This is a genomic window from Vibrio aquaticus (assembly GCF_003970385.1).
GTDB lineage: Bacteria > Pseudomonadota > Gammaproteobacteria > Enterobacterales > Vibrionaceae > Vibrio > Vibrio aquaticus.
The window spans coordinates 1-57671 of the sequence record NZ_RXZH01000004.1 but is presented as its reverse complement, the minus strand read 5'-3'; the positions used below and the strand labels follow the sequence as shown (position 1 = coordinate 57671).

Below are 57671 nucleotides of genomic sequence, written 5' to 3'. Positions count from 1 at the left end.
CTCATATAGCGAATGTTAAGCGCCAGCTCGGGAAGTTTGCCGAAGCGAAAGTCGCGGTATTTAGTTTCCTTGTGTTATCTGCAACCGCAGCGTTTAACCAAAAATATTTGAAGACAGATATTCTGGTTGTTGGTTCGATTGCGCTGCTTTTAAGTTGGGTGATTGGCTACTTGTGGTTGCAAAAACGTCAGCGAGAAGCATTTGAAAGTGCCTTTCCCGATGCCTTAAATATGTTAGCGAGTGCTGTTAGCTCAGGCGAAAGTATCATGCACGCGATCATTTATGTCGGTAAGACACTACAAGGTGACGTCGGGCAGGAGTTCAAGCGAATGGGAGAGAGACTGCAGCTTGGTGAATCCCCAGACAATGTATTTCGAAAATCATGCGAACGGTTCCCTTATCCTTCTTTCTATTTCTTTGTGATTACCTTGCGTGCCAACATGCAGCGAGGTGGTCAGCTAAAAGACGTGATCGCGCGGCTAAACCGTTTGATGTTTGACGCGCGAGCTATTGAGAAAAAGAAATACGCGTTAACCGCGGAAGCACGTATGTCAGCCAAGATTGTTGCAGCTCTGCCTTTTACTGTGCTCTTTATGCTTCAGTACATCAGTCCAGAAAACTTTGAGTTTTTAATCTTTGATCCAGCAGGAAAGCCGATTCTTTACTACGTGATCGGTAGTGAGGTGGCTGGCCTGTCTATGATTTGGATGTTGATGAGAGGGGCGCAAAAGTGAATACAGTATTTCTTAGCATCTTTATTACACTTTCAATGATTACTGGGGGCGTCTCCATCATCGCCTATCAGCTTTGGCGTTCGGCAAAACGGAAAAGGCAGTTCAAAATCTATCAGTTACTTGATGACGAGAATGAACATGTGGTTGAAAAGGAAGTCGATAGCCTTGAGGCCGCATTAGAAAAGCTGACCTCGCCATTTACCTCACAACACGATGAGATTAAGAACAAGCTTGAAGACGCCGGGATAGAGAACGCGAACGTTGCTAAATACTATATGCACATAAAATATGGTATTTCATTAGTCGGTATTGGCGCGCTCTATTTGATGAGCCAGTTCGGCCTAATTGATTCCGGTAAGATGATTTCCTTTATGGCTATCTGGTTCGTTAGCTGCATCATTGCCCCTGATTCTATTCTAGCCGCTAGGAAGAAATCACGTCAGCAAAGAATCGCGAGCCAACTGCCTTATCTACTCGACCTTATGGCGATTTGTGTCCAAACCGGTATGACGCTTGAGGCAGCAATGAAATACCTTGCGATTGAACTCAAAGCCTTCGACAAAGAGCTCGCTAAATTACTCGCGCGGGTTAATGACAGAGCAAAAATTGTCGGGTTAGAGCAAGCGCTTGACGAGCTGTATCAAAAACTACCGACCCCAGAAATACGCAGTTTTGTTATGACACTCAAACAGAGCTTGCAGTACGGCTCATCCATTTATTCGGTATTGACGACACTCGCGGCCGATATCCGTGACGTGAACATGCTTACATCAGAAGAAAAGATAGGAAAATTGGCAGCAAAAATGTCGATGCCACTGATCCTATTTATCATGATGCCGATCGTGATCATTATTTTGGCTCCAGCAATGATGAGGTTAATGGATGGGATATAACAAACTGATCGTCTTGGTTTTGCTACTTTCTGGCTGCGCCTCTTCTCAATATGACCGAGATAAGCTCATCAATGAAAACAAAGAGCAGATTTTTGTCGAAACCAATAACCAAGGTAAGTTGATTGAGTTTTACAAAAACGAACTTAAGCAAAAAGAGAACGCAGAGACGCGCCGTAAATTGGCAGGCGCTTACCTAGATGCGGATGACGCAGAAGCGGCCATTTTTGTTTTAAAACAATTACCAAGTTCCGAGTTGGATTTTGAATCTGAATTACTTCTAGCCAAAGCCTACTTTCAGTTCAATAAATTGGATCTCTCTTCATTGCATATATCGAAGTCCCTAGAGCTTAACAGCCAAAGCGGTGAAGCGCATAACCTTGCCGGCATTTTATCTAGCGTTGAAGGTGAGTTTGAATTAGCCGAGTCTCACTTTATTGAGTCACGAAAGCGCTTCTATCAAGAAGACGTGGTGAAGAACAACTTAGCGGCACTCTACATTTTGCAACAGCGCTATCAAGAAAGTTATGACTTGCTGATCTCGGTATACAACAACAACCCAGAAGATGCGAAAGCTAAAGCCAATTTGACCATCGCTTTGGTTAAGCTTGGGCAATACCCACAAGCGAGAGCGCTGCTGGAACACGATTATAGTGATGAGCAGATTAATGACATTGTCACTGCCATGGAGCAGAGCGCTCTCGATGGTTTAGAGCATAGGCCGTAATCCATGAAAAGAATCAAGCAAACCGGTGCCGTGTCGATTGAGTTCGGCTTAGGTTTTATGGCCTTTTTCTTAATGATTATGCTTTGGGCTGAGATGGGGTACATCGCCTATGTGTCATCGGTTAATGATCTGGCCATAGCGGAAGCTTCCCGTGAGGCAAAGAAAGTAACGAATGACTCGGAAAACAACAGTCAGAGCACGTTTATGACCGAATTTAGGCGTGTGATCAGAGAGCAATCTGGCGCTTTTGGCGGAATCATTGATCCAGACAAGTATCACCTTTCTGTGCACTACTTTGCTTCGCTAGATGAATTAGGGCGCTACAACGGCATCGGTGGCGACTGCTCACAAAACGATGACGAGACAGAAACTGAGTGTGGTGAGCCAACAGACAGCTCATTAGCCATTTACAGTGTCAGTTATGAATATCAACCGATGCTGGCGTTCTTTATGGACGGAACTAGCAACTTCACCCGAGAAGTGATTGTGATTCAGGAGTTCGAACGTGATCAATTTAAGATCTAAGCAACGAGGTGCGTTCTCGATCGAATTTGCTCTGCTAGGTGTGGTCTTCTCCACCATGCTTATTTTTACTGCTGACTGGGTGGTAAAGCTATCGGTTCAAGGAAAAATGGACCGCTTGTCTTACTCACTGGTTAACATCATCAAAGAACGAACGCAGCTTTACGGCAAAGACAATTACGACATTGATCAAGCCATGGTAGCCGATATTTACTCAGTCGGACGTTCGTCATTGAACCGCACCTTAGGCGGTTATGATAGCGCGAACTTTGGTGGTGAATTTGAATTGCTGCAGTTTGACTTTGAAGGTAATGCTTCCGTGTCGACGATAGAGCAGGGGAGAGGCTGCCAACTAGAGCAAACCATCTCTCAGATGCAAGATCTCTCAATGGTCACTTCGTGGGGGCGTAGAGCAACACTTTATCGAGTAACACTTTGCTACGAAACAGCTAATTGGGCTGGTGACTTGTTTGATGAAGACTTCACGACGATTCAATCCTCTTCCATTATGATGGGCCGCTAATGATGAAACAGCACAGCTTACGCAAGCAAGGCGGACATGCAGCACTACTCTTTGCGTTGATCATTCCAGCAATGTGGGGCTTTTTTACCTTAGCCATTGATGGTTCTCGCGCGATTCAAACCAAGGCGAGATTAGGTGATGCAGCAGAGGTCGCTGCGTTAGCCCTAGCTGCGCAAAATAGCCTCGATCAAGTGGAGAATCGTGCTCTGGCAACAAACTACATTGATGCCTATGTTAGCGATGTCGATATTACGGTAACCAGTATTGAGCGCACAGAGTGTAATGTATCCAATAGCCGTGATTGTGATGGCGCGAGTCGTTATGCGCAATATGCACTGGACGTTTCTATTGAACAGCAATCCTGGCTACCGACAGAAAGTTGGGCTGGATTTGGTGAGAGCTACGATGTTGTGCATGAGGCCACGGCGAGAAAGTATCAAGGTGATAGCATTGATGTCGCCTTTGTGATGGATTACTCAGGTTCTATGCGAGAAGGTTGGAATCGCAAGGCTAAATATCAGCACGTAGAAGAGATAATCAATGAGGTCCTTGATGAATTAGAAAGCTATCAAGGCATTCAAGAAATTAATAATAGAGTTGCGCTGGTACCCTACGCAGAATTTACTGCTAGACCGGATGATAACATGCGCTGTGACAGGTGGGGCACAAGACCGTGGCACTTTGTTGACCAACTTTACTTCAAATCTACTTGGAGCGGATTAAAAGTGGATGCAAAGACCACTGTACGAAATTGGCGTTATGATCGTGCAACGGATCCTAGCATGGTGTGTGATGGAAGCAATTACAACAATCATTACGTGGGTTTTAAGACTGTCCCATTTGCCGATGACTTTACCAATCTCAGAAGCGTAATGAGCGGTTTTTATCCAGATGGTGCAACAGCATCATATCAAGGCATTATCAAAGCGGCACAGTTGTTTGAGCGCTTGGCAGAGCCTAATCCAAGACAATTGTTGGTTATTCTCTCTGATGGTGATGATAGTACTGGATATTATGGGCCGTTACGGAGTATTCCCACACAGAGTCTAATTGAAGAGGGGCTGTGTGATGTGATTAAGAGCGAGCTCAGTAGTCGACAGACACCCGACAACCGCCCGGTGACATTCCAGTTTGCGATGATAGGGTTTGACTACGATGTGAATGATAACCCGTTGACGCAATGTGTCGGGAAAGAAAATGTCTATGATGCCAAGAATCCAGACGAACTCTTGGACATTATTTTAAATCTTATATCTGAAGAAATTGGACATCTAAAATGATAAGCAAACCCGTCAAGTTAATCGGTGCCATGGCACTGCTACAGTGTTTTTCCGCATGGGGTAAACAGAGCTCTGAACTCTTTGAGCAGGTTTGCCACAATAAAGGCCAAACAACCTATTTAAGTGTTGAGGTTGGGCAACCAACAACATTCATTCCAAATGCAGGCAGTTTTAATCTGCTGCAAAATCAGAATGAACAGCTCGATGTAAACCGACTGATCGAGCTATTTGCCAGTCGATTTGAGATTGAGCGCGAGTGTGCCGAATATTTGGTCATCAATGGTAATTTGGTTCAGCGTGACGAAGGTGACGTATTAGCAACGGTCTATTTTGATTTTGATAAAGCGCAGTTGACGCCAGTTTCGACGCAAATTCTTGATCGTATTATCCAAGTGGCTAAACAGAGTGAAAAAGAGTTCAATCTAACCGGTCATACAGACAGTACAGGTAGTGCTAAGTACAACTTTGCACTCGGTATCAAGCGTGCAGAAAATGTTCAGCAGTATTTGTCAGATAGTGGAAAGCTGAATGTGGCGGTTGAATCACAAGGTGAAAGCAATCCAATCGCCACTAACGAAACGGCGGAAGGGCGAGCCCAAAACCGCCGAGTAGAGATTACCCTATAAACACGAGAGGAGCTTAACGCTCCTCTTTTAATGTCTGAAACCCCGAATAAATACGAGTAAAGGTAGTGAACCAACACGCTGCGCCAAACACATAAGCGATGCTCGCAAAATGTTGCGGGAAAAGGCAGAAAGCGATAAAGCAGGCGATGGTTTCTGTCCCTTCAGTTAAACCACTCATGTAATAAAGGGATTTGTTTTTGTAAACGGGGTTATCAATGCCTCGTTTTCCGGCCATGGTCGCAAAAGCCAAAAAGCTAGAGCCTGTCCCTATGAATGAGAAAATCAAAAAAGCGCCGGCGATGGCGTTTTGCTCAGGGTTGGCCAACACAAAGCCAAATGGGATGAGGGAGTAGAACAGAAAATCCAAACTGATATCCAAAAATCCTCCTGCATCAGTGATCCCTTGGATTCTTGCCAATGCGCCATCTAACCCATCACAAATCCTGTTCAGTACGATAAACATCAGCGCTATCGTATATTGCTCGGCAATCAAAGCTGGGAAAGCTAAGCAGCCTAAAACGAAACCGAACAAGGTGGTTTGGTTCGCAGTCACCCCGGTTTTGTTAAGCAAGTTGGCACTTTGAGTCAATGGCCAGCGAATGACTCTAATACTGATCTTATCCAGCATGGGTGACCTCCCAAGGCCAAGTCAGCACGGTGCTACCTTGTGGTACATCTTCTCTATCATGAGTGACCATGAGTGCCGGAATTTGCGCTTGCTGGAGTTGTTCGACGACCCAATCTCTAAACTGGGTTCTTAGCGCCTTATCTAATTTGCTAAATGGTTCATCCAATAAAGCCAATTGCGGTTTGGCCAATAACATACGCGTCAAGCTGACACGTGCGCGTTGGCCGCCAGAAATTTGGTCGGGGAACGATTCTGCTAAATGAGCCAGCTCAATGTTGTTAAGCGCCTCTATGGCTTGCTGTTTACGGCGATCACCTTTCACTTCATTAGGTAGTGCGAAAGCAAGGTTTTGCCAAACGTTAAGGTGAGGAAAAAGCAAATCGTCTTGAAACAATATACCGACTTTTCTTTGATGAGGTTCTTTGGCTGAGAGGTCCTCTCCATTCAAAGATAAATCACCCTGATGTTGGAACTCATCACTAAGGTGTCCGGCAATGAGATTCAGAAGTGTTGATTTCCCACAGCCACTCGGGCCCATCAGGCTGACAATTTCTCCTGGGCCAATTGTAATGTTGAGATTGGAAAAAAGCGCTTCTCCATCTTTCTTATGGATGGCGAGGTTTGTGAGTTGCAGCGTCATGCGCAAATGATTCCTTTGTTCTTATTGTAGGTTGAGAGCGTCTTTGAACCCAGCGGCTGAGCAGGATAGCCGATGTAAAAAAGACAAATGGCAATATCGCCTGCCAAATCGCGTAAATTGCAGTGACTCGACGATCGAACCCGCTCGATAGGGCGACTGCTTCTGTGGTGATAGTGGCAATGCGGCCGCCACCTAACATAAGTGTTGGCAAATACTGAGCAAGGCTTACGCTCGCGCCAACCGCCCACGCATACAAAATAGCGGGCAGTAGCAGCCGAGCTTTAATTGCAATAAATACATAGATTGGCGACTTACCTAAGCTCAAAGCCGCTTTGGTGTAATTGTTATCGTAGCTTTCCCATGGCCCACTTAATGCTAGGTAAACAAATGGGAAGGCGAAAAATACATGAGACCAAACCACCCAAAGAAGATACGCATCCGAGGCCAAATATAGCGTTGTCACCTGCAAGCCAAACAAAATAGAAAGCTGAGGGATCAACATTGGCAATGCAATCACGTAACTCGGCAGGTGCCACTTATGTTTAATCCGGTACTCATGAGCGATAAGCCCAAGGATAAGAGAAACAAAGGCGGTACAAAGGGCAATCAATAAACTTTGGTTGATGGTTGGAATGATGTTGCTCCATTCATATTGCCAGAATCGCTCGCTGTAACGGCTTGGTAGAAGATCAGGAAAACGCCAGCGGTGAGCAAAGCTCCAAACCAACATAAGCGGGAACATCACCGCCGCCAACAGGGCTGAGAGGCTGAAAAGCGTTTTACCAGGCAAGGGGATGCCTTTGCGTCCACTGTATTGCCAAGCGCCCAAATATTGAGTGACGAGCTTTTCAAATGCCACGACGAACAACAGCAACCCACTGGCTAAACCAAACAACACTACCGCACCGGCTGCGGCTCGTGGTAATAGAGAAAGGTCAGGGTCGCTAAACCATTGCCACACAAGTACGGCAAAAGTGGGAGGATTCGTCGGGCCTAAGATCAAACTCAAGTCGACGACGGATACGCCATAAGCAACAACCGCAAACAAAGCGAAACGCATTTTTGCAAGCCACTGAGGCAATATCACTTTCCACCAATATTGCGGTTCGGAATAGCCCAAAGAAGCACTGACTTGAGCAACTTTATCCACTTTAAGTTGCTGAAGAACCGGAATGCTCATTAATAGTAAAAAGGGCACTTCTTTGAATGAAAGCGCAATCGCCAGTCCAACAGCATAGGGGTCGTTGACTACGGTTGATGCATCACCAGTATCGAGTTCAATACCCAAGCCTTGTGCAGCGAGCCGTGCAATCATCCCTGTCGGAGAAAATAGAAAAGCGAAGCCAATCGCAAACGCAACGTGAGGCATAGCGAGTAAAGGCGACAACAAGGTTTCGACCCGGTGCCAATGCTTATTAAGCCAAAGGCTTTGCAAAATCGCAAAACAGAATAAGCATGATAGGTAGGTACTCGCTACCGAGCTAAACAGACTTAAGCCGATGGAACGAAAGACACCTGACCAATCGAACACCTGTTGATAGGCATCCAATGAAAAGTGATTGAGCCCTACAGGTGGAATATAACCAAATGACGAGAGCCCAACCCCAATGACTCCAGGGAGCATCGGGGCGATACACAGTGTTAATAGTAAAAGATAGGCAGCTCGTAACATCTGGCTTTTATCTCACTTAAATGATGTTCGGTAACCTAGTTACCGTAACGCTTTTGCCATTCAGATTCTAGTGCGGCTTGCCAGCTTGGGTGCGGTTCCGCCACAGATTTGAACAATGTGGTGTTTTTCGCATTGCCGACTAGGTGTTGGTTTTCTAATACTGACGGATCGCCCCATACATTTAGGTCACCTTTACGAGATTGCGCGTCAGGGCTTAGAAGGAAGTTAATCGCTACTTGAGCACCTTCTGATGCGTTAGCATTCCATGGAATCGCTAAGAAGTGAATGTTAGACAGCGCACCTGCATCCATCGCATAAGCGGCCGTCGTTTCTGCTAGATTACCATTCGCTTGTGCTGAAAATACCGCATTTGGGTTGAAAGTAATGGCGACATCGAGCTGACCATCATCAAGCAGCTGCAATGTTTCCGCGCTGCCTGCTGGGAACTGCTTACCTTGGCGCCATGCTACCTGATGAAACTCATCCAAATATGACCAAAGAGGCGCTGTGACCAATGGGAAGCTTTTCTCATCAACAGGGCGTTGCAGAGAAGCATCATTGTTTGTTAGTTCAATCAACAACGCTTTCAAAAAGCTGGTACCGTGAAATTCTGGCGGGCGAGGGTAGCTTAGTTTGTTCGGGAATGCTTTAGCGTAGCTTAAGTATTCACTGAAAGAGCTTGGTGGGTTATTCAATGTCTTCGCGTCATGGATAAACACCAGTTGACCGACACCCCATGGTGCTTCTAGTCCTTCCGTTGGTTCAGAGAAATCACTATCCACAGGGAGCGACTTATCAACGTACTGCCAGCTAGGTAAATACTCAACAAAAGGGCCAAACAACAAATCGTTTTGCTTCATTGATTTGAAGTTCTCGCCGTTAATCCAAACCATATCGACGCTACCACCGCTGTTCTTGTTCGCGGCTTTTTCTGCGATTAGGCGTGTGGTGGTTTCAGCAATATCCGTCACTTTTACATGCTGTAAGGTCACACCATATTGTTTCTTGAGCTCTGAGCCCGCCCAACGAAGGTAGTTATTGATTTCTTGGCTTCCACCCCACGCATGGAAGTAAACCGTTTGCCCTTTTGCTTTCTCTTCGATCTGCTGCCAGTTGTCAGCGGCCGAAACAGAGAAAGAGAGCATTAAAGAAGAGAGTAGAGTGATCAGCCTTGTCATAATGGTCCTTGTTATAGGTTTGAATTGATAGCGTAATCCGATAGACCGGATTGAAATCATTATTCATTCAGTATGAAGGAAAAAAGTGTATTTTTTTGAGGAATTGCTGAAATTCTTGAGGAGAGGGATGAAAGACAATAAAAAAGGCAGCCACTTCACAGGGCTGCCTTCTCAATACCAACTTAGTGATTAGTTTTTCCAATCGCTAAGCTTGAACGTTAGGGTGTGAACGTCATTTTTTAGCACCAGACCATCTTTAGTCAGTGTCATGTCGCTCCAGTCAGACAATGTTTGAGAGAATGCTTGTTCAACATCCATGATGTCGCCCATACACATTTTCATTGTCATACCCATTTTTTCAATGCGGAACTGGTTGTCTTTTAGCTCTGCTTGGCCGAAGAAATTATTACAACCTGCGTTACCGTTTGCCGTCATTTTCTCGCCAACTTCTAGGCGTGGTGCAGTTTGACGACCTTCTAGTACGATGTCTTTACCGTCAACGCTAACCAGTTCCCAGTTGTGGTGCTGTAGATCTTGAGCTGTAATTTGTTTCACATCGTCACCATTGCTTGCACATGCAGTTACTACGAAAGGAAGGGCCATTGCTGCAAGTAATGTTTTTGGACTAAGCTTCATAATAAATCAACTCCAATAATTAGGTTAATAAGCCATAAAACGATGGCTGATGGGAGCAGTATAGTTAATAAAACACTGTTTTTGTCAGCACTGCGTCATAGTTTGGTATGAATCACATAATGGAACTTATTGAATAACATCTAATTATAGATTTATTACAGTATTGAGTAGATGTCACAGAAAGGTACTTAGCGTTGCAGCAGCTAGAGTTTTTTACCGTCCCAAACCCTTGTGTAGGGGTCTGCACAGTAGATGAAAAAGGCTACTGTCAGGGCTGTATGCGTAAAAGAGAAGAGCGTTTCAACTGGCTAAACTTCACACCGGCAGAGCAACTGCATGTGATTAAACTCTGTCGTCAACGTTACATTCGAAAGCATCGTAAACCCCCTCCTCAAAGCTTAGATATTCAGCAAGACACTGATCCACAACAAGATCTTTTTTGACATTCTTCCTTTACAGCTATTCATAACTGTCCTATATCTTAATTATTGCGTACTGTATATTGAGGTGTAATATGGATATGCAACATCAAGTCGTTAATCCTTGCATTGGGGTTTGTGAAGCGGATTGTCACGGAAAGTGCCTAGGCTGCGGACGCTCGCGCCAAGAAAGGTATCTTTGGTATCGGCTGTCTGAAGGGGAGAAAAGAGAGATTCTCAATCGCGAAGGTGTAGAACCTCTCTTACCGGTAGGTGATGCTCGACACTCTATTTAGGCCCCCAATGGTCACTTACCCAACCACCGGCATGATCATCAAAGTGATTGCCTGAAAAGCGTTGGTTTTGTTCACAATTTCGCTCATCGAGGCTCTTATCATCGATCAAGTGTTGGATATAGCTGGCCATCGGATCGCCACCGTTTAGTCGCTCTGTTCGAGTGGCGACTTCTTTGATCAATTGCAGACGATAAGAGTTACTTGCACGTTTCATATTGGGGCCTCCTTGGTTATGACACTAATATGAAAAGTTAGGAGTGCGATCCCCAAACGTCAAACAAAACTGCATAAAAAATAGTCAACTTTTCTAAAGTGAGATGCTTAATATTGGCTCGATCGCACTCAGGATTTGTCTAGGTGGTTGATATTAGGAAGTGAACGCCATGAAAAGATGTTTAATGGTGAAATAAAAAATTCACCAAATTTCTGGTCTGAAAGGGAAGCGTGATTGATTTATCCTATCTGGTCAAACCAGTTCTGGTTGCCCGTGATTGCTATAGAGCTTTTGCTCTACACTGAGAATCCGCTTGGTTTTTTATAGTATGACATTTACTAAGGAATAAAGTTCTGTAAAAATATCAACAATACGCCGTATGGATAAGGCAATTGATACCAAGGAAAGGTCAAACGCACTGTTACGGAACTTTCCATGTACAAGAAATTTACTTTCGCTCAGTCAGCTCTTCTCGTTGGCGCTGCTCTTCTCTCTTATCAAGCTCATTCTGCTGGTTTTCAGCTAAATGCACAGTCTGCAACCGGCATTGGCCGCGCATTCGCGGGTGACGCTGTTATTGCTGACAACGCATCGGTCATGGCTCGTAACCCTGCAGCCATGGCGTTGTTTGATGAGATGTCGCTATCTCTTGGCTTTGAAACCATCACGACTGAGATCAGTGTAACTGATGCTAAGTACAAAGCCTTCGCGACGACAGATACAGTAGACTCTAACTATGATAACGCTGGTGGTACGTCAGTAGCGCCAAACATCCATTTGATTGTACCTGTAAATGATCAGTTTGCGTGGGGTGTAAATCTATACTCAAACTTCGGTACAAGTACTGAGTTCGATGATGCGACTTTTGCTGGAAAAGAGTATGGCGGCAAAACAGAGATCATGAGTGTTAACCTAGGGCTAGCAGGATCTTACCGCTTAAATGAGCAGTGGAGTTTTGGTGCAGGGCTAGATTTGATCTATGGTCAAGGAACTTTAGAACGAAACACCAACCTTAATATTTCAGGCAATGTGTGTAACTTGCTAGAAAACCCTCAGAAAAGACTATGTGAAGCATTGAATGATGGAAATGGTCTACCTGTAACTGTAGATGAGACAATTAGTGCATTAAGTGCTGACGTTGATGGTTACGGAATTGGCTTCAATGTCGGTACTGTATTTGAGCTTGATGAAAACAATCGCTTTGGCTTGTCATACCGTTACAGCCCAGATATTAAAGCGGAAGGTGACATTGAGTATTTGGGCTTACCAAACAATGAGTTGACGCTACCTCTACCTGATATGGCAGAATTTTCTGGTTACCATCGCCTTGAAGATACCAAGTTTGCAGTACACTACAGTGTTCAATGGACGGGTTGGCGTGAGTTTGAAACTCTTGATGCTGATGTGTCTGGTACGCTGAACAATTATGAATGGAAGAACGGTTTCCACTACTCAATTGGTGGTACTTATTTCCTAAACCGTGATTGGACATTACGTGTGGGTTATATGTATGACGAAAGTGCTCAAGATGAGCTAACATCCGTATCTGTTCCTGATTCAGATCGTCAATGGTTCTCTACTGGATTTACCTACCATATCGATAGCAAATCAAATATCGACTTTGGTTTCACTTATTTGATGGGTAAAGAAGTGAAAGTAACGGAAGAAACTGACTTAGGTGCAGTTGTATCTACAATAGAGGGTACAACCAGCGCTAACGCTATCCTAATGGGCCTGCAATACAGCCGCACATTCTAAGCGCTATCGAACATTGATTTCGGATACAAAAAGACCTCGCACTTGCGAGGTCTTTTACTATCTAATTAATAAACCTAGGCAGTGATTACATGCCGAAGTTTACGATAGGGAAACATGGCAAGAAGCCGTTGTCAGCACAGTTGATTAGGCCAACTTGAACGCCTTCAATTTTTGCGGTCTTGTTGAAGATGCCTACCTGAACCGTTGATTCACTCGAAAGGTTCACCGCGCCCACATCAACCATAGTGTTACCTTCTGAGTAATTCACAAAGCTGACGTTGGCACCTTTTACATCGTTAGTCACGTTCACCGCACCAAGGTTAACACCCGTAGTTTGGCCTTCGTTCCAGTTGAAAAGACCTAGCGACGCACCTGTCATCTCTTGGTTGATTTTAGAAGCACCAAAGAATAAGCCAAAGTTAACACCTGTTGTTACGTCACTTTCCGACATGCCCACAATAGAGAAATCCACACCTTTTAGTGTGTCGACTTTACCGTGGAGTGCAGCAAGGCGAACACCGCCTACGTTTGAATCATCAGGCGCATTAAAGTTGTTGATTGATGAAAACATCACAGGCGTTGAAGCAACAGCAATTGAAGATGCGAATGCCGTTGTGATTGCCACTGCAGTTAGAATTTTTTTCATAGTATTTAGCTCCGAGGATTTATCCATTTACCCGTTTGAGAGTCATCACCTGCTCACAGGTAAGACTTTTTAAGTCTAGTCAATATATTAGCGTTGTGAGAGACATGAGGATTTACTATATGTTGACTTGTAAGAGAGCGCAAGCAGTAGAATATGAACCCATATCAATAAAAAACCTCGCCGAAGCGAGGTTATTATCAAAATCTTATTTTTTTGTCGTCGTGGTACAACGCTCTTGAGTGACCAATTCATCGGCCATCAGCTGCCCGCGGCTGTTACGCATTTTAATTCGGTAGCTCAGACCAACTTCCAAGTTTTCCTTCGTAGAAGGTGAGCTGCAATAAGTATGAATGCTTTGCTTAAGTACTTGGGCTGTAGGCTTTGCACCTGGCGCTTCTTGATTATAAACCATCATGATTTCAATCGTCGTCCCCTTCGCGTTGGCACGCATAATCGCAAGAGGGCCGTGTTCTAAGGGAAGCTCAGAGGCCAGTAAGTCAGCACGACTTCCGGCCAACAGCTCTAGGTGTCGCTGTTTTTCCGCAGACGTTGAGGAACAGCCAGCCAAAATAGCGGCTGAAGCCACAAGCAATAGGGATTTAACGCTTACGCTTTTCATTAAAACACTTTCTTGAACGGTTTAACGATAACATTGGCGTAAACACCTGCTTCAATGTAAGGGTCAGCATCAGCCCAGGCTTGTGCTTGCGCTAGGGAGTCAAACTCAGCAATCACTGTTGAGCCAGTAAAGCCTGCTTCACCCGGGTTAGCAGAATCAATCGCTGGCATAGGGCCTGCGGTCAACAAACGACCTTCATCTTGAAGTGCTTGCAAACGTTCAAGGTGAGCAGGGCGTACACTCAGACGCTTTTCTAATGAATTTTCAACGTCTTGCGAGAAAATGACATACCACATAACCGGATATCCTTATTTGGAGAATGAAACTAATCACCATTACTCTACCGTAAATCAATGACTTTGAAAGCTTTCAAGTAAAGATAATTCGAACTGAGTCGCTGGCATATTGAATTGGACGAGGTTTACCGTCTGCGTCAATCGCCACGTAATTGAATGTCGCGTCACACACCATAAAGCGTTCTTCTACACCGTGCTCTTTGACAGGCTTAACCCAAACCTCTAAGTCAATGCTCATCGAAGTGCGGCCAATCTTAGTACATTCACCGTAACAGCAGACAACATCGCCAACCTTCACAGGCTTTTTAAACGTAATGCTAGATACTGACACAGTAACGATACGTCCGGCAGATATCTCCTTGGCTAGAATACCGCCAGCGAGGTCGAGTTGAGACATAATCCAGCCGCCAAAAATATCGCCATTGGCATTAGTGTCGGCTGGCATAGCAAGGGTTCGGAGAAGAAGTTGTCCTTTGGGTGTATTCATGTTGTGGCTCATCGTGACATCAGTGCAAACAAAACAGCGACCAAGTCGGTCGCTGCAAAAATGGCATTGTAACAAAGGTGACACGCTATCCGCTAGGGGATGTTCATGATGCAAATCTGCCTTATAAGTAGTGTTTCCAATCTTCCAAATAGCCTTCACTACGCAAGCTATCAACAGTGAATCTGAGCTCGTCATCACTCATGGCAAAACAGCTTGATTTTCCGGTCATCCCGTTAAGGTATTCGTGATATTCCAGCTCAGTAAAATGGCCAATTCTATCCACTAACAGGCTTTTGATGCCATGGTGGATCAATCGATAATAAGTATGACGTTGAACTTCCATAGTGTCCTCCTTAACGTCACGCAGTGTCGAAACATTGCCGCTAAATTGTTTTTACTAAACAAAGCATATTCAGTGCCACAGAGAGGGGAATTCCGCTAAGTTGATGAAATCTTGCAAAATGAAAACAGAGTGAGAGGTTAGTATTTTGACGCTCTTGACGATTATCACTATTAAGCAGAGCGAAAGAATCGCTGCGAATCAAATTGCAAATCAATTCGAAATGCAATTCGACACACTTCATTGTTTCAACAAGAGGTAGAAGTGGATTTTTTGGCTGAATGTTTAGTTTCTCTTTTCACATCAAAGAGTTATTGGTCAAAAATAGTTGTTTGATATTTAATTCTGAGTAACTTGTCAATAGCGGTCAAATTCTCTAAAAAAACCACACATTGATAAGGTATATTTCAGAAAATCCTGTCGTAGTCAGGGCTTGTAAAGGTGCGATAGGTGGTCAAAGTCTGTTCTTTTAAGAAAAAAGTTGGCGAAAATCATAAGCTTGGCATACACTTTCTCAAGTAAAGCCGATAGGTTGTTGATTGGCTTGGCGAAATGTTTAGGTGCTGCCCTTGAGGTAGCAATGTTTAACACAGCTTTGAGGAAAGTTTTATGGCGCTCACAAAGGCCGATTTGGCTGAGAACCTGTTTGAAAAGCTTGGATACAGTAAACGGGATGCCAAGGAAACGGTTGAGGCGTTTTTCGAAGAAATTCGTAAGGCACTAGAAAGTGGCGAACAGGTAAAACTGTCTGGGTTTGGTAATTTTGATCTGCGTGATAAAAATGAACGCCCTGGTCGAAACCCAAAAACAGGTGAAGACATTCCAATCAGTGCTCGTCGCGTTGTGACCTTCCGCCCGGGACAAAAACTGAAAGCCCGAGTCGAAAACATCAAAATCGATGGCTAAATTTTAGTTTCAGTGATGATGTGTCACGACCAGTACTGGTTCAACATTCACATGCATCGCCGTTCGCTAAGAAAAAAACACCCCAGCATTTGCTAGGGTGTTTTAGTATTTGGTGGAAATAACGAGATTAATCGCGTTTCCAAAGGGCGTGACAGAACTTATGCTCTGGATCGCGGCTGATGAGAAGCCTTGCGAATACATCGTCAAGCACATCATCATCTTCGTTTACTAAGCCGACGCGCACTTCTGCATACACTTCTTTATCGACATCAAACCCAACGTGACCAACCCAGTCATCACCCGTTTCAACGAGCTCAGCGGCGCCACGCTCTTCGAACTGTGCTGTAAACAAAATAACGTCAGCAGGCTCTAGGTTGTCAGGGGCCATCTCTAGGAAGATGTCGTAAGCGGTATCGATCGCATCATCGTAAGACATTAGCTCAGACATAATTACGCGCGGCTCATGTATTTACGTTCAGTCGTATTGATGATGATTCGATCACCAGTCGCAATGTATTCAGGGACTTGAACCGTTAGGCCTGTTGCAAAACGCGCTGGTTTTGTACGAGCTGAAGCTGAAGCGCCTTTGATTGAAGGGTCAGTTTCTTCAATAACAAGCTCAACTGTAGCAGGTAGCTCGATGCCAACCGCGCTGCCGTTCACTAGAATGATGTGCAGACCTTTGATCTCTTCAGTGATGAACTGAAGCTCGTCTTCGATTTCATCTTGCTTGAATGTGTACTGAGTGTAATCTTCGTTGTCCATGAAGATGTACTCATCGCCATCAACGTAAGAGAAAGAAGACGCGCGCTTGAACATATCAACCGTTTCAAGTACGTCATCAGATTTGTAGCGTTCATCAACGCGAGCACCTGTGTTTAGGTCAGTACAACGCAGTTTGTAGATTTTAGCGCCGCCACGACCACCAGGAGTGGTTACTTCGATGTCTTTGATTAACAGTGTTTTACCATTAGATTCGATAGCAAAACCTTTTTTAAGCTCACTTGCCTTTGGCATGAACATTTTCCTTCGTGTGTATAGGGAGTCGGCGCATTATATACCGAGCGAATTAAGGAAGGAATATCTTGATTGATCAAAGCGTGTGAGCGAACATTAGAACCAATCCATTTTGCTTTTTGCCCAGAATAACATGCACCTAACAACCATCGACCCGAATGACCCGTTCCAACCCAATTATCAGCCAGCCATTGGTGAAATGTTGAGTTATCTTAAAAGCGGTTTAGGGAAAAACTTACACAGTGTTTATCTGTATGGCAGTGTTGCGCGCAAAACAGCAAAGCCAGGGCACTCAAATCTTGATGTGATTGTGGTGACGCACAAAAGCTTTGGTGATGTACGAACCACCTTGTTTAATTCGATTAAGTGGCGCTTTCAAAAGACTTATCCATTCATTACCGAAGTGTCGTTTAAAACCGCATTGGTGGACGATGTCGCAAGCTTGGAAGGGATTTTGTCTTGGGGCTTCCTACTAAAACACTGCTCTGTGTGCATCGAAGGTGAAGATCTTTCGGAATGTTTTGGTGATTACGAGCCAAGTTGGGAGATTGCCAAGCACTGGAATATGGACGTGGAAGACTGGTTAGCGGTGTACCGTAATCGTATAGCGCGAGCAGACAAAGATGAAGACCAAGCTCGCGCGCAAAAGATCATTGCCAAGAAGCTGCTTCGAGCAAGCTACTCGTTGGTCATGTACCGTGATAAGAAATGGTTTGACGATCCCATTGAGTGTGGTCAGCAGTTTTTGAACTACTTCCCAGAGAAACAGATTGAGATAGAACGTCTAGGTATCTTGTTGTCTGGGCGTATGATTGCCAAGCGCTCCGTGATCGGCATATTAGATAGTTTTGGCGATTGGTTGGTTCAGCAGTATAAAAAAACCGAATTTCGTATTGGATAATCGGATTCTCAAAAAACGTAATTAACCAGTCTATCAGTAATGGGTATGCTAACTTTAATTAGGGAAAGCTAAATGGAGTTAGTATGCAAAGCGAGTCAAGAAGTACGCCCGCAGCCCCACTCTCATTATCGCAGTGGGGCAGAAAGTACTTAACCCCTTCTTTTCAAGCAATCAGGGAAGGCATGGTATGGCTAATCCCTTGTTTGATGATCTCATCTTTTTGTTTACTGGTTGCTTGTATCGGTGAGTTTGTTGTTGGACATCGAACACCTTGGATTGTTCTCTTTTATGATCTGCACGACAGCGTAGCCAGCTTGTTTCCTTACTTGATGACCGCGACCATTTCTTATGGGTTAGCCATGCGCTGGCGCTTACCTCGTCCTCCGGTCGCTTTGTTATCAATTCTGTTCTTGATATTGGTGGCTGAAGTTATCCCCGACCAGCAAACCATCCTGACGTTTCACATCATAATGGCGATCGTCACACCACTATATGCCATTCCACTCTTGGCGTATTTGGCTCGATTCCGATTTCTTCATCTGACTCATATTGATGCCGCAGGGCAGGTCGTCAAAGAGTCACTCAATTTGGTCTTACCGGCGATTGTAACGACGATCGTGGTGATCCTCACCGATCTGCTTTTCTTCTCAGCGATTGGCAATATCTCCTTGTTGTCACTGCTCTCATTGGATTATGCCAATGATCCTACTTTCTTCGGTGTGGCATTTTCCGCACTAAATTCCATGTTGTGGTTCTTTGGTGTCCATGGCTACTATGCGCTGTTGCCTCTAGTCGATTTGCTACAAGAGGCGAGCAACCTCAACTATTCGACCGTATTAGCCGGGGGCAGCGGTTCCTATCATATGAATCTTTCATTTATGGGATCGTTTGTGTTCATTGGCGGCAGTGGAGCCACATTCTCTTTGGTCATCGCGTTACTGCTTTTTACTAAATTACGTAGCTTTAAGCTGATAGCGTTGGCGAGTATTCCCATCGGGTTACTGAACATTAATGAGATTTTACTCTTTGGTTTGCCGATCATCTTTAATCCGCGGCTATTTGCGCCTTTTTTATTGGCTCCTATCGCTAATGTGGTGGTCAGTATGTTAGCGGTCAGCACAGGGCTTGTGTCGTCTCCAAGTGTGTCGGTGCCGTTTAATAGCCCGATTATCTTTAATGCGTTTGTAGCCACCGGTGGTGATATTTCTGCGGTTGTATTGCAGCTGTTCAACATCATCATGGGGGTCTTTATCTATTTACCCGCAGTGAAATTCATCGAAAAAGAGCGCAGTAAAGGTTCGATTTACATTAGTGGGTTGGATACCGACTTTGCGCGTTTGCAAGAAGAAGCTCAAACCGTAAATGATGACCCGATTGCCGAATTGCTTCACAAAGAGAAAGAAGCACAGCAAGTCGCGCAAGAGATTGAGTTGTTAAGTCAAAAGGATTTCTGTTTAGAGTATCAACCGCAAATATGCCCCGTTAGTGGTCGAACGGTAGGGTGTGAAGCCTTGATTCGTTCAATGGACGAAAGCGGAAGGCTTCAAGCGCCATTCACCTTTTTACCTTGGCTTGAAAGGGCTGGGCTTATGAAAGAGGTCGATTTATGGGTGGTAAAGCATGTCATTAGAGACATCAAGACAATGCAGACCCAAGGTGTTTTTATCCCTGTCAGTCTAAACATCACACCCGATAGCCTGGTTGATGAAACCTGTTTCGCACAGATTGTTAGAATCATTAAACCTTATGCGACTTACGTTCATCTCGAAATCACGGAAGAGACATTGCTTGCTGACGAACAGCAATTGATCATGGCCTTTAATCAACTCCATCAAATGGGCGTGAAAATTCACATTGATGACTTCGGCACCGGTTACTCTTCGTTAAGCTACTTAAATTCGTTCGACATCGACTGCATTAAGATTGATCGTTCTTTTGTGCTGGCACTGGACAGCGAAAAGGGGCAGAAGGTGTTCAAAACGCTTTTCTCTATTGCGCAGCAGCTGAGCTTAAGTGTCGTGGTTGAAGGTGTCGAAACTCAGCAGCAACTCGATAGTGTGCCTCGTTATGATGGTGTGACCGTGCAAGGCTGGTACTACGCCAAGTCGATGCCGTTAGATAAGTTAATCGACTACACCGTTGTGAAGTTAAAACAGCCCAAGCTGAGGCTCGCTCAAGGTAGCGAAATCGATGCCGATAAACGGTAAGATCGCTTCCGCAACGGGTTTGAGCTGTTTATCAATGTAGTGCTGATAGTCGATAGCGTTTTTTTGATACTCTTTCGGCTCCGGCCCTGCAAGGGTAATGACATACTCAATGCGCCCTTTGTTTTGATATTGTAGCGGTCGTCCAAGCTGAGCATTGATTTCATCTGCCATTCGAGCGGCACGAACCTGAGGAGGCACGTTCTTTTGGTACTCATGCAGCTTGCGGCGCAAACGCTTTTGATAAGTGAGCTTTGAGTCGTGAACACCGGCTTTGGTTTGTTCGACAAAGTGGCGCACGTATTCGCTTGGGTTATCGCCTTTAAACACCATAGAGTAGAGTGCTTGCTGAAATTCTTGCGCTAGCGGTGTCCAGTCAGTTCGCGCACTCTCTAACCCTTTGAAGATAAGCTGTTCTTGTTCACCTTCGCCAATCAGTCCGGCATAACGCTTTTTCGAACCGGTTTCTTGGCCGCGAATTGTGGGCATCAGAAACTTACGATAGTGGGTTTCGTATTCGAGCTCTAAGATGGAGGTTAGGTTGTATTCTTCTCTAAGGTGCGTTGTCCACCAATCGTTGATATGTTCGACTAACGCATTGCCAATCTCGTCGGCCTTTGCTTGAGAGTACTCACCATTGAGAGACACAAAGGTTGAATCTGTGTCGCCGTAGATCACTTGATAGCCTTTATCTTCAATCAGTCGCTTCGTTTGCTTCATGATTTCATGGCCACGCATGGTAATGCTTGAGGCTAAACGCGTATCGAAAAATCGACACCCAGAAGAGCCGAGTACCCCATAAAACGAGTTCATGATGATCTTGATCGCTTGCGAGAAGGCTTTCTCGTTGTTCTTTTTCGCGACATCACGAGCCGCCCAAAGATGTTCGATCATCTTAGGCAAAAAATGACGAGTACGATGGAATTGGCCGCCACGAAAACCGGGGACCGCTTGGTTCTCATCGGTGCCAATCTCCAATTGTAAGCCTTCTATCAGTCCCATAGGGTCAATCAAAAAGCTGCGGATGATAGATGGGTAAAGGCTTTTAAAATCAAGAACCAACACAGAGTCATACAGGTTTGGAATGGAATCCATGACATAGCCGCCCGGACTTGCTACCCAGTTTTCAGGATACAAGTTGGGGGCCACATAACCGGCGCGGTGAACTTGAGGCAGGTAAAGGTTGGTGAACGCCGCGACGGATCCGCCAATGCGGTCAATCTCGACTCCGGTCAGCTTGGCGCGTTCGATAGCAAATTCAAGTAGATGCGTTTGAGCAAAAATCTTATTCACCAGCACACAATCTTGTAGGTTGTATTTCGCCAGTGAAGGCTTGTCATGGCGAAACATTTGGTTAATTTCATCCATGCGATCATGCACATTGTGGATCTGCTTACCTTCGCCGAGCAGTTCTTGAGAAACAGATTCGAGCGACCAACTGCGAAAGTGATAGGTCGCATTTTTTAACGTATCAATACCATCCATCACGACTCGGCCGGGAATCGAAATAAAGCCTTGCTGAGTGGTGTTAGACGTACGGAAAAAGCTTGCTTGATTGCCTCGGCCAATCATGAGTTTGACCTTGTTCCATTCGGCCCGCTTGTGCAAAAGACGGAAATCAAAGTCGATGACGTTCCAGCCGATGACAACATCAGGGTCAAACCTCACAAACCATTCGACCATCGCCACTAATAAGGCTTTCTCATCCTTAACCCACTGAATCTGGGTTTCGGCTTGTTCCGGCTCGCCAACCATGATCACCCGGCTGTCCATTGGGCTATCGAGTCCAATTGAATAGAGAATGCCTTTTTCTGAACATTCGATATCAAGAGAGACAACATTGAGCTTAGGCGTGTAGTCAGCTTGGCGACATTTTACGTCTTGAAAACGATGAAAATGAGATGAGCTCGTGCGCTCCACTCCAGTAAACTCAAGACTTCCTTTAATAAACCGCTCCATCAAATAGCGGTCAGCTAAGCGAATATCATCTTCCAACACCGTCAGTTCATACTGTTTTAATGCATTGCTGAGTTGTTGTGATTGTTTCACCGTTGGGCAATAGCAAGCGCAAAGAGGTTCTAGCTCAAAACTGCGTAAGTCGAGTGGTTTCCATTGAACAGGCAGCCCAAGAGGCTTGGCAATAGCTTGAGCGCTTTCAAGAGCCGCTTGGTGGATAAAGAACACCGGCTGCTCGCCTTGAACAATGAGTTGTGTAGGGCCTTGCGGTGTCGAGATCCATAATTCTATTTGCGTCTGCCCATTGATGTCGCGAGCTTGGCGTGTAAGTAAAAATCCGCTTTGAATGACCATACTAAGAAACGAGGCGAGAGGTGTCGCATTGGCTGATGTGCAGTACATAGATTACCACAGGCAAGATGAGATAAATAGAACGGCTGATTGACGGTAATTAGAGGGGAGAGAAACGTATTTAAGTGAAGATTTTACTACCTCTTTAGAGGAAAATTTAATCGAACGATAAAGCACAAAACCACACTTAACCTATTGATTATTAGATTAATTGCAATTTAGGCGGCAGATATGAAAATAAGTTCTTGCTAATCTTCGCGTTTCAGCACATATTCAGTGTACGCAAATTTTTATGATTTAAGTTAAACTAGGCAGCAATGCTGTAATCCACAGTTTGTGGGGTGCAGAGCCAAAGTAATAGTGTGGAGATACAAGTTTGATTAATGTTTTCCTTGTAGATGATCACGAGCTGGTTCGCACAGGGATACGACGTATTATTGAAGACGTCCGTGGAATGAACGTAGCAGGGGAAGCTGAAAGCGGTGAAGAAGCAGTAAAATGGTGTCGTAGCAATCATGCCGATGTCATTTTAATGGATATGAACATGCCGGGCATTGGCGGTCTTGAAGCGACCAAGAAGATCCTGCGTTTCAATCCAGATGTGAAAATTATCGTTTTAACTGTTCATACGGAAAATCCGTTTCCAACTAAAGTGATGCAGGCAGGCGCAGCGGGTTATTTAACCAAAGGCGCAGGTCCAGATGAAATGGTGAATGCAATACGCATGGTGAATAGTGGTCAACGCTACATTTCTCCAGAAATTGCTCAACAGATGGCGCTAAGTCAACTTTCTCCGGCTTCGGAAAACCCGTTTGCTGATCTGTCTGAGCGTGAATTGCAAATCATGATGATGATCACCAAAGGGCAGAAGGTAACTGACATTTCCGAGCAGTTAAACTTAAGCCCAAAAACAGTAAACAGTTACCGCTACCGCTTGTTTAACAAGTTGGACATCAGCGGTGATGTTGAATTGACGCACTTGGCAATTCGACACGGTATGATCGATACCGAAACCCTGTAATTACTGTTCACATCGCCGTTCTAAAAAAGCCTATTCATGGGGTCAGTATGAGCCAATTTGATTCGGCTTCTTTTCTAAAAACAGTGACTAATCAGCCTGGCGTTTATCGTATGTATAACGCCGAGGCTGTTGTCATTTATGTCGGTAAAGCCAAAGATCTTAAAAAGCGCCTATCTAGTTACTTTCGCAGCAAAGTAGACAGTGAGAAAACGCGCGCCCTCGTCAGCAACATTGATAAAATCGATGTCACAGTCACGCATACCGAAACAGAAGCGCTGATCTTAGAGCACAACTACATCAAGCAGTATTTGCCTAAGTACAATGTGTTACTGCGTGACGATAAGTCTTATCCATACATCTTTGTCAGTGGACATAAACACCCGCGCTTGTCGATGCACCGTGGTTCAAAAAAGCGCAAAGGCGAATACTTTGGGCCTTATCCTGATTCTGGAGCCGTTCGAGAAACACTCCATCTACTGCAAAAAATCTTTCCGGTTCGACAGTGTGAAGACACCGTCTACGGCAACCGAACACGCCCATGCTTGATGTACCAAATTGGTCGTTGTGCTGCCCCATGTGTGAGTAGCGTAATCTCAGATCAAGAGTATTCTGAGCTGGTGGATTTGGTTCGTTTGTTCCTGCAAGGCAAAGACCAGCAGGTCTTAAGCTCTTTAGTCGAAAAAATGGAGCAGGCGAGTCAGTCGTTGCGTTTTGAAGAGGCGGCGAAGTTTCGCGATCAAATTCAGGCCATTCGCCGAGTGCAAGAGCAGCAGTTTGTTTCGGAAGATTCCATGGACGATATGGATGTGTTGGGCTTTGCTCAAGAAAATGGCATTGCCTGTATCCACATCTTGATGATTCGCCAAGGTAAAGTGCTCGGCAGTCGCAGTCATTTCCCTAAAATCCCCAACAGCACAACGCAGCAAGAGGTCTTTTACAGCTTTTTGAGTCAGTATTATCTCAGTCACAATGAAGCGAGAACCGTCCCGACACGAATCATTCTTAATAGTGGTTTAGTTGAAGATACAGAACCACTTGAAAGTGCGCTCACCGACATTGCAGGGCGTAAGGTTCAGTTTCACGTTAATCCAACAGGAACACGGGGACGCTATCTCAAGCTTTCAAATACCAATGCGCTGACGGCAATTACCACCAAGATCAACCATAAAATGACGATCTCTCAGCGTTTTAAAGAACTGAGAGAGTTGCTCAATATGGACAGTATCACGCGTATGGAGTGTTTTGATATCTCCCATACTATGGGGGAAAGCACGATTGCTTCTTGCGTGGTGTTTAACCAAGAAGGTCCGGTTAAGCAAGAGTACCGTCGTTACAACATTACGGGTATTACCGGTGGCGATGACTATGCTGCGATGGGGCAAGCGTTAGACCGACGCTACTCCAAACAGTTGGATGTCGAGAAAATTCCAGACATCGTCTTTATTGATGGTGGCAAAGGTCAGCTGAATCGTGCCCATGAGATCATTACTCAATATTGGGGGGATTGGCCTAAGCGACCTCGATTAATCGGTATCGCTAAAGGTGTGACTCGTAAACCAGGTTTGGAAACTTTGATTACCACAGAAGGGGATGAGTTTAACCTGCCAAGTGATGCACCAGCACTTCATCTGATGCAGCATATTCGGGATGAGAGCCACAATCATGCCATTGCAGGGCACAGAGCGAAGCGAGGAAAAACACGCAGAACCAGTGCGTTAGAGGGCATTGAAGGGGTAGGGCCGAAGCGTCGCCAAGCCTTACTGAAATACATGGGAGGATTGCAAGAACTCAAACGGGCAAGTGTCGAAGAAATCGCCAAAGTGCCGGGTATTAGCGTTAGTTTGGCAGAAAACATCTATCAAGCATTGAAACAATAACAAAAATCCCGCACCATAAGAGCCCTGTTTGAAGCACCAAATAGAGCAATACGCAAACAAAAAGAGCCTTTAAAAAATATGCGTTTAAATATCCCGAACATCTTGTCTTTGTTGCGACTTTTCTTGATCCCAGTATTTGTCGTTGTTTTCTATCTTCCTTATAGCTGGTCTCCTTTCGCCGCTGCGATGGTCTTCTGGGTGGCAGGCTTTACAGATTGGCTTGATGGCATGTTGGCTAGAAAGTTAGGTCAAACCTCCCGTTTTGGTGCTTTTATTGATCCAGTCGCAGATAAAGTACTCGTTGCCACTGCTCTGATTCTTATCACAGAACATTACGCTTCGATTTGGGTGACGATTCCTGCGGTCACTATGATTGCCCGTGAAATCATTATTTCGGCACTGCGAGAGTGGATGGCTGAAATCGGTAAACGTGCGAGTGTGGCCGTTTCTTGGGTAGGGAAGGTGAAGACCGTCAGTCAAATGTTCGCACTTTGGGTACTGATCTGGCGTCACGATGATTGGATGGTGTGGGTAGGCTATGCTGCACTGTACATTGCAACGATTCTGACCTACTGGTCGATGGCGCAATATCTCATGGCAGCCAAAGACGATTTGCTAGACGAAGAACATCATTAACAGAAAGCGGGCTTAGGTCCGCTTTTTTGTATCTACAATATGCTAACCACAGTTAACTGCCTGAATATGACCGTATATTTGCTAATTAACTGAACAATTTGGCTGCTTTTGAACGTTAAATAGACAAACGATTCAAAATTTTAAAATTAGTGTTGACTCATCAGAGCGAATCCGTAGAATGCATTCCGTACCCAAGAGGAACGCAGCAAGATTGCTTCTAAAGGGTTGAAGGCGTGTTGGCAGAGTGGCTATGCAGCGGATTGCAAATCCGTGGACCTCGGTTCGACTCCGGGACGCGCCTCCATTTGCGACACTAGCTCAGTTGGTAGAGCGCAACCTTGCCAAGGTTGAGGTCACGAGTTCGAACCTCGTGTGTCGCTCCAAATTTTTGGATAGCGAAATTTAGTTCGATATCAAGATGGTGTTTTACTTACTTCAGTAAAGGCATCACAAATTTAGATTTGTGTGCCCTGGTGGTGGAATTGGTAGACACAAGGGATTTAAAATCCCTCGACGTTCGCGTTGTGCCGGTTCAAGTCCGGCCCGGGGCACCATCTAATCGCTTATTGATTAGCGAAAAAATGCGACACTAGCTCAGTTGGTAGAGCGCAACCTTGCCAAGGTTGAGGTCACGAGTTCGAACCTCGTGTGTCGCTCCAAATACGAAGCCCTAGCAGAGATGCTGGGGCTTTTTCGTTTTTGCTCTCCTGACTTATCTCTTATCTCTTATCTCTTGTCTGTGTCTTCTCTGGCACTCAGGTTAAGCTATTTTCATACTCAACATTTTTCTGCCAAGTACCTCTCTAGTTAATTTTTATCGTCAAAACTATGCATAGATGACAATTGAGTGACGTTTATTCATACTTTTTTGGTGAATTTATTTTCAAATCGAATAGAATACCCACGATTTATAAACTGGTATCGCAGAATCAATAAAACAACAAAATGATACCAAGAGCACCCATAGAGTCAGAGGCAGCTTGTAGCGTATCGATTGCTCAACGTATTGCGCTTGTTCTAGATGTTTGTAGTGAGTGGGAAAGTATTGAAGATTCAAAACCTAGTGAAAAAGTGGTTCGCTAAACTTTCGATCAACCAAATGTTGGTGGTTTCCCATCTTGTGTTGGTTCTGATCTTAATTTCTGGTTTTAGCTATACCCGTTATCACAGTGAATGGAATCGACATGTAGAATACTCGGCAACCATAGCCAAACTCACGCTTGCTCCTCATATCCCTTCAATATCCAATTCAGTCGCCGATATCAACTATGTAAAATTGACCGATGCTGACACCAAAAAGGTTTGGGCAGCCGTTGATGATTTAGAATTTCTTGAGGTATCTGGCGTCGCTGATCATTCGGACCAACAAGTCCATGTCCGCTTTTTTAAGCGTTTAGAGTATCTATGGCGCGCTGATGTTGAACCCCAAGAACTTGGCTCATTAGAAGAAAAATTGTTTGAAACCAATTTACGTGTTGCTCAAGCAAAAGAGCAGGGCGCACCGACTTTAAATAAACTCCGATTCTACCAAACGCTTATGCAGCGAGAATATGACTCTTTACTAGAAAGTCGCTTCATTTCTGACAATATCTACGTGCCTTGGACAAAGCCAGTCGTTAATCAAGAGCAATATTACCTTGATGACGAGACGTGCACGCTCAATATCGTTATTCCCCTGCAGAACAAAAATGGCGGTGAATTGTGGGCCGTATTTGATGCCAGTGACTTGACCGATCTACAACACTCCTTAGTCGAAGAGATTATCGCTGAAGCGATTGTTGCCTTGGCGATTTCCTTAGTCCTGATTGGTTGGATTTCTCACTGGATTGTGTCGCCGCTTAAGTCTCTGGCAGATCATATGCGCGCAGGCACGGCCAACGAGCAGATTGGCGATCTCGAGGCCATAGAACGCGGAGACGAAATCGGTCAGCTCGCCAGAGCTTACCAAGGGCTACTCACCAAAATTGATCATCAGCTTAGTATATTACGTAAACGCTCCGATACTGACCCACTCACAGGCTTAGGCTCACGTTACAACTACACACAAAATGCATTGCCCTATATACGTCGTCAAATCGCAAAAGGGCAGTATGTAGGACTGATCGTCTGCGATGTCGATAACTTTAAGGCATTCAATGATCGTTATGGTCATACCGAAGGTGACAACGCCCTCTCTCTTGTCGGAGCGAAAATCAACGAACTCGCCCGGGATACCGATTTAGCGTTTCGTTACGGTGGGGAAGAGTTCGTCTTACTGTGTGCAAGAACGGACTTGTCGCAGTTGGTCAATTTCACTGAGCGATTGAGAAAAGAGATCGAAGGATTGGGTATTACTCATGAAGGGAATGCACCTTACGGACATGTCACTATGTCTATTGGTGGCTCTGTCTCGAACCAGAAAGATATTGATGAACATTTCCATACCCATCAAGATCTGCAAGAGTCGATGTTCAATGCGGCGGATAAGGCGCTCTATTGCTCGAAAGGTAAAGGGCGTAACCAAGTGAGTTGGAGTGGCAGCCGTGAAAATAGCGAGCTAGAGCAGCCCGCATTGGAAGTGACTAATCCTGCCTAACCAGACGGTAAATCTTACCACTGTCGGTTGAGAAAATGATGTCTCCTGAAGGCAGTGCTTCGATATCGCGAATTCGTTCACCAAGATCTTCTAGTATTCTTTGTTCTTGGGTAATGGCACCATCTACGATGGTTAATACATTGATATGGGCCAACTTAAGCGCCCCTGCGAGCAATTTACCGTTTAGCTCAGGATATGTACTGCCTCTGTACAGTAAGAGTGAACCGGGGGCGATAGAAGGCACATAGACTTTAAGTGGTGAGATGATGCCTTCTTTTTCTTCGGCCTCCCCAACGGAGATAGGCCCCCAATACTCTTTTCCGTGTGAAGTCACTGGCCAACCATAGTTAGCCCCTTTCATAATCAAGTTGATCTCGTCACCGCCTCTAGGGCCATGCTCAATCGACCATAACTGTTTCTCTTGGCTATCGTAGAACAATCCTTGAGGGTTGCGGTGTCCGTAGCTCCATATCTCAGGCTTCGCTGTTTTTTGTGAGAGAAAAGGATTCTCGGGAGTTGGCTCGCCTGTGGATAATATTTTAAGAATAGATCCGGCATGAGTTTCAGTATTTTGGCCATTATCGCGTTCGCCTCTATCCCCAACACTGAAATAGATGCCCTCATCATCGAAGGTGATACGGCTACCAAAATGACGACCGCCATCAGAACCTGAATGAGTCACTAGAACATCTTGCCAATCTGATAGCTTTCCTTCTGAATAGCTAGCTTGGCTGAGCGTTGTCTCGATCGTATTCCCGACCGCTTTGGCATAGGTGAAATAAACAGTCTTTTCATCAAAAGGCGATTGTGCGACATCAAGTAGCCCCCCTTGTCCGTATACAGCAACGCTAGGATGAGCCCCAATGACTGAATATTGCTGATTGGAAAGGTTAAGAAGACCGACTGTTCCATTCTTTTCGCTGACCACGACAGCATTATCACCGACATAACTTAACCCCCACGGAATGTTTAAGCCTTCTACAATAGGTTCCGCTGACCAGGAGGCAGCAACCGCAGGAAAGGGGAGGGCGAGGCTTAGTAGGAGTGCTTTGAGTGGGTTTTTCATACTCATTCCTTGCTTATGCGTATTCGACTTAGCAATAGTAGCATTAGTGAGAATGCATAACCGTAGTAAATGTTTTTTATAAAACCCCTTGAATTGATCAATATCTGCGCTATTATGACGAAGTGTCAAAAATGACGATGCGTCATAAAAGTGATTTATCAGGCAGTGACGATTCGTGTTACAATTGAATGTTAGGGAGTAACGGATAAATATGGATTGATTGATCATGTTTGGCTTTGGCTGTAGTAAAAGTGGAAAACAAGAAAGTTCTGGTTGCCCATTTGGGCGCACGAAGAAACAGCAGGCGATTGCTGATAGAGAAGTAGAACTTACTCTTCTGGCCAAATCATTGGTTCAGAAAGAGGGGTGGAGTAACTTGTCTATGGATAAGTTGACGTCGGCCAGCTCTTATTCGAAAGGGACTATCTACAATCACTTTAGTAGCAAAGAAGATGTGATCATTGCGTTGTGCATCCATTCACTGCAAAGTGAAGCTATCCTGTTTGCGCGAGCGGCTGAGTTTGAAGGCAATACTCGTGAAAAAGTGATGGCGATGCACGTTGGCTATCGGATCTATGCACGCATGGAGCCTGTCCTTTCTACCTGTGCCATCATGGCTAAAAGCCCATGGGTACTAGAGAAAGCGTCTCCAGAACGTGTGAAAGCGTTGAATGAGTTAGAAGAACAAGTGATTGGCAATGCTGATCAGCTGGTTAACTTCGCGGTAGAGCAAGGGGACTTAAAGTTCTCACCGGGTATCGGTTCTGATGCCATTGTTTTTGCCAACTGGTCGATTGCTTTCGGTTCTAATGCGTTAACTCAGAATGCATCGAATAGCCACTGTATCAAGCGTATCCAAGATCCGTTTTCTGTACTTCATAATGCGAATATGTTGCTTGATGGACTTAACTGGAAACCGCTCTCAAGTGAGTGGGATTACCGTAAAACTTGGCAAAGAGTAGAACAAGAGCTGTTCTCTGAAGAGGTCGAGTATTTACACTCAGTAGGTCGATAAACTCGTAATGAAAAGCCCAGCAGGGCTTTTTAATTCAACGTTTATGACGAATCGTCAATAAATGACACTCGAACGAAAGTTCGGTTTTTCATTTGAGCTTTGTTACTTAAATACCAGCACTTGCTGGTTTTTAAGTAATGAATTTTGACGAAACGTCACAAACGGAGAGTGTGATGAATACGAAACAAGCAACCTCAAAACAGCCCCCCAACTGGTTAATGATGCCGACTCGCTTTAGTTGGTGGGTACTACTAATCACGATATGTTTGGTCATCGCCGCTACCATTGGAGGCAAAAACCTCTATTTTAGAGGTGACTACAACATTTTCTTTGATGGAGAAAACAAGCAGCTAAGAGCCTTTGATGAAATTCAAACCACCTTCGCGAAATCGGATAACCTGGCACTTGTCATTGCGCCTAAAAGTGGCAATGTTTTCGAACCTGAAACTCTCACGCTAATCCAACAGCTCACCCAAGAAGCATGGCAAGTTCCTTATTCAAGCCGCGTAGACTCTCTTGCCAACTATCAGCATACCGAAGCTACTGACGATGACCTGATCGTAGAAGACTTACTGCTCGATGAATATCAGCTCACGCCAGAACGCATCGCCAAAATCAAACAGATCTCCTTGTCTGAGCCAGTCGTTAAACATTCGATGATCTCTGAAAAAGGCGACGTGTCGGTTGTGAATATCACGGTTCAACTGCCAGAAATTGATGAAACCGCAGAAGTGCTTGAAGTGGTCTCTGCCGCCAACCAACTGATCGACAAATACCAAACACTTTACCCGAATGTGGAATTTCATAAAGCGGGAATCATAGCGATGAATCATGCGTTTATGATGGCGGCTCAAGATGATACCTCAACGCTTGTTCCAACGATGTTAGCCGTCATATTGGTGTTTTTAACTGTGATGCTACGTTCAATACTCAGCGTCATCGCGACATTGGTTGTGATTATGGGTTCAGTCGCCGCAACGATGGGGCTGTCTGGTTGGGCGGGTATGTTCTTAAGTACCGCGACCGTGAACATTCCTACCTTGGTCATGACCCTTGCGGTTGCTGACTGTGTACATGTCATTGCGACCATGCGTCAAAATATGAAGCTTGGCTACAGTAAACATTATGCGATTGATCAAAGCATCGCGATCAACTTCATGCCGATTTTGATTACCTCAGTGACCACCGCCATCGGTTTTTTGATGATGAATATGTCGGACTCACCGGTACTGCGCGACTTTGGTAACCTTGCTGCGCTGGGCGTTATGATTGCTTGTCTGCTCTCGGTCTCTTTACTTCCTGCGCTACTAAAAGTGCTACCGATAAAAGTGAACGCTGTCGATGCTAGTAACTCAACCCCAACGGATGTGATGGATAAGCTAGGTGATTGGGTTGTGAAAAACAGAAACGCCTTACTCCCGCTCTCGGCGGTTGTGATCGCGGTCTCTGCAAGCTTATTACCACTGAACAAAATCAACGATGAATCGGTGAAGTATTTCGATTCTCGCAGCGAGTTCCGCAGAGCTGCCGACTTTATGGAAGCGCGTATCAGTGGGATGAGCAACATTAACATCGTAGTGAAAAGCCGAGAGTCACAAGGTATTGCCGATCCGGTGTACCTACAAACCATCGGAGATTTCACCAATTGGCTTCGTCAGCAGCCTGAAACCGATCACGTGGCGACTTTATCTGATGTGTATAAGCGTCTAAACAAGAATATGCACGGTGACGAAAACAGCTATTACACCCTACCTCTAGACCGCGAGTTGGCTGCTCAGTACTTACTGCTTTACGAAATGTCGTTGCCATATGGCCTTGATCTCAACAACCAAATCAACGTTGATAAATCTTCAATCAAGATGGTCGCAACCGTCGCCAATTTGGGCAGTGTTGAGATGGTCGATCTCGAAAATCGTATCTATCAATGGTTTGCTGATAACGCGCCTCAATACGAGGTTGTTGCGTCAAGTCCAACTCTAATGTTTGCACACATCGGTGAAACGAACATGGCAAGTATGCTCTCAACGTTACCCATTACCCTGATTTTGATTTCGGCGCTGATGATCTTCTCATTACGATCGCTGAGGCTCGGATTGATCAGCATTGTCCCTAACATGGCGCCTGCGATTATTGGCTTTGGTTTATGGGCGCTGTTCTCAGGTGAAATCAACTTAGGTTTATCTGTGGTTGTGACGTTAACCCTTGGGATTGTGGTTGATGATTCGGTGCACTTCCTTTCTAAGTATCAACGTGCACGTAAGCAAGGGCAGTCAGCAGAAGAGGCAGTTCGATATGCCTTCCACACCGTAGGCCGCGCACTTTGGATCACGACGGTTGTGTTGGTCGCAGGCTTCTCTGTCTTGGCGATGTCGAGTTTTAGGCTCAATGCCGATATGGGACAGCTCAGTGCGATTGTAATTTTCATCGCGTTAGTGGTCGATTTTGTTTTCCTCCCAGCACTGCTAATGAAATTCGATACCGCGAGCTATACCCAAGACGACACTCAGACCCTTAATACAAGTACTGCTCCAGCAACGACTCAATTACAAAGTTAAAAGGATGTCACGATGAACGTAAAACAGAACTCAATAATCAAAACCATCGCGCTAACAGCTTTGTTCGCTCTAAGTAGCCAAAGTTTTGCCTCGCCAGAGAAAGGGCTCGAAATCGCCAAAGAGCGCAAAGCGAGAGATGAAGGTTGGGGGGACTCTGTCGCCACCATGCAGATGATTCTTAAAAACGCTCAAGGGGAAAGCAGTACTCGTGAAATGCGCCTTAAATCCTTTGAAATCGCCAACGATGGAGACAAAGGATTAACCATTTTTGACCAACCAAGAGACGTGAAAGGCACGGCATTTTTGAATCATTCACACAGTGTCGATGCCGATGACCAGTGGCTTTATTTGCCAGCCCTCAAGCGTGTAAAACGGATCTCATCACGTAACAAATCAGGCCCGTTTATGGGCAGTGAGTTTGCTTATGAAGATCTCAGCTCATTCGAGTTAGAAAAATACACTTTCAACCATCTTGGCGACAACGAATTCAATGGTGTCCAAGTTCACTTATTAGAACAAGTCCCGACCGACAAAAACTCTGGCTATACCAAACAATTGGTATGGCTAGATAGCGAGCATTATCGACCTGTGCAAGTGGAGTTCTATGACCGCAGAGGTTCGTTACTCAAAACCCTTAAGTTTGATGACTATAAGCAGTACTTAAACAAGTATTGGCGAGCACACACTATGGCGATGGTTAACCACCAAACCGGTAAAAGCACCTTATTGACGACCAGCAATTTGGACTTTCAAACCGGACTTCGAGAGAAAGACTTTGAGAAAAACGTATTAAAACGTGTGAAGTAGAGGCGGTATGAAAACAATCTTAAGCACAGCAGGTCGTTTATCGGCTTGCGCTTCTCTTACTGTTTTGGCGTTACAATGTCACGCATTTGAGTTGTCTGGACAAATTAACGTTGAACACCGCCAGTTCGCAAATGATGGGTTACAAGGTCAAGACAAAGGACAAAGTTCGATTGTGTTGCAGCCGGAGCTTTATTGGCAGGTCGGTGACAGCTCCGATTTTACCTTGACGCCGTTTTACCGCTTAGACAGCTTGGACGATGAGCGTAGTCACGGTGATATTAGAGAAGCACTGTATCTGACGTACTGGGATGATTACGAATTTAGGGCAGGTATTGGAAAGGTATTTTGGGGGGTGACAGAGTCTGCACACCTTGTTGATGTGGTTAACCAAACCGATGCGATTGAGTCGGTTGATGGGGAAGATAAGCTCGGTCAGCCGATGATTCATTTCACGTCAATTAAGGAGTGGGGCAACGTGGATGCGATGCTGCTTCCTTATTTCAGAGAGCAAACTTTCTCAGGAGTGGATGGACGTTTAAGACCAACGCTGCCGGTATCCAACGATGCGCTGTATGAATCCTTAAAAGAGGAAAAGCATGTCGATTATGCGCTGCGTTACTCGCAAATGATGGGTGATTGGGACATCGGCGTCAGCTACTTTCAAGGGACCAATCGCGACCCATATTACCAACTGAAGGGTAGCGAGCTAAAACCCTACTATGCGCAAGCAAAGCAAGTGGGTGTTGACGTTCAGGGTATTGTCGAAGATTGGCTATGGAAGTTTGAAAGTATCTATCGTGATAGTGCTGATCACCATGTGGGTTTAGCCACTGGGTTTGAATACACGGTGGTGGGCGCTTTCGAGACAGTTTGGGATGTGGGACTGATCGCGGAATATCTTTATGACAGTCGAGGCAACAATGCGCAAACCATAGGTCAAAATGATCTGTTTGTCGGGGCTCGGCTTGCTCTCAACGATGCAGACAGCAGCGAAGTGTTGGTTGGAATCACCCAAGACCTAGATAACTCTGATGTCTACAGTGCGAAGTTAGAGGCATCGAGTCGACTAACCAATCACTTAACTTGGAGGATTGATGGCTACTTGTTCGAGAATGAAACGCCCGATGATTTGCTTTATTTCGCAAGAAAAGACGATTTCATTGAAATGTCGCTAGAGTATTATTTTTAACCAATCATCAACAATTTTGGTATGTGACATCCATTCCAAACAAAAGGGGGGTTGATCCAGATCCCTTTTTTCGTGATTCAGCAAATGAATGAGTAAAAATGTAGGTAAAATTACACATATTGGATAAGGTTATTATAAAAGCACTCGATCCTAGTGAGAGGGGGTGCACAAGAAAGGAGCCTTAATGAAGTCTTTTGAGTGGGATACTTGCTACGAAACAGGTATTGATAATGTTGATGAACAGCATCAATTTCTGGTCGGACTCATCAACCGTTATGGTTCGTTGATTGCTGAGAACAATATCTCAATCTGTGATATTCGAATGGCGTTGTTTGAACTTTCTCGTTATGCAGAATTCCATTTCAAGGAAGAAGAGAATTTGATGCGCTCAGTGGGTGTGTATTGCAGTCACATTGAAGAGCATATCAAATGTCATCGTGCGTTTATGGCTGACATCATCAGTATGCAGGCGTTTATTAGTGAAGAAAACAAAAAAGCGTCAGAGCAGCTGTTCAATTTCCTTATTCATTGGTTGGCTTACCATATTTTGGGTATTGATAAGAACATGTCTCGTCAAGTGGACCTTGTTAAAGCAGGTGTAGATCCGAGAAAAGCGTGGGAAAATGAAGAAAAGCGGCAAGATAGTTCAACTGAACCACTACTGAAAGTCTTGAATGGCTTGTTTGAGCAAGTTTCTGAGCGAAACAAAGAGCTGTTAGAGCTCAATCAATGCCTAGAAGACAAAGTCAAAGAGCGCACTAAGCAGTTGTCGCAGGCGAACAAGCAGCTTGAAGAGCTTACGCTGACCGACTCACTAACTAAGCTTCCTAACCGCCGCTTCGCCATTCGTCAGCTCAAAGCGCATTGGCAAGAGTCTACATGCAATAATGAGCCTTTAGTCTGTATCATGATTGATGTTGACTATTTTAAGCAAGTTAATGATACCGCAGGGCATGATGCTGGAGACCACCTTCTTATTGAACTGGCTCAGACCTTGGCCGATTCGTTTCGAAGTGATGACTTTGTATGCCGTTTGGGCGGTGATGAGTTTTTTGTCATTTGCCCTAACACGGACCTACAGGGAAGCATCCATATTGCTGAGCTTACGCGCAAGAAAGTGAATCAAATGTCGCTACCGGTAGGTAACATTACATGGCAAGGCAGCATCAGCATTGGGGTGGGTGAACGCACCGAAGAAATGAGTGATTTTAATGAGTTGATCAAAGCGGCTGACAACGCTGTCTATGCCGCTAAGTCTCAAGGCAGGAATCGGGTTGCTTACTGAGCTATTAATGCAATTTCGTAATACGATCCTGAACGGCCTTAGGGAGCTCCACGTTCAATCTCTCAAGCTGAGATGAGTTAATATGCAGTTCACGGCCCTTAGTGGGTTGAATAGGCAAAGACTCCGGTTTCGCGCCGGATAAAATCTGCGCCACCAAATGCCCTGCTTGCACTCCGTTATCGAAAAAATCAAACCCTAGCGCCATTAACGCGCCTTGATTTACATAGTCGATCGTCCCCCCAATCGTCGGCACAGATTGAGCTTGTGCAATTTTGATGATCACCGGCAATGCACTCGCCACGGTATTGTCGGTTGGCAGATAGATAAGATCGACGTCCTCAATCAAAGACTTTGTTGCGAGCGACACTTGTGTGGATGATGTCACTGAGCGCTTAATTAACGTGAATTGGTGTTTCTCGGCGCTCTGTTCTAATAGGTCAACGATATAGCGGGAGTTATCTTCTCCAGGATTATAAAGAACACCAATGCGAGTTGCCGTCGGGAAAACTTCTCGCGTTAGTTGAATTTGTTCCTTTATGGGTGAGAGCGCAGATACACCAGTGATGTTTCCTTGAAGGTGAACTCCTGCATGTCTAGGGCTGCTGACTGCGGAAAAGACCATAGGGATACGTTTGTTAACACTCGCGGTAGTTTGAGCCGACGGAGTTGAGAGTGCCACCATCACATCAGGATTTAGCGCGACTTGCTGCCGAGCAATTTGCAGAGAGGTTCCCATATCGGCTTGGGCGACCGCATAATCGAAAGTGACGGTTTCATTTTCGATAAACCCCTCTTGGCGCAATCCTTCAATGATCCCTTGATACGCCATATCGAGAGCAGGATGGCGAACAAATTGATTAACCGTTACCTGATAGGCAGCATTAGCGGAAAATGTTTGCAAAGCGAGCGCTGCGTAAAACATCACACGAGTTAAGAGCATATTTGGCCTCGCTGATTTTTTCTCCGCTTATTTTCGTACATCTGTTTATCGGCAATTTCTAGTGCATTGTTAATGTCATTCGGCGGGGCGGGGTAGTTGAGAATTCCGGCACTAAACGCCGCATTACAGGGCACAGTCAGCGAAGCACAAATCGCCTCGTAGTGCTCAGTAATACGTTCGATGATCTTATCGACATCGATAGGCCTGCTTGAAGAACAAAATGCGACAAACTCATCGCCACCTAATCGAGCGCACAGATCGGAGCCTCGCAGCGAATCTTTTAACGCCTGCGCGAATCCTGAAATATAGGCATCCCCTATGCCGTGGCCCCAAGTGTCGTTAATCACTTTCAAACCATCTAAGTCAAAGTAAATGATGACGAGATTATGGTTACTGAATTGCCGAGACTCCAATAGAGCGTCGTACTTTTCAATAAGACCACGGCGATTTAGCACTTGTGTTAATTCATCATGATGAGATTCGTGCCGGACTTCGGCGAGTTGTTCTGCAGTATGAAGCTCTCTTTGAATAATATCTCGAATACAGCCCATCAAGTCGACTTGCTGGATATTATAGTTGGTTTCTTTGGTATCTAACGCGCAAAGCGTAGCGAACATTTCACCGTTACGTTTTTTAATGGGAAAACCCAGATAAGAAATAAAACCTTGTACCGTGAGCTCGGGATTGTCCTGCCACTTTTCAACATTCGAGGCATTATTAATATAAAACTGCTTTTTAGTATCATAGACCTCTTTACAGTATATATTGACCTCGCGCGGTATTATTTTCCCCGGGTTCGCGGTTATGTCATCTGTTTTAGCTAGGGCAATATTTTGATATCCAACATCAGACGTTAAGATGAGCCCAACAGCCGGGCAATCTAGAAAGCGAGCTACTTGCTGAAGTAATGTTTCCCACAACGTAATATCCATATCATTAAAGAGATCGTTTAAGGGTGTTTGGTCGCAGATTTGGAAAAGCGTCTTAATAGTCATATAGCAACTCAGTAAACCTATAAGTTCTAGGGATACTAGCTTAAATATTTATACGCAACCAAGTTTGTTTGAATAAGGCTAGGGTAGAGGAAATAGTGTCATTTGATATAAATATCGCGCTTTTTTTCTTGATTTTATATGGGTATTTTAAATTGTTTGTTTCTTTTGTTAAATAAGCAAGGGGAGGAGAGGATAAGGTTGCGTTTATAAAAGGTGTTGTTTTATAAATTTGATTGGGTGTTTTTTGTATTTTATACTAATCGGGTGTGGTTATTTTGGGTTGTTAATTAATAAAATTCATTTTAATCAGATGTTTACTATTTTTCGCTGTTCATCCTGTCCTCGAAAAATAGCTAAATGGAGAGTCCTGGCGCTCTTCGTCCCTCAAGGTTTCAATAAATGAACAGCAGGTGTCCCGGTTGCTCTGGTTATCCTTACTTATTTCGTGATATGAATCACTAATATTCAAAGCTTTTCAACATCCAAATGTCACAACCACCGTGTTCTGTGCCCTCTAATGGTTGGGTCAAGTGTTTGAATCCGAGCTTTTCATAGAGACGGATAGCCGAATCCATAGAAGAGAGGGTATCTAAATAGCATTGAGTGAATCTTTGTTGCTTGGCAAACGCTAAACATTGCTCACTCAGACTAGCGCCAATCCCTAAGCCTCGACTTTCTGGCAGTAAAAACAGCTTTTTCAACTCACAGGTCGTGCTTGAACCGTTGAAGGGGGCAATGCCACACCCACCAACTATGTTTCCGTTGAGAGTCGCGACTAGGTATACACTGTTTTTGTCTAATGTGTAGTATTGGCTCATTGCTTCCACTTCAGGATCTGATGGACCAAACCCTTCGCCAACTGCGCCAAACTCAGCCCCAACCGCTTTGATGATGGTGCAGATTTCTGCGTCATGCTCTGGGCGAATTGGCTCTATCAAAATTGTCATGTTACTTCCTTATAATTCGGCTCAGTCGTTAAATAGTTGGGTATTAAAAACCGTTTTATCAACCACTCAGTCGAAATTTTACCCAAAGGCAGTAAATAGGGCGATTTCAGTTTGGATTTGACTCGGTCATTCGTTACTATGTACAGCTATTTATAGACCCAAGATCCCGCCGGGCGATTGCAGTTATGTGATTGACCCAGAATGGACACTACCACTTATGCTTATTGTATGTAGGTGTAGGTAGATGAGGAAACGATGCAACATCTAGAAGAGATCATTGCTAACGCGAATGCCGCTATTGAAGCTGCAGATTCGTTAGTTGCACTTGATGAAGTGCGTGTTCAGTATCTAGGTAAGAAAGGTGAGCTAACGGCTCAACTTCAAAGCCTAGGTAAACTACCACCAGAAGAGCGCCGTGAAGCTGGTCAAGAGATCAACAAAGCGAAAGGCGTTGTTCAGCAAGCAATCGCAGCTCGTAAAGACGCACTACAACGTGCAGAGCTAGAAGCGAAGCTAGCCGCAGAAACAATCGACGTGACTCTACCAGGTCGTCGTATCGAGAACGGTGGTCTACACCCTGTTACTCGTACTGTTGAGCGTATTGAACAGTTCTTTGGTGAGCTAGGCTTTAACACTGAGTCTGGTCCTGAGATTGAAGATGCATTCCACAACTTTGATGCACTAAACATCGCAGAAGATCACCCAGCGCGTACTGACCACGACACGTTCTTCTTTAACCCAGATCTAATGCTACGTACTCACACGTCTGGCGTTCAGATCCGTACGATGGAAAATGGCAAACCACCATTCCGCTTCATCGCACCGGGCCGTGTTTACCGTAACGACTACGACCAAACGCACACGCCAATGTTCCACCAAGTGGAAGGCATGCTAGTAGACGAAAACGTAAACTTCGCACAGCTTAAAGGCATTCTGCACGACTTCCTATGTAACTTCTTTGAAGAAGAAGTTGAAGTTCGTTTCCGTCCTTCTTACTTCCCATTCACTGAGCCTTCAGCAGAAGTGGACGTGAAAGGTAAGAACGGTAAATGGCTTGAAGTTCTAGGTTGTGGCATGGTTCACCCTAACGTACTTCGCAGCGTTGGCATCGACCCTGAGAAATACTCTGGCTTCGCATTTGGTATGGGCGTTGAGCGCCTCACTATGCTTCGTTACGGCGTAAACGATCTTCGTGCGTTCTTCGAGAACGACCTTCGTTTCCTAAAACAGTTCAAGTAATCCAGGGGATACATCACTATGAAATTTAGCGAATCTTGGCTTCGTGAGTGGGTAAACCCTGCGGTATCGACTGACGAACTTACACACCAAATCACAATGGCGGGTCTAGAAGTAGACGACGTACTACCTGTTGCTGGTTCTTTCACTGGCGTTAAAGTAGGTAAAGTGGTTGAGTGTGGTCAACACCCAGACGCTGACAAACTACGTGTAACTAAAGTAGATGTTGGCGCTGAAGAACTTCTAGACATCGTTTGTGGCGCATCTAACTGTCGCCTAGGTATCAAAGTTGCTGTAGCGACTGTGGGTGCTGTTCTACCAGGCGATTTCAAAATCAAAAAAGCAAAACTACGTGGTCAACCATCACACGGCATGCTGTGTTCATTCTCTGAACTGGGTATCGACGTTGAATCTGATGGCATCATGGAACTAGCAGAAGACGCAGCAATTGGTACTGATTTCCGCGAATTCCTAGGTCTTGACGACGTAACAGTAGACGTAGACCTAACGGCTAACCGCGCGGACTGTTTCAGCATCCGTGGTATGGCGCGTGAAGTTGGCGTTCTAAACCGCGCTGACGTAACTGAGCCTGCAGTAAACGCAGTAGCACCAGTTATCGACGATACAGTTTCTATCGAAGTGAAAGCGACAGCAGCATGTCCACGTTACCTTGGTCGTGTGGTTAAGAACGTAAACGTTCAAGCTGAAACACCACTATGGATGCAAGAAAAACTGCGCCGTTGTGGTATTCGCTCTATCGACCCAGTCGTAGACATCACTAACTTTGTTCTTCTAGAGCAAGGCCAGCCAATGCACGCATTCGATCTTGCTAAGATTGAAGGCGGCATCGTCGTTCGTATGGCAGAGCAGGGCGAGAAGCTTACTCTTCTAGACGGTAACGAAGCTGAGCTAAACGCTGATACTCTAGTAGTAGCTGACCAAAACAAAGCACTGGCTATCGCAGGTATCTTTGGTGGTGAAGAGTCTGGCGTAACGACTGAAACTAAAGATGTACTACTTGAGTGTGCATTCTTCGCACCAGACCACATCCGTGGCCGAGCGCGTAGCTACGGTCTACACACGGATTCTTCAATGCGTTTTGAGCGTGGTGTGGATTTCGCACTACAAGCTAGCGCAATGGAGCGTGCAACAGAGCTTCTTGTTGAGATCTGTGGCGGTGAAGTAGCACCTGTTGTTGCTGTAGAGTCAGAAGCTGACCTACCAAAAGCAAACACAGTGTCACTACGTCGTACTAAGCTAGACAGCCTACTAGGTCACCACATTGCAGACAGCGATGTTGTTGAAATCCTAGAGCGTCTTGGCCTAACGGTAGAGACTACAGAGGCAGGTTGGACTGCGACAGCACCAACATGGCGTTTTGATATCGCAATCGAGCAAGACCTAATTGAAGAAGTAGGTCGCATCTACGGTTACGATAACATCCCTAACCAAAACCCAGCGGCAGCACTTAAGATGCACGATCACGTTGAAGCGAACATTCCGCTAAAACGCGTTCGTAACCTACTTGTTGATCGTGGTTACCAAGAAGCAATCACTTACAGCTTCGTTGAGCCAGAGCAGCAAAAGCTTGTTGTTCCAGCTGTTGAGCCGCTAATCCTGCCATTCCCAATCTCTGCGGACATGTCAGCAATGCGTCTAGGCCTAATCCAAGGTCTACTAAACACTGTGGTTCACAACCAGAAACGTCAACAGCCACGTGTTCGTCTATTCGAATACGGCCTACGTTTCATCCCTTGTGAGTCTGCTGAAAACGGTATGCGCCAAGAGCCTATGCTTGCAGGTGTTATCGCAGGTACTCGCAGTGAAGAGCACTGGGACATCGAAACTAACACAGTTGATTTCTTTGACCTGAAAGGCGATCTAGAAGCGGTTCTTGAGCTAACAGCTAACGAAGCGGCTTACTCTTTCGCAGCGCTTTCTGCTGAAGATAAAGCAGCGAACCCAGCGCTTCACCCAGGTCAATCTGCAGCTATCATCGTTGATGGCAAGCAAGTTGGTGTGATTGGTACCGTTCACCCAGAACTTGAGCGTAAGTTTGGTCTAAACGGCCGTACTATCGTATTCGAAGTGGAATGGTCTGCAATCAACACTAAAGTGATTCCTGAAGCAGTACAGCTTTCTAAGTTCCCATCAAACCGTCGTGACATCGCGGTCGTTGTTGACGAAGCAGTCGCTTCTGGCGACATCGTTGCAGCATGTCTAGAGCAAGGTGGTGAGTTCCTGAAAGATGCGAAACTGTTCGACGTTTACGTTGGTAAAGGCGTTGAAGAAGGTAAGAAGAGCCTAGCAATCGCACTGACGCTACAGTCAGTAGAGCGTACGCTTGAAGATGCAGACATCGCTGGTGCGGTTGACGCTATCGTTGCTCACGTATCTGAGAAGTTTGGTGCGTCACTGCGTGACTAATCCGAATGACTAAGCGTTAAGCTTACAGTCTCTAATGAAAACCCTGCCACTGAAAAGCGGCAGGGTTTTTTATTGGCTTAGATTCCCAATCATAGGTCATAACACGCGTCGTTCAGCTGTCTCTGCTCAAGCAAAGATTCGTATGTTTAATCTTGTTTACCTTAGCTTTTTTGTTGCGCTAGTGAAAAATGAGCACTCAAATGGAAGCAATGATGACTTATGCAGATCATTCTCAGTTACATTTGACAGATTGAAAGTGTGATCTAGTTTATAAAATTGACTTAGTAAGTTCTGATTTTGCGAAACAAATCATCAAGTTCTAAATTACTAATTTCTAAAGTATTGGTGGTATGAATGGATTTGCTTGTTAATGATCAATGTGTCAATAAGTGTTTGTTTTGTTATAACATTGGTTTTGTCAATAGTACAAATGTGATAGAAAGTCTCACTATTGTAAAAAAAGTCTCTAAGTATTAATTTTCGTCCAACGTTAGTTCCGTGCAACAATATGGATAATTATAGATGAGACTTAACGCTATTTCTTTGGCGCTTAGCTTGGCTAGTGCTGTCACCCTTTCTGGGTGTAATGACGATAGTTCGACCTCAAGTACAACCCCCTCTACTCCTTCTGCGAATAGCTACAGTGTTACTGCCATTGATGGCTATTTGCGTAATGCCCGTGTTTGGTTGGACCTGAACGGCAACTATGTGTTAGATGAAGGCGAGCCAAACGCCCTTTCTGGTATAGGCGGTGTTGCTGACCTTGATGTCACTAATATTGCTAACCCGGAACAATACCCCGTTGTCGTACAAGCGATAGCAGGGCAAACCGAAGATGAAGATGATCTAGGTGTATTGATATCGGATGACTATATGATGTCTGCCCCTGCCGGTGAAAAAGATGTCACACCTTTAACCACACTCGTTCATGTGCTCATTGAGCAAAATACCACAGATTCAGATGACGCAGCGGCAATTGAAGCGGCGAAACAAGCGGCGATTCAACAAGTGGCTGATCAATTGGGCCTAGATGAAACCCAAATTCTGGGTGACTTTGTTGAGTCGGGCGTTCAAGCGGCGGCCTATGCGGCTGAGAACATTGTTGACGCCAATGTATTGCCTACTACCCCGACAGAGTTGGAGCAGGTTGCAGAAGACTCAGCAAACGGAACCAAATTCTTATCAGTGACCGCTTCTGTTAATAATAAGATCAAGCAGAAAATTGAAGATGTTGCGGAAGGTAATGGCACAACTTTCGACAATGTTGGCGGTGCAACGGTTGGAATCAACTTTTCTGTCGATGACGACGATGACGGTGTACCAAACGATCTCGATGACTTCCCCAATGACCCAACCGAAAGCCTTGATTCGGACGGCGATCGTACCGGTAACAATGCAGATCTGAATGACGATACCGTTGACGGTGAAGATGATATTTACCCAGATGCTATTGATGCCTTTCCTACTGATCGTTCACGCGCAGGTGATCATGATTTGGATGGCATAGACAGCGTAGATGATGCATTCCCACAAGATAAAACCGAGTGGAGTGATAACGATAGCGACGGCTATGGCGATAACATCGACTTATTTGATGATGACGCGAGTGAGTGGGCTGATGCGGACGCTGATGGTTATGGTGATAACCAAGACCCGTTTGATGACGATCCTACCGAATGGGCCGATGCGGACTCAGATGGTTACGGAGACAACCAAGACTTGTTTGATGATGATCCAACAGAGTGGGCAGACGGTGACAATGACGGGTTAGGTGACAATGAAGATGACCAATATCTCAATGATACCGATAACGACGGGTACAACAATGATATTGATGAATTTCCAACCGATGAAACCGAGTGGGTCGATGCTGATAGTGATGGGCTCGGAGACAATGAGGATGATCAGTATCCGAATGATTCAGACAACGATGGCTATGCCAATGATGTTGATGCTTTCCCTAACGATTCTACCGAATGGGCTGATGCTGACAATGATGGGCTAGGTGATAACGAAGATGATCAATACCCAGGAGATGGGGATAACGACGGTGTCGCCGATGAGAGTGATAACTGCCCTGCAACACCAAATACAAACCAAGCGGATGAAGACAAAGATGGACTTGGTGATGCGTGTGACTCTAACTCAGCACTAACTTGGGATAACACCAATTGGGATGATGCGACTTGGCAATAGCCGACTCGATGAAATGAAATTGAAAGGAACTAAAACATGAAATACACAAACACAACTTTGTTGGCTACAAGCATCAGTCTGCTTTTTTCATCGTCTGCGCTGGCAGCAGTACCCCACACATTTAGCTCGGGCACCCCGGCGTTGGCAAGTGAAGTCAATGCTAACTTCTCGGATTTAGATACGCGTATTTCTGATTTAGAGAACTCAGCAACGGATGCATATACGACAGTGAGCGTCGATTGTGACGCTGACTCAACGGCACTAGCGACGGCACTTGAGGATTCCCGTAATACTTCGACTCGCACTACGTACAACATTACCGGTACTTGTGATGCGGTTGAAATTACTCGCAACGACGTGCGTATTGACGGCGGAGGCACAGCGTCAATTGCTGCGTTTAACGATCCAGACTGGGACGGAGAATCGGTATTTATTGACGGTCAATCAAACGTTCGCCTGCAGAATCTAACACTAGAGGGCAAGGTGTCAGCACGCAACAATTCCAACGTTCGTTTCGAAAATGTAGCGCTGCCGACAGGAGTTCCAGACGGTGATGAGTATGTAATTAACGTCGATATTCGAACGTCTTACCTACGTATTAATGGCGGCTCAATCAATAACCTGGCTCTACGTGCTAGCAGAAACTCGACGGTAGATATAAAAGGCAGCGTAACGGGTAATGCAGACCAAGTGATGTCTGACGTGAATTCGTCAGTTGTGATTGATAATGACTCAGTGAGCCTGGGTATCGTAGAAGCGATTGGAAGCTCATTCATTTTCGCAAATGCGATTAATGCGTCGAAAGTCGTATCTGAAAGTGGTTCTGTTGTTGAAGCGGATGCGATGACGGTATCAGGTAACATCGAAGCTTACGGTAACTCTCGCTTAGCAGTTTGGGGAGATGCGACAGTAAATGGTGAAGTGTTGGTATCGAAAAACAGTTCGTTCAGTGTTTCTGATGGCGGTGGTTTAACGGCTAGCACACTAGAGTGTCAGTTTGGCTCGACATTTGATATTGAAGGTGACGTGGATCTTACAGGCACCTTTGATTGGGATAACTACATTGCACTCAATCTGCACCAGAGCTGTCATGGTCAAATTGGTGGTACATTCAATGAGTATTTTGGCATTGATAACCACTCAACATTGATTGATGGAAACTGGACTACGATTGAGCCACCAGTTGTTCCTTAATAAAGGATGCCAACAGTACTGAACCGAGTTAGTCGCTCACGTTCTCTACCTTGATACCAAGAAGCTGGCATTGCGTTTCGCAAGCCAGCTTTTTTTAATGCTTGTAACTCAGTCTTAGAAATCAACATGTAGTCAGCAGGGTATCTAGAAGGCGACGCAACGTGCCGGGTGTTAGGTCCCCATCCGGCTTGGCTAAAAATCGAATAGCATGTCGGAAAAGATCTGTCTCGATTCTGAGCTATTGTCACGGTGTGTCATATATTCAACATGCTCATCCGCACTCGCTGATGGTGATAGCTTGATGCTCCATAGTGCATTGAACCGATTGGGTACCATTGAATATCGTACATCTATGATATTGAGTTCGTCGTCGGGGGAGCTCGCTAGAAAGCCATTTGAAAACTGTCTGAAACGTTCAATGTCTTTGCCTTGTTGTGAATTGGGGTCGAGCCAAGGAAAATCCCGGCTTAGGTTTAGCTTTGCGATGGCCTCTCCGGGATAGGTTTTTATTGAACCAGCCACTCGAATGGCATCAACATGGTAGTCCTCCTTCGTTTCGTAAATGACCTTCCAAACTAAAATATTCGCGAAAGTCGGCTTGGCTTCTAATCGAATCGGTATGTGTTGTCGTTCTTTCGCGAGTTGCCACCCAACCGCTTCAGCTCTGTCTCTTTGAATCATGCCAAGCGTGGGATAAGTTAACGCCCAAATAACGGCAATACGTGCAAGCCAAGCGTTTCGTTTTAGCATTGCGAAGACGAGCAATATCAATATTGGAAGAGTGAAGGCTGGATCAATCACGGACACAGCATTCCAGGCGTAACGTTCAGTGGTTAATGGCCAAAACAGCTGAGTACCATAAGAGGTACAAGCATCTAACAATGCGTGAGTGCTATAACCAAGTGCGCTATAAAGCCAGCTCTGTTGAAATGATAGTTGGAGTTTTTTGCTAAATAGCAGGTATAAAACCAGAGCACATAAGAAGCTACCAAAAGGGATAAAAAAGAGTGAATGGGTAAACTGACGGTGGAACTCTAAGAAGAGTAAAGGATCGCGTTCAGACCGAATCAATACATCCAGATCGGGTGCCATTCCAGCGACTAGCCCGAAAAAGCCTGCCGCAAGTAAGTGCTGCTTTTTGCTCGCCGATAGAGAGAGGGAGGCGCCCAGTACACCTTGCGTTAGTGGGTCCATCAATTAACTCATTGATTATGTATTAATTAATAGTAGATGATTCGATGAGCTTCACCACCCAAAATGCCAGTAATGCGAGTGAGCGCCGCGCATTGCGACCAACTTTGGTCACTCAATTTCTCCTACGTTGTACTCCTGATACCAGTGAGCTGTATTCTTAGTGAAGATTAGAAAAACGGTTTAGCACCACAGTACTAAACCGTTTAAATCTGGTTAACGAAAGCTTGGAATAATTGCAGGAATACCTGGAAGAAGACCAACTAACGCCATCACACTGGTTAGCACGACAAACATGATGCCAGGCAATACCCAACGGCTCATTTTACTCAGTTCACCGCTACGTTCTTTACATCCTACCAAGCCTAAGTTGTCTAACAGCATGGTGAGTGACCAACCAAATGCAGGGTTTACGAGTGCTGATGAAAACACAACAATCGCAGCTGATTGGGTGGTTTTCCCTTCACGCGTCATCTCCATTCCAGCTTCTAGCAATGGAACGAATACACCAACAATTAACGCCACACAAAGTACCGGTTGCCAGATAGCTAAATCCATCGGGTAACCCCAAATTGCGGCAATAATACAAAACAGAGCCGTCAGCAAAGCGCCAGCAGGAATAGGGCGTTTAGCTATAGCGGCTGGCACGATATAAGTACCCCATGAAGAGGTAAAGTTAGTACCACCGAGCAAAGAACCAAACGTCTGACGAATTGAAGCTGTGGTCATGGTGTCGTCAATGTTCATGTGTACTTTTTCGGTACGTTCTGGATAGCTGATTTTTTGAAATACTTGATGGCCTAAGAAATCTGGCGACCACATCGCTACGGCTAGAATGGCAAACGGCAATACCACCATGAAATGTTCAATTGTCGGCAGGCCTAGCATCCAACCTGTATCTTCTCCCCACCAATACATAGGGTTCATATGAGGAAAACCAGGCTCGGTTTGGAAAGAAAACGGTGCGCCCATAGCAAAAGCTAGCGTGCCACCCAGCAAGCAACTAAGAGGGACTGCTAGCCAACGCTTACGGAAATGTTCCAATAGCGCATATAAAATAATGGTACAAAAGATCACGACGAAAGCGATGTGACTCATACCAATGCCTTCTGCCCAAGCGAATAGCTTTTTGACTTGAGAAACGGTCCCAACAAAGCCTAGGTAAAGCAACAAGCCGCCACACACGCCCTTACTGGTGAGATTGGCCAACATGCTGCCACCTTTACTGATGGCCAACAGTAAGCCAAAAGCGCCAATCAGCAAGCCAAAGGCCATAGGGTGTCCGCCAGCGGCAACAACAATAGGAATTAGAGGGATGAGTGGGCCGTGTGTACCTGCGAGGTTAGCGGTCGGCAATAGAAAGCCAGAGAAAAGAATAATGAAAACTGATGCTATCAGTAATTCATAACGAACATTTTCTAGAATGAACCCTTCATTTAGCCCCAGAGCCCCGGCAAAGGTTGCTGCAATCGCGCCCACCATAACCACTTTACCAATGGTCGCCGCCATTGCTGGGATGGTGTCTTCAATCTCAAATCGATAATCTTTAAACGGCAAATTTGGACGCCAGCGTTTCGGCGACATGATTTGCAATTCGTGCTCTAGATACTGCTCTCGGGACTCAAATTCAGAGCTTGGTTTGTGTTGTTGTTCATAACTGAGTTCATCCTCATTGGCTTGAGGCTTATCTGTTCTTATATGTGCGGACTCTAAAGTGCTGCTCATTTTGATTCCTTTCATTCACACTCTGAGGTGTGTTGTTCCAACAAACGTAATGTACTCGCGGTATGTCGATGCCGCGGAGTAGTGATTGATAGTCGTTCTTCTACAAAGAATTCGATAAATCTCTATTAGGGGTAACTTGAGTCATTGTTTAAAAGTGAAGATGACTGACTAAGAATAGGGTCGAAAACAAGCATGAATATCGTTGGTATTGTTGTAAAAAGCTTGAGGTTCACAGTTAAATATAAAGAACAAATTGCCCTATCAATAAACGAATCATTGAAGTCGCTAGTACCTTAAACCAAACTCAAAAAAACAAATAGTCTCAGTGAGTTAGACATTAGTCGTAGAGTTAACCTGCTGGGATGAAGAGGTTAGATAATTGAGATGAAATTTATCGATAAAAATAAGGCCTCACAATTGTGGGGCCTTATGTGTTGCGTTAGATGATTAGTAGGACATCAAATCATGAAGAAAAATGCCGGATGTATTTATGGCGCTCGTTCTAGCCGAGTACTTTTAAGAAGTAAGGAATGATCAGCGCATTTGCGAGATCGATAAAGAAAGCACACACCAACGGCACAATGATAAAGGCTTGGTGCGAGTTTCCGTATTTTTGGGTCACTGCTGACATGTTCGCCATTGCCGTTGGAGTCGAACCTAACGATATTCCACCAAAGCCAGAACACACGACAGCAGCATCATAGGTTTTGCCCATCAGAGGGAACACAATAAATATGGCAACTAAGATGGCGACAATGAATTGAGCACCAAGAATGATGAATATTGGCCCCGCAAGGTCGACTAACGCCCACAATTGCATGCTCATCAGCGACATTGCCAAAAACGCGCCAAGTGCCATATCTGCAATCAGCGCGACAGCAGGTTGCCGTGACGGCCAGCGAGTTCCGGTCAATCTTCGGTAGTTACTCGGTATTAGGTTGGAAATCAAAATACCGGCAAACAGGCAGGTCACAAACAGTGGTAAATCTAAACCAATCTCGCTGACCACTTCATTCAGAATACTACCAATAATAATACAGATATGAATGGCTAATACGGCGTCTAAAAAGTCATAAGAGGTGATCTTAGGATCAGGTTTAGTGGGTGAAGTGCCCACATCCATCCGCTCAATCTTGCTTGGTGTTAAGCTGTGTTTGTTAATTAGATATTTTGCGATTGGACCACCCATCAAACTGGCGAGAATCAAACCAAACGTGGCACTCGCGATACCAATCTCCATCGCGGTTTGAAGATCAAACATCTCAGCAATTCTAGGTGACCAAGCGATCGCGGTACCATGGCCACCAATCAATGACACACTACCACTTAGCATGCCAACTACTGGGGGCTGATCCAGCAAGGTTGCGACGCCAATCCCTGTTAGGTTTTGGATCAGCATGTAGCCAATGGTGATGATCAGTAATACGACTAATGGCTTACCACCCTTGAGAAGATCTTTGAAGCTAGCGTTTATACCTATGGTTGTGAAGAAATAGACTAACAACAGGTCGCGGGTCGCGAGGTCAAACTCAACGTTGATACCCACGGCGTAATAGATAAGCGTAAAGATGACAGAGACCAGAATACCGCCTGAAACTGGCTCAGGAATGCTGAACTCTTTAAGAAACGAACTCATTTGAGTCAGTCGACGACCCAAGAATAAAACGACAATACCAAGAGTGACTGCGAGAAAAGACTCTATACGCAACACACCGTCTACAAATTCCATATGTACTCCGGATGAAGGGTTAGTTATCTGATACGGTAATATGCATCTCTGTGTTTAATCAAGGCTTGTTTACAAAGACTTAGAGCGAAAGTCGCAAACATTGTAGATGTCGTCACTGTTCGGTTTTGTTCGGGGGAGAAGAGTGCTTGAAACGGCGTTAATGAGACGTGATTTCAATGCCCACTGCAGTCAGCCTATCGGTAGGGATACGCGCTTGGCTTTGATACCAACAAGCTGGCATCGCGTTCTGTAGGCCTGCTTTTTTTAATGCTTCTAGCTCGGCTTTCGATATCAACACATAGTCAAGCAGGGTATCCAGAAGTCGACGTAAGTTGCTTGGCGTCAGCTCTCCATCTCGCCAGTAGCGCTTTATCTCTCCAATAACCACGCTAAGTGGCACGACAGGTTCAAGGGCTGACTCTTTTATGACTGTACAGAGGGTAGAGCGAGCAACGCTTTGGCGGGCTAGTTCCCAATCCGGCTTGCCTTGCTTACTGACGTAATCGTGTTTGTAGCAGTAGTAGCTATATAGAAAGCGCTCGATTTGATGCCATCGCTGCGCTTTTACTTCTAAATAGATATGTTCAAATTCGAGTTCTAGATCGGTCATAGCATAGCTCTTGATGATGAGCTGCGAGTGTATCGCTTAGCTCATCGCCATCGCAAGTGAATCTGTGTTGCGCTGCTTTCTAATCGCAAAGATAAGTTGTATGAGCAGTAACACGCCAGTTACACCCAAACCAATGCCGATACCACCCCAGATGCCCGCCAGTTCAAACTCTGGCATGAGTAGCCATGCTGCCGGCAGACCAAATGCCCAATAACCAATTGCAGTCATAATGGTCGGACCCATAACTATCTTCATGCCACGCAGTAGGTTTATCGCCAGCAATTGCCATGCATCAACAACGAATGACAGCGCGACGACCCAAAGAACCATCGTCAGTAAATGGGTTAGGTCAGCGTCTAGATTAAAGATACCGGCGATAAGCTCAGGCCATAACATGAAACCACCTGCCAAAATGACACTCAGTAGCGTGGTGATACCAAAACTGCGCAGAGCAGTGCGTTTGATGCCGTCATAGTTTTCAGCGCCGAAGTCTTGCCCAACAAGAATGGCTGCAGCTTGTGAGAAGCCAAAGTTGATGTTCCAAGTAAAGCTTAAGCATTGCAATAGAATTTGGTGTAGCGCTAACGCAGCAATACTGATAGTTCCAGCCATCAATGTACCGCCGTAAATGAGTCCATGCTCAAGCAAAGCCGCCATTGCGATAGGCAAACCCATAGCAAGTAGGGGAGTGAGAAGCGACAGTGAATATTCTTCGCGATTTAGCCACGGTGCAAACGGCGCGTACTCTGGGCGCTTAAATACCCAAAGTGTGTAGCCAATCATCACGATAAATGCCGCTAACGCCGTTCCTGCACCAAGCCCGGCTAACCCCAAGTCGAAGCTAAACGCCAATACATAACTAATTGGCACATTCAGCGTGACGGTTAGCAGCGACATGACCATGATCGAGCGGACATTACCAAAAGCACTGGTTAAACCGCGCAGCACAAGTAGAAGTAGTGACGGAAGCATCGCCCACTTTAAAGCATCAACATACTGCATAGCAGGTGCTGCAAGTTCGCTTGGTTGATTGGCAAGGGCGAGCAGCTCTGGCACAAAGGCAAAGCTGATGGTCAGAAGGACGGTGAGAATGATGGAAAGTAACACTGCACCTTTAACAGCAAGACGAATTTGTTGATTGCCAAATTCAGGTCGTGCGACACGTTGCCCGTAGGCTATGGCGATCAAGTTAGCGACACAGCCAACCGTGCTGCCTGCAATGATAAATACGAACGAATAGACAGACGCGCCTAATCCTCCCGCCGCAATGGCAGACACACTTAATCGCGACATCATCCATACATCAGTCAACACCAACGCCATAGAGATCATTTGCGAGATAATAAGTGGAATGGCCAAGGAGAGAATTTTTTTCATGATGCGCCTCGTGATCGTTATCACACAAAGGTACGAGTTATGCTGGTGGCATTCAAATGACATTTATGCCACTCTTACATGAGTTCAGATCATGCGAGGTGATTATGTCTCCGTATTCCTACCTACCTTATTCTCACAATGCACTGAAAGTGTTTGAAGTGGTGGCTCGTGTAATGAGTTTCACCAAAGCCGCTGATGAGCTCAATGTTACCCAAAGTGCTGTTAGTAGGCAGATTAAGCAGCTTGAAGATGAGTTAAGTTCTTCATTAATTCTTCGCAAGCATCGAGCGTTTGAACTGACTCCTCGTGGGCAAGAGTTATTCGCAGTTCTTAGGCAAAATTACCATAACCTAGACTTATTACTTGCACAGTGGAAAGTGCCGGTCAAAAAACGCATTGTGATAAAAAGTGCGTTGAGCTTTGCTACTCGCGTATTGATGCCAAATGTCGCGATGCTTAACGAGCGGTATCCAGAGCATGAGATTGTGATTATTCCCGCTATAGAAGAAGATCCAGATTTAGCTGTCGAAGATTGTGATTTGTTGATCATCAACTCGAAAAATCGAGAACGTTATCTTAATAAGGCGGGGATTACGGTATTGCGAGAGGAATACATGGCGCCCGTGTATGCCGAGCTACTGGCTGAGAAGAGTATCGAAATTCATGATTTGTTAGAAATGCCACACCTGCACGCCACTCTTGATCATCAAGATTGGAAATTTTGGCTTAAGAACGCGAACCTTAAAGGGGTTAAACAAGGAAGAGACACGGTATTCTATAGCTTGGATTTAGCGCTGAGTGCGTGTCTCTCAGGGCAGGGCGTAACGGTGACAGACCTTCTACTTGTTTTGCCCGAGCTTAATAGGCAGTTTTTGAAATGCCCAGAGCGGATTAGTTTGCAACACAGTGAATGGCAGTATTTCTGTTATCAGAAGAACCCGAGTCCAATTGCTAACGAGATTTTAGAGTGGCTGCAGGCGCAAACTGAGCAAGATGTCGCACAACTTAAAATGTTATGCGACAAGTTCAAATGGTCTACCCAAGAAGTGCTCATTTAAGCGGAGAGACCGTAGTCTTGCTTTAGCCGCGCAAGAAAATTCTCATCTTCACACATGGCTTTTTCGGGTTCATCGCTGATCTTCGCGACTGCTTGGCCGTTGCACTCGGCAAGCTTGACCACCATCGAAAGTGGCTGGTAGTGCTGGTTATTGTACTCCCAATCGCCCATATCGTTGGCTAGGAAGGTACCAATGCCGAAACTCACGTTGGCTCGGCCGTCAAAGTATTCGCAAATTGACATCGCGCGCTCAAAGTCTAATCCATCAGTAAAGATGAGGGCTTTCGACATTGGATCAATCCCTAACGCTTCATAGTGCGCAATCATCTTGTCTCCCCAGATTAGTGGGTCGCCCGAATCATGCCTTACGCCAGAATAAGCGTTGGCTCTTTGCGTCGTGAAATCTCGCAAAAACGCATCAATGCCAATCGTGTCGGTAAGTGCGATACCAAGTTGCCCATCAAATGTACTCAACCATTTATCTAAAGCGATTTGCTGAGACAGAGCCGGTTCGCACAATGCTTGGTGAGCCATAAACCATTCGTGAGCTACCGTACCAATCGGAGTTAGGCTAGTTTGCTTCGCCAGATGGTAATTGCTTGTCCCGGTCAAGAGGTGCGGTACTTCTTGGTTTAGATAGCTGAGCGTCTCTTGTTGCACTTTAGCGCTGAATCGGCGTCGGCTACCCATCTCAGAAAACTGAAAGTTGTTGATCTTTCGGCGTTCTAGCTCTTTGCATAGGTTTTCGACTTTATTCTCTAATACTTGCTTGAAATGTTTTGTAGGAATGTTGTCCCAACGCTGTCGGCTGCGTACCTCAGAGATGATGCTCATGGCTAACGTTTCGTACAAGATGGTTTCGTGCCAAATTCCGCTAATAGAGATGCTCAGCTGGTGGCCTTTTACTGATACCGTCACCTGTGTTTCAGGGGCAAATTGAAACCCTTTGAGGTAACAAAGAAAAGACTCACTTAGGTAAGGTGAACACGTGGTCAAGTACTCAACATCATCTTGAGTAAAGTTAAGATGCGCGAGTTGATTGATTTCCGCTTCCACTTGTTCTTTTAGGAGGCTGATATCCTCATTGGAGCGAACGATAAGCTCGTAACGCACCGTGGTTTGAGGATAGTGTGTGAATGCAGCGAACATCATATTGATTTTGTACACATCCAAATCGAGTGCACTTTGAATAATACGGTCGCTGAAAAGTGAGGCAGACATTCGGCCTTCCTGTTGTGTTACTAGGCTTGGTGAAGTGTCGCACTCTAGATAAGGCCGCGTAGATTGTCAAATGACGCGCGCATTGCAAGGTTTGTTGTAAATCAGATGTATTATTGGTGGGATTGCGTATTATAAATCGGTTAAAATTTCCCGCTAATCCGATGTTCAAGGAAGCCTATATGCCAGTCACTAAAGTAGAAGTTACCCGATCTCGCACAGCCTCAGTTGATGTGGACCCGCAAAAAGGATTTAGCGAGCTATGTCCGGCAGAACTTCCTGTTGTTGGAGCACTAGACATTGTTGAAGAACTCAAACGCAACCATGAAAAAGCCTCGATAAAAGTAGTGTCGCGCGATATGCATCCTCCTGGAGCAGCGTGGGAGGCGGAAACGCCAGAGCAGATGCTAGAAGCAGTAGGGTTACCCGAAGTAGACATCAAGTGGAACCCACACTGCGTGATAGGGACAACAGGTGTCGAACTTTTACCCGGTTTACCTGCGATTCGAGACTATGATTTTCAGATCAATAAAGGGATCGACCCAGACGCTCACCCTTATGGTGCTTTTTACCATGACCAAGCGGATACACTCTCGACTGGTGGTATTGAATATTTGCGCTCTCGTAAAATAGAGACGGTGATTGTTGGCGGCCTAGCTTTGGATTTCTGCGTGAAAAAGTCAGTCGAACAATTGGTGGATGCGGGGTTTAATGTCATTTTGAACTTGGCTTCAACCCGAGCGGTTTTTCCTGATAATGCTCAACAAGTAGTGGAACATTTAGAGCAAATGGGTGTGATTGTCGTAAACGACGCACATGACATCTTGGCGACAGAATAGATCGAGGGGTTCGTTGGTTAAGGTATATTAGTTAAGGGAAGGTAACATGAGCCTTCCTTGGCTCATGCGCTTGAACATCTTAGATGCAAAGCGCGAGTGTTCCAGCGATCATCAATACGATAGTTGCATACCAGAAGTATTGTGACTTATTGTCTGCAACATGGACCTTGATGAAGTTGATCTCTTCATTTGCTAGCATGCAGAAATCGTTGTAGTTAATCGCTAACTCACGCTGAGCTTCTTTTAAATCTTCTTGCAGCTTATTGAATGCGTTGTCCACATAAGCTTTAGCTTCTAGGGCGGTCGCACCGGTTAAGGTAAGGCCATTCCAGACTGCCATTCGTGATTCGTACTCGCCTTCGCTTACGCAGTTAAGCACACGCAAATCATATTCACGCTTGATGCGCTCTTTGCTCATTTTTGCTGGGCAAATATCTTTCAAATCGTTCACGAAAATTACTCCAATAGAGATTTTATAGATGTAAACAGAGCCAAAACGGCTCAAAACGGTAAAGTTGAATTCACATTCAAAGGTCGATCTATAAAACGGTAATTCGATACGTTTGGTTTCTCGGAATAGTAGGGGGATGAATAAGGCCCAGCAACTTAGTCATTTTGTCTTCACGATAAATTCTTTTTCAGGCATTTGGCAGCAACACACCTGAGTGGATACTCGCCCCTAAGTATTCGGCTTGGGTCTTAGGAAATATGTCACGGTTGGTTTTTTGATCATTCCAAAAATTAGGAAACACTTTGCAACCTAATTGCATAGCGTATGATATGCTAGGTACAAATGTATGTTGGTTTTCATTAGGTTAGATTGACGAGCGCCGCGGTGGTTACAAGGAAAAGTAGCAGCTATGCTGGTGGTTAGTCTTACTTAATGTGGGTTAATTAGCGTTATGTTTACTTGTATTTCAAAGGCTAAAAGGTCTTAGGCTTTAGTTCTTTGTCCCTCTAGCAATCCGTTCCTAGTAGACTCAGCAAATCCGCATTATCGGTCTAAGTTCTTGAATCTCTTAGCCCGTAAAACATGCCAATGTTCGTGGGTTGCTTCATTGTCAGGTCGTGGCGGTCGGGTTCTTGTTTAACTGGCTTTAAGTCGCTTTTAGGTTCTTAGCCAATTAGCATTTCAGCTTGGCAGTTGCCTCGGCAATTTGCCATTGTTTTGCGCTTTTGTTGGAAAGATAGGGCGCTTGTTGTTACTTGGCGGGGGTGCCTCATTGGGCAGGGAAGTGGGCTTACTTGTTTTAGGTTGGTCGCCTTTGTCGGTCAAGTTGGTTTCAGCCTTGTGGTTTGCTTCAGAAAACTGGTTAGAAATAGCAGTTCTTTCTCAAGTAAATCATGCGTTTGTGGTAAAACTTAGTATCAAGTTTGAAGTGCGACACTTTTTACAGATGCGCATGAATATACTCCTGTGGTGTAAAGAACCCAAGTCTTTTCCTTGGGCGCGAGTTTAGCTTTCCAGCTATTTGGTTACAGAGCCTCTGTGTCACGT

At 45.2% G+C, this 57671-nt stretch carries 53 protein-coding genes, 4 tRNA genes and 1 pseudogene (1 of these 58 running past the window's edge); 32 read left to right on the top strand and 26 right to left on the bottom strand.

Going from position 1 to position 57671, the window contains the following annotated elements:
• The 7 genes in view from EJ063_RS10950 to EJ063_RS10920 are tightly spaced (at most 3 nt apart) and all read left to right on the top strand, a layout consistent with a single transcriptional unit that may run on beyond the window.
• Positions 1-734, top strand: partial view of a type II secretion system F family protein gene (locus tag EJ063_RS10950; RefSeq protein ID WP_126574319.1) — the 3' portion only. The gene continues 193 nt to the left of window position 1, outside the view; 734 of the gene's 927 nt are visible here — the last part of the coding sequence; its start codon lies beyond the left edge, outside the window; the stop codon is at positions 732-734.
• Entirely contained in the window at positions 731-1627 is an 897-nt protein-coding gene (locus tag EJ063_RS10945) for a type II secretion system F family protein (RefSeq protein WP_244225181.1), read from the top strand. Before EJ063_RS10950 ends, EJ063_RS10945 begins: the two co-directional genes overlap by 4 nt.
• Entirely contained in the window at positions 1617-2351 is a 735-nt protein-coding gene (locus tag EJ063_RS10940) for a tetratricopeptide repeat protein (RefSeq protein WP_126574318.1), read from the top strand. The genes EJ063_RS10945 and EJ063_RS10940 overlap by 11 nt, the downstream gene beginning before the upstream one ends.
• A 3-nt stretch (positions 2352-2354) precedes the next feature.
• Positions 2355-2876, top strand: coding sequence for a TadE/TadG family type IV pilus assembly protein (locus EJ063_RS10935; protein ID WP_126574317.1), 522 nt, complete (start codon positions 2355-2357; stop codon positions 2874-2876).
• Positions 2857-3396, top strand: a complete 540-nt coding sequence (gene tadF, locus EJ063_RS10930; protein WP_126574316.1) for a tight adherence pilus pseudopilin TadF — start codon at positions 2857-2859, stop codon at positions 3394-3396. Before EJ063_RS10935 ends, tadF begins: the two co-directional genes overlap by 20 nt.
• Complete coding sequence (locus tag EJ063_RS10925) at positions 3396-4676, top strand: TadE/TadG family type IV pilus assembly protein (RefSeq protein WP_244225180.1); 1281 nt, start codon at positions 3396-3398, stop codon at positions 4674-4676. The genes tadF and EJ063_RS10925 overlap by 1 nt, the downstream gene beginning before the upstream one ends.
• Entirely contained in the window at positions 4673-5302 is a 630-nt protein-coding gene (locus EJ063_RS10920; RefSeq protein WP_126574315.1) for an OmpA family protein, read from the top strand. The genes EJ063_RS10925 and EJ063_RS10920 overlap by 4 nt, the downstream gene beginning before the upstream one ends.
• A gap of 13 nt (positions 5303-5315) precedes the next feature.
• Here EJ063_RS10920 and EJ063_RS10915 read toward each other — a convergent pair whose 3' ends face one another.
• The 5 genes from EJ063_RS10915 to EJ063_RS10895 all read right to left on the bottom strand — a co-directional run bounded on the left by EJ063_RS10915 (position 5316) and on the right by EJ063_RS10895 (position 10056).
• Positions 5316-5930, bottom strand: a complete 615-nt coding sequence (locus EJ063_RS10915) for a CDP-alcohol phosphatidyltransferase family protein (RefSeq protein WP_126574314.1) — start codon at positions 5928-5930, stop codon at positions 5316-5318.
• The gene (locus tag EJ063_RS10910) at positions 5920-6570 is read right to left on the bottom strand and encodes an ATP-binding cassette domain-containing protein (RefSeq protein ID WP_126574313.1); all 651 of its coding nucleotides are present in this window, start codon (positions 6568-6570) and stop codon (positions 5920-5922) included. Before EJ063_RS10910 ends, EJ063_RS10915 begins: the two co-directional genes overlap by 11 nt.
• Positions 6536-8242: an ABC transporter permease gene (locus tag EJ063_RS10905; RefSeq protein ID WP_126574312.1), complete on the bottom strand. Its 1707-nt coding sequence runs from the start codon at positions 8240-8242 to the stop codon at positions 6536-6538. Before EJ063_RS10905 ends, EJ063_RS10910 begins: the two co-directional genes overlap by 35 nt.
• Positions 8243-8277: 35 nt before the next feature.
• Positions 8278-9420, bottom strand: coding sequence for an ABC transporter substrate-binding protein (locus EJ063_RS10900; RefSeq protein ID WP_126574311.1), 1143 nt, complete (start codon positions 9418-9420; stop codon positions 8278-8280).
• 189 nt (positions 9421-9609) lie between these two features.
• On the bottom strand, positions 9610-10056 hold the full coding sequence (locus EJ063_RS10895) for an META domain-containing protein (RefSeq protein WP_126574310.1): 447 nt from the start codon (positions 10054-10056) through the stop codon (positions 9610-9612).
• Positions 10057-10250: 194 nt separating this feature from the next.
• Here EJ063_RS10895 and EJ063_RS10890 point away from each other — a divergent pair, with 194 nt between their 5' ends.
• Both EJ063_RS10890 and EJ063_RS21345 read left to right on the top strand, forming a co-directional pair.
• A complete protein-coding gene (locus EJ063_RS10890; protein ID WP_126574309.1) occupies positions 10251-10499 on the top strand; it encodes a DUF1289 domain-containing protein in 249 nt (82 codons plus the stop codon).
• 71 nt (positions 10500-10570) lie between these two features.
• Positions 10571-10771 carry a DUF1289 domain-containing protein gene (locus tag EJ063_RS21345; protein WP_126574308.1) on the top strand — a complete coding sequence of 67 codons (201 nt, stop codon included), beginning with the start codon at positions 10571-10573 and terminating at the stop codon, positions 10769-10771.
• Here the strand turns inward: EJ063_RS21345 and EJ063_RS10880 are convergent.
• Positions 10764-10985, bottom strand: coding sequence for a hypothetical protein (locus EJ063_RS10880; RefSeq protein WP_126574307.1), 222 nt, complete (start codon positions 10983-10985; stop codon positions 10764-10766). The genes EJ063_RS21345 and EJ063_RS10880 overlap by 8 nt on opposite strands.
• A 435-nt stretch (positions 10986-11420) precedes the next feature.
• On the opposite strand from EJ063_RS10880, the gene EJ063_RS10875 reads away from it, so the two are divergent.
• On the top strand, positions 11421-12743 hold the full coding sequence (locus EJ063_RS10875; protein ID WP_126574306.1) for an outer membrane protein transport protein: 1323 nt from the start codon (positions 11421-11423) through the stop codon (positions 12741-12743).
• Positions 12744-12828: 85 nt separating this feature from the next.
• On the opposite strand, the gene EJ063_RS10870 is transcribed toward EJ063_RS10875, so the two are convergent.
• From EJ063_RS10870 to EJ063_RS10850, 5 genes are all read right to left on the bottom strand, one after another.
• A complete protein-coding gene (locus EJ063_RS10870; protein ID WP_126574305.1) occupies positions 12829-13389 on the bottom strand; it encodes a VC2662 family protein in 561 nt (186 codons plus the stop codon).
• Between the two features lie 205 nt (positions 13390-13594).
• On the bottom strand, positions 13595-14008 hold the full coding sequence (locus EJ063_RS10865; RefSeq protein WP_126574304.1) for a GspS/AspS pilotin family protein: 414 nt from the start codon (positions 14006-14008) through the stop codon (positions 13595-13597).
• Positions 14008-14304 carry a YciI family protein gene (locus EJ063_RS10860; RefSeq protein WP_126574303.1) on the bottom strand — a complete coding sequence of 99 codons (297 nt, stop codon included), beginning with the start codon at positions 14302-14304 and terminating at the stop codon, positions 14008-14010. Before EJ063_RS10860 ends, EJ063_RS10865 begins: the two co-directional genes overlap by 1 nt.
• 73 nt (positions 14305-14377) lie before the next feature.
• On the bottom strand, positions 14378-14791 hold the full coding sequence (gene yciA / locus EJ063_RS10855; protein WP_439333280.1) for an acyl-CoA thioester hydrolase YciA: 414 nt from the start codon (positions 14789-14791) through the stop codon (positions 14378-14380).
• 121 nt (positions 14792-14912) lie between these two features.
• Positions 14913-15134, bottom strand: coding sequence for a hypothetical protein (locus EJ063_RS10850; RefSeq protein ID WP_126574301.1), 222 nt, complete (start codon positions 15132-15134; stop codon positions 14913-14915).
• A 606-nt stretch (positions 15135-15740) separates the two neighbouring features.
• Here EJ063_RS10850 and ihfA point away from each other — a divergent pair.
• Positions 15741-16037, top strand: a complete 297-nt coding sequence (gene ihfA / locus EJ063_RS10845; protein WP_126574300.1) for an integration host factor subunit alpha — start codon at positions 15741-15743, stop codon at positions 16035-16037.
• Between the two features lie 127 nt (positions 16038-16164).
• Here the strand turns inward: ihfA and EJ063_RS10840 are convergent, their stop codons facing one another.
• Positions 16165-16485, bottom strand: a complete 321-nt coding sequence (locus EJ063_RS10840; RefSeq protein WP_126574299.1) for an HI1450 family dsDNA-mimic protein — start codon at positions 16483-16485, stop codon at positions 16165-16167.
• 2 nt (positions 16486-16487) lie between these two features.
• On the bottom strand, positions 16488-17054 hold the full coding sequence (yeiP, locus tag EJ063_RS10835; RefSeq protein ID WP_126574298.1) for an elongation factor P-like protein YeiP: 567 nt from the start codon (positions 17052-17054) through the stop codon (positions 16488-16490).
• A 133-nt stretch (positions 17055-17187) separates the two neighbouring features.
• Here yeiP and EJ063_RS10830 point away from each other — a divergent pair, with 133 nt between their 5' ends.
• Together EJ063_RS10830 and EJ063_RS10825 are read left to right on the top strand one after the other, a co-directional pair.
• Positions 17188-17955 (top strand): nucleotidyltransferase domain-containing protein, encoded by a 768-nt coding sequence (locus tag EJ063_RS10830; protein ID WP_126574297.1) that lies wholly within the window; start codon positions 17188-17190, stop codon positions 17953-17955.
• 83 nt (positions 17956-18038) lie between these two features.
• Entirely contained in the window at positions 18039-20162 is a 2124-nt protein-coding gene (locus EJ063_RS10825; protein WP_126574296.1) for a PTS sugar transporter subunit IIC/EAL domain-containing protein, read from the top strand.
• Here the strand turns inward: EJ063_RS10825 and EJ063_RS10820 are convergent.
• Entirely contained in the window at positions 20103-22469 is a 2367-nt protein-coding gene (locus EJ063_RS10820) for a DNA polymerase II (protein ID WP_126574536.1), read from the bottom strand. The genes EJ063_RS10825 and EJ063_RS10820 overlap by 60 nt on opposite strands.
• A 373-nt stretch (positions 22470-22842) precedes the next feature.
• Here EJ063_RS10820 and uvrY point away from each other — a divergent pair, with 373 nt between their 5' ends.
• From uvrY to EJ063_RS10780, 8 genes are all read left to right on the top strand, one after another.
• Positions 22843-23487 carry a UvrY/SirA/GacA family response regulator transcription factor gene (gene uvrY, locus EJ063_RS10815; RefSeq protein ID WP_126574295.1) on the top strand — a complete coding sequence of 215 codons (645 nt, stop codon included), beginning with the start codon at positions 22843-22845 and terminating at the stop codon, positions 23485-23487.
• Positions 23488-23534: 47 nt separating this feature from the next.
• Positions 23535-25364: an excinuclease ABC subunit UvrC gene (gene uvrC, locus EJ063_RS10810; RefSeq protein WP_126574294.1), complete on the top strand. Its 1830-nt coding sequence runs from the start codon at positions 23535-23537 to the stop codon at positions 25362-25364.
• Positions 25365-25442: 78 nt separating this feature from the next.
• On the top strand, positions 25443-26000 hold the full coding sequence (gene pgsA / locus EJ063_RS10805) for a CDP-diacylglycerol--glycerol-3-phosphate 3-phosphatidyltransferase (protein ID WP_126574293.1): 558 nt from the start codon (positions 25443-25445) through the stop codon (positions 25998-26000).
• Between the two features lie 230 nt (positions 26001-26230).
• Positions 26231-26304: transfer RNA gene (locus tag EJ063_RS10800), tRNA-Cys, on the top strand.
• A gap of 3 nt (positions 26305-26307) precedes the next feature.
• Positions 26308-26383 (top strand) — tRNA-Gly (locus EJ063_RS10795).
• A gap of 84 nt (positions 26384-26467) precedes the next feature.
• Positions 26468-26554 (top strand) — tRNA-Leu (locus EJ063_RS10790).
• A 29-nt stretch (positions 26555-26583) separates the two neighbouring features.
• Positions 26584-26659 (top strand) — tRNA-Gly (locus tag EJ063_RS10785).
• A gap of 386 nt (positions 26660-27045) precedes the next feature.
• On the top strand, positions 27046-28575 hold the full coding sequence (locus EJ063_RS10780) for a sensor domain-containing diguanylate cyclase (RefSeq protein WP_244225179.1): 1530 nt from the start codon (positions 27046-27048) through the stop codon (positions 28573-28575).
• Here EJ063_RS10780 and EJ063_RS10775 read toward each other — a convergent pair.
• Positions 28562-29647, bottom strand: a complete 1086-nt coding sequence (locus EJ063_RS10775) for a PQQ-dependent sugar dehydrogenase (RefSeq protein WP_126574291.1) — start codon at positions 29645-29647, stop codon at positions 28562-28564. The genes EJ063_RS10780 and EJ063_RS10775 overlap by 14 nt on opposite strands.
• Before the next feature lie 220 nt (positions 29648-29867).
• Here EJ063_RS10775 and EJ063_RS10770 point away from each other — a divergent pair, with 220 nt between their 5' ends.
• From EJ063_RS10770 to EJ063_RS10750, 5 genes are all read left to right on the top strand, one after another.
• On the top strand, positions 29868-30656 hold the full coding sequence (locus EJ063_RS10770) for a TetR/AcrR family transcriptional regulator (protein ID WP_126574290.1): 789 nt from the start codon (positions 29868-29870) through the stop codon (positions 30654-30656).
• A gap of 173 nt (positions 30657-30829) precedes the next feature.
• Positions 30830-33211 carry an efflux RND transporter permease subunit gene (locus EJ063_RS10765; RefSeq protein ID WP_126574289.1) on the top strand — a complete coding sequence of 794 codons (2382 nt, stop codon included), beginning with the start codon at positions 30830-30832 and terminating at the stop codon, positions 33209-33211.
• A 12-nt stretch (positions 33212-33223) separates the two neighbouring features.
• Positions 33224-34018, top strand: coding sequence for an outer membrane lipoprotein-sorting protein (locus tag EJ063_RS10760; RefSeq protein WP_126574288.1), 795 nt, complete (start codon positions 33224-33226; stop codon positions 34016-34018).
• A gap of 7 nt (positions 34019-34025) precedes the next feature.
• The gene (locus EJ063_RS10755; RefSeq protein WP_126574287.1) at positions 34026-35207 is read left to right on the top strand and encodes a hypothetical protein; all 1182 of its coding nucleotides are present in this window, start codon (positions 34026-34028) and stop codon (positions 35205-35207) included.
• A gap of 184 nt (positions 35208-35391) precedes the next feature.
• Positions 35392-36492, top strand: a complete 1101-nt coding sequence (locus tag EJ063_RS10750; protein ID WP_126574286.1) for a GGDEF domain-containing protein — start codon at positions 35392-35394, stop codon at positions 36490-36492.
• Positions 36493-36496: 4 nt separating this feature from the next.
• On the opposite strand, the gene EJ063_RS10745 is transcribed toward EJ063_RS10750, so the two are convergent.
• The 3 genes from EJ063_RS10745 to EJ063_RS10735 form a co-directional block, all read right to left on the bottom strand.
• The gene (locus EJ063_RS10745; protein ID WP_126574285.1) at positions 36497-37432 is read right to left on the bottom strand and encodes an ABC transporter substrate-binding protein; all 936 of its coding nucleotides are present in this window, start codon (positions 37430-37432) and stop codon (positions 36497-36499) included.
• Positions 37423-38427 carry a sensor domain-containing diguanylate cyclase gene (locus EJ063_RS10740; protein ID WP_126574284.1) on the bottom strand — a complete coding sequence of 335 codons (1005 nt, stop codon included), beginning with the start codon at positions 38425-38427 and terminating at the stop codon, positions 37423-37425. Before EJ063_RS10740 ends, EJ063_RS10745 begins: the two co-directional genes overlap by 10 nt.
• A gap of 458 nt (positions 38428-38885) precedes the next feature.
• Complete coding sequence (locus tag EJ063_RS10735) at positions 38886-39374, bottom strand: GNAT family N-acetyltransferase (protein WP_126574283.1); 489 nt, start codon at positions 39372-39374, stop codon at positions 38886-38888.
• Positions 39375-39629: 255 nt separating this feature from the next.
• On the opposite strand from EJ063_RS10735, the gene pheS reads away from it, so the two are divergent.
• From pheS to EJ063_RS10715, 4 genes are all read left to right on the top strand, one after another.
• Positions 39630-40613: a phenylalanine--tRNA ligase subunit alpha gene (gene pheS, locus EJ063_RS10730; RefSeq protein ID WP_004413586.1), complete on the top strand. Its 984-nt coding sequence runs from the start codon at positions 39630-39632 to the stop codon at positions 40611-40613.
• A gap of 18 nt (positions 40614-40631) precedes the next feature.
• Positions 40632-43037, top strand: a complete 2406-nt coding sequence (gene pheT, locus EJ063_RS10725) for a phenylalanine--tRNA ligase subunit beta (RefSeq protein WP_126574282.1) — start codon at positions 40632-40634, stop codon at positions 43035-43037.
• A 522-nt stretch (positions 43038-43559) separates the two neighbouring features.
• The gene (locus EJ063_RS10720; protein ID WP_126574281.1) at positions 43560-45233 is read left to right on the top strand and encodes a midas domain-containing protein; all 1674 of its coding nucleotides are present in this window, start codon (positions 43560-43562) and stop codon (positions 45231-45233) included.
• A gap of 36 nt (positions 45234-45269) precedes the next feature.
• Positions 45270-46427: a hypothetical protein gene (locus tag EJ063_RS10715; protein WP_126574280.1), complete on the top strand. Its 1158-nt coding sequence runs from the start codon at positions 45270-45272 to the stop codon at positions 46425-46427.
• A gap of 192 nt (positions 46428-46619) precedes the next feature.
• Here the strand turns inward: EJ063_RS10715 and EJ063_RS10705 are convergent, their stop codons facing one another.
• The 5 genes from EJ063_RS10705 to EJ063_RS10685 all read right to left on the bottom strand — a co-directional run bounded on the left by EJ063_RS10705 (position 46620) and on the right by EJ063_RS10685 (position 53059).
• Entirely contained in the window at positions 46620-47621 is a 1002-nt protein-coding gene (locus EJ063_RS10705) for a metal-dependent hydrolase (RefSeq protein WP_126574279.1), read from the bottom strand.
• Between the two features lie 213 nt (positions 47622-47834).
• Positions 47835-49343: a DUF3360 domain-containing protein gene (locus EJ063_RS10700; RefSeq protein ID WP_126574278.1), complete on the bottom strand. Its 1509-nt coding sequence runs from the start codon at positions 49341-49343 to the stop codon at positions 47835-47837.
• 502 nt (positions 49344-49845) lie between these two features.
• On the bottom strand, positions 49846-51072 hold the full coding sequence (gene gltS, locus EJ063_RS10695; RefSeq protein ID WP_126574277.1) for a sodium/glutamate symporter: 1227 nt from the start codon (positions 51070-51072) through the stop codon (positions 49846-49848).
• A gap of 157 nt (positions 51073-51229) precedes the next feature.
• Positions 51230-51682: a hypothetical protein gene (locus tag EJ063_RS10690; protein ID WP_126574276.1), complete on the bottom strand. Its 453-nt coding sequence runs from the start codon at positions 51680-51682 to the stop codon at positions 51230-51232.
• Between the two features lie 36 nt (positions 51683-51718).
• Entirely contained in the window at positions 51719-53059 is a 1341-nt protein-coding gene (locus tag EJ063_RS10685) for an MATE family efflux transporter (protein ID WP_126574275.1), read from the bottom strand.
• A 104-nt stretch (positions 53060-53163) separates the two neighbouring features.
• Between EJ063_RS10685 and EJ063_RS10680 the strand changes: the two genes are divergently transcribed.
• Entirely contained in the window at positions 53164-54117 is a 954-nt protein-coding gene (locus EJ063_RS10680) for a LysR family transcriptional regulator (RefSeq protein ID WP_126574274.1), read from the top strand.
• On the opposite strand, the gene pncB is transcribed toward EJ063_RS10680, so the two are convergent.
• Positions 54114-55337, bottom strand: a complete 1224-nt coding sequence (gene pncB / locus EJ063_RS10675; protein WP_126574273.1) for a nicotinate phosphoribosyltransferase — start codon at positions 55335-55337, stop codon at positions 54114-54116. The two genes, EJ063_RS10680 and pncB, sit on opposite strands and share 4 nt — an antisense overlap.
• Positions 55338-55516: 179 nt before the next feature.
• On the opposite strand from pncB, the gene EJ063_RS10670 reads away from it, so the two are divergent.
• Positions 55517-56173, top strand: a complete 657-nt coding sequence (locus EJ063_RS10670; RefSeq protein ID WP_126574272.1) for an isochorismatase family protein — start codon at positions 55517-55519, stop codon at positions 56171-56173.
• A gap of 79 nt (positions 56174-56252) precedes the next feature.
• Here EJ063_RS10670 and EJ063_RS10665 read toward each other — a convergent pair whose 3' ends face one another.
• Together EJ063_RS10665 and EJ063_RS10655 are read right to left on the bottom strand one after the other, a co-directional pair.
• Entirely contained in the window at positions 56253-56591 is a 339-nt protein-coding gene (locus EJ063_RS10665; protein ID WP_167469903.1) for a thiamine-phosphate diphosphorylase, read from the bottom strand.
• Between the two features lie 973 nt (positions 56592-57564).
• Positions 57565-57671: pseudogene (locus tag EJ063_RS10655) on the bottom strand (IS30 family transposase); the annotation flags it as partial.

What these genes read in the sequence shown, in the direction of transcription:
- EJ063_RS10940 (WP_126574318.1), top strand. Translation starts at nt 1,617, where the DNA reads ATGGGATATAACAAACTGATCGTCTTGGTTTTGCTACTTTCTGGCTGC.
- EJ063_RS10935 (WP_126574317.1), top strand. Translation starts at nt 2,355, where the DNA reads ATGAAAAGAATCAAGCAAACCGGTGCCGTGTCGATTGAGTTCGGCTTA.
- EJ063_RS10925 (WP_244225180.1), top strand. Translation starts at nt 3,396, where the DNA reads ATGATGAAACAGCACAGCTTACGCAAGCAAGGCGGACATGCAGCACTA.
- EJ063_RS10920 (WP_126574315.1), top strand. Translation starts at nt 4,673, where the DNA reads ATGATAAGCAAACCCGTCAAGTTAATCGGTGCCATGGCACTGCTACAG.
- EJ063_RS10915 (WP_126574314.1), bottom strand. Translation starts at nt 5,930, where the DNA reads ATGCTGGATAAGATCAGTATTAGAGTCATTCGCTGGCCATTGACTCAA.
- EJ063_RS10910 (WP_126574313.1), bottom strand. Translation starts at nt 6,570, where the DNA reads ATGACGCTGCAACTCACAAACCTCGCCATCCATAAGAAAGATGGAGAA.
- EJ063_RS10905 (WP_126574312.1), bottom strand. Translation starts at nt 8,242, where the DNA reads ATGTTACGAGCTGCCTATCTTTTACTATTAACACTGTGTATCGCCCCG.
- EJ063_RS10900 (WP_126574311.1), bottom strand. Translation starts at nt 9,420, where the DNA reads ATGACAAGGCTGATCACTCTACTCTCTTCTTTAATGCTCTCTTTCTCT.
- EJ063_RS10895 (WP_126574310.1), bottom strand. Translation starts at nt 10,056, where the DNA reads ATGAAGCTTAGTCCAAAAACATTACTTGCAGCAATGGCCCTTCCTTTC.
- EJ063_RS21345 (WP_126574308.1), top strand. Translation starts at nt 10,571, where the DNA reads ATGGATATGCAACATCAAGTCGTTAATCCTTGCATTGGGGTTTGTGAA.
- EJ063_RS10880 (WP_126574307.1), bottom strand. Translation starts at nt 10,985, where the DNA reads ATGAAACGTGCAAGTAACTCTTATCGTCTGCAATTGATCAAAGAAGTC.
- EJ063_RS10875 (WP_126574306.1), top strand. Translation starts at nt 11,421, where the DNA reads ATGTACAAGAAATTTACTTTCGCTCAGTCAGCTCTTCTCGTTGGCGCT.
- EJ063_RS10870 (WP_126574305.1), bottom strand. Translation starts at nt 13,389, where the DNA reads ATGAAAAAAATTCTAACTGCAGTGGCAATCACAACGGCATTCGCATCT.
- EJ063_RS10865 (WP_126574304.1), bottom strand. Translation starts at nt 14,008, where the DNA reads ATGAAAAGCGTAAGCGTTAAATCCCTATTGCTTGTGGCTTCAGCCGCT.
- EJ063_RS10860 (WP_126574303.1), bottom strand. Translation starts at nt 14,304, where the DNA reads ATGTGGTATGTCATTTTCTCGCAAGACGTTGAAAATTCATTAGAAAAG.
- yciA (WP_439333280.1), bottom strand. Translation starts at nt 14,791, where the DNA reads ATGAATACACCCAAAGGACAACTTCTTCTCCGAACCCTTGCTATGCCA.
- EJ063_RS10850 (WP_126574301.1), bottom strand. Translation starts at nt 15,134, where the DNA reads ATGGAAGTTCAACGTCATACTTATTATCGATTGATCCACCATGGCATC.
- ihfA (WP_126574300.1), top strand. Translation starts at nt 15,741, where the DNA reads ATGGCGCTCACAAAGGCCGATTTGGCTGAGAACCTGTTTGAAAAGCTT.
- EJ063_RS10840 (WP_126574299.1), bottom strand. Translation starts at nt 16,485, where the DNA reads ATGTCTGAGCTAATGTCTTACGATGATGCGATCGATACCGCTTACGAC.
- yeiP (WP_126574298.1), bottom strand. Translation starts at nt 17,054, where the DNA reads ATGCCAAAGGCAAGTGAGCTTAAAAAAGGTTTTGCTATCGAATCTAAT.
- EJ063_RS10830 (WP_126574297.1), top strand. Translation starts at nt 17,188, where the DNA reads ATGCACCTAACAACCATCGACCCGAATGACCCGTTCCAACCCAATTAT.
- EJ063_RS10825 (WP_126574296.1), top strand. Translation starts at nt 18,039, where the DNA reads ATGCAAAGCGAGTCAAGAAGTACGCCCGCAGCCCCACTCTCATTATCG.
- EJ063_RS10820 (WP_126574536.1), bottom strand. Translation starts at nt 22,469, where the DNA reads ATGGTCATTCAAAGCGGATTTTTACTTACACGCCAAGCTCGCGACATC.
- uvrC (WP_126574294.1), top strand. Translation starts at nt 23,535, where the DNA reads ATGAGCCAATTTGATTCGGCTTCTTTTCTAAAAACAGTGACTAATCAG.
- pgsA (WP_126574293.1), top strand. Translation starts at nt 25,443, where the DNA reads ATGCGTTTAAATATCCCGAACATCTTGTCTTTGTTGCGACTTTTCTTG.
- EJ063_RS10775 (WP_126574291.1), bottom strand. Translation starts at nt 29,647, where the DNA reads ATGAGTATGAAAAACCCACTCAAAGCACTCCTACTAAGCCTCGCCCTC.
- EJ063_RS10770 (WP_126574290.1), top strand. Translation starts at nt 29,868, where the DNA reads ATGTTTGGCTTTGGCTGTAGTAAAAGTGGAAAACAAGAAAGTTCTGGT.
- EJ063_RS10765 (WP_126574289.1), top strand. Translation starts at nt 30,830, where the DNA reads ATGAATACGAAACAAGCAACCTCAAAACAGCCCCCCAACTGGTTAATG.
- EJ063_RS10760 (WP_126574288.1), top strand. Translation starts at nt 33,224, where the DNA reads ATGAACGTAAAACAGAACTCAATAATCAAAACCATCGCGCTAACAGCT.
- EJ063_RS10755 (WP_126574287.1), top strand. Translation starts at nt 34,026, where the DNA reads ATGAAAACAATCTTAAGCACAGCAGGTCGTTTATCGGCTTGCGCTTCT.
- EJ063_RS10750 (WP_126574286.1), top strand. Translation starts at nt 35,392, where the DNA reads ATGAAGTCTTTTGAGTGGGATACTTGCTACGAAACAGGTATTGATAAT.
- EJ063_RS10745 (WP_126574285.1), bottom strand. Translation starts at nt 37,432, where the DNA reads ATGCTCTTAACTCGTGTGATGTTTTACGCAGCGCTCGCTTTGCAAACA.
- EJ063_RS10740 (WP_126574284.1), bottom strand. Translation starts at nt 38,427, where the DNA reads ATGACTATTAAGACGCTTTTCCAAATCTGCGACCAAACACCCTTAAAC.
- EJ063_RS10735 (WP_126574283.1), bottom strand. Translation starts at nt 39,374, where the DNA reads ATGACAATTTTGATAGAGCCAATTCGCCCAGAGCATGACGCAGAAATC.
- pheS (WP_004413586.1), top strand. Translation starts at nt 39,630, where the DNA reads ATGCAACATCTAGAAGAGATCATTGCTAACGCGAATGCCGCTATTGAA.
- pheT (WP_126574282.1), top strand. Translation starts at nt 40,632, where the DNA reads ATGAAATTTAGCGAATCTTGGCTTCGTGAGTGGGTAAACCCTGCGGTA.
- EJ063_RS10720 (WP_126574281.1), top strand. Translation starts at nt 43,560, where the DNA reads ATGAGACTTAACGCTATTTCTTTGGCGCTTAGCTTGGCTAGTGCTGTC.
- EJ063_RS10715 (WP_126574280.1), top strand. Translation starts at nt 45,270, where the DNA reads ATGAAATACACAAACACAACTTTGTTGGCTACAAGCATCAGTCTGCTT.
- EJ063_RS10705 (WP_126574279.1), bottom strand. Translation starts at nt 47,621, where the DNA reads ATGGACCCACTAACGCAAGGTGTACTGGGCGCCTCCCTCTCTCTATCG.
- EJ063_RS10700 (WP_126574278.1), bottom strand. Translation starts at nt 49,343, where the DNA reads ATGAGCAGCACTTTAGAGTCCGCACATATAAGAACAGATAAGCCTCAA.
- gltS (WP_126574277.1), bottom strand. Translation starts at nt 51,072, where the DNA reads ATGGAATTTGTAGACGGTGTGTTGCGTATAGAGTCTTTTCTCGCAGTC.
- EJ063_RS10690 (WP_126574276.1), bottom strand. Translation starts at nt 51,682, where the DNA reads ATGACCGATCTAGAACTCGAATTTGAACATATCTATTTAGAAGTAAAA.
- EJ063_RS10685 (WP_126574275.1), bottom strand. Translation starts at nt 53,059, where the DNA reads ATGAAAAAAATTCTCTCCTTGGCCATTCCACTTATTATCTCGCAAATG.
- EJ063_RS10680 (WP_126574274.1), top strand. Translation starts at nt 53,164, where the DNA reads ATGTCTCCGTATTCCTACCTACCTTATTCTCACAATGCACTGAAAGTG.
- pncB (WP_126574273.1), bottom strand. Translation starts at nt 55,337, where the DNA reads ATGTCTGCCTCACTTTTCAGCGACCGTATTATTCAAAGTGCACTCGAT.
- EJ063_RS10670 (WP_126574272.1), top strand. Translation starts at nt 55,517, where the DNA reads ATGCCAGTCACTAAAGTAGAAGTTACCCGATCTCGCACAGCCTCAGTT.
- EJ063_RS10665 (WP_167469903.1), bottom strand. Translation starts at nt 56,591, where the DNA reads ATGAGCAAAGAGCGCATCAAGCGTGAATATGATTTGCGTGTGCTTAAC.